Source organism: Vibrio sp. (genome assembly GCF_048266485.1).
GTDB lineage: Bacteria > Pseudomonadota > Gammaproteobacteria > Enterobacterales > Vibrionaceae > Vibrio.
Map to the genome: position 1 here is coordinate 39,534 of NZ_JBLWZK010000012.1, position 49,969 is coordinate 89,502.

43 protein-coding genes and 1 tRNA gene are annotated in these 49,969 nt (G+C 41.6%); 28 read left to right on the plus strand and 16 right to left on the minus strand.

The window, feature by feature from the left end; genetic code table 11:
- Positions 1 to 109: 109 nt before the first annotated feature.
- From ACN0T8_RS12990 to ACN0T8_RS13015, 6 genes are all read right to left on the minus strand, one after another.
- A complete protein-coding gene (locus tag ACN0T8_RS12990) occupies positions 110 to 1,714 on the minus strand; it encodes an ABC-F family ATPase (RefSeq protein ID WP_417881048.1) in 1,605 nt (534 codons plus the stop codon).
- 405 nt (positions 1,715 to 2,119) lie between these two features.
- Complete coding sequence (locus ACN0T8_RS12995) at positions 2,120 to 2,629, minus strand: OmpA family protein (RefSeq protein ID WP_417881049.1); 510 nt, start codon at positions 2,627 to 2,629, stop codon at positions 2,120 to 2,122.
- Positions 2,630 to 2,945: 316 nt separating this feature from the next.
- Complete coding sequence (fhuB, locus tag ACN0T8_RS13000; RefSeq protein WP_417881050.1) at positions 2,946 to 4,922, minus strand: Fe(3+)-hydroxamate ABC transporter permease FhuB; 1,977 nt, start codon at positions 4,920 to 4,922, stop codon at positions 2,946 to 2,948.
- A gap of 194 nt (positions 4,923 to 5,116) precedes the next feature.
- Positions 5,117 to 6,019, minus strand: coding sequence for an iron-siderophore ABC transporter substrate-binding protein (locus ACN0T8_RS13005; protein WP_417881051.1), 903 nt, complete (start codon positions 6,017 to 6,019; stop codon positions 5,117 to 5,119).
- Positions 6,020 to 6,076: 57 nt separating this feature from the next.
- The gene (locus ACN0T8_RS13010; RefSeq protein WP_417881052.1) at positions 6,077 to 6,847 is read right to left on the minus strand and encodes an ABC transporter ATP-binding protein; all 771 of its coding nucleotides are present in this window, start codon (positions 6,845 to 6,847) and stop codon (positions 6,077 to 6,079) included.
- 88 nt (positions 6,848 to 6,935) lie between these two features.
- Entirely contained in the window at positions 6,936 to 9,035 is a 2,100-nt protein-coding gene (locus ACN0T8_RS13015; protein ID WP_417881053.1) for a TonB-dependent siderophore receptor, read from the minus strand.
- 264 nt (positions 9,036 to 9,299) lie between these two features.
- On the opposite strand from ACN0T8_RS13015, the gene ACN0T8_RS13020 reads away from it, so the two are divergent.
- Positions 9,300 to 11,165, plus strand: a complete 1,866-nt coding sequence (locus ACN0T8_RS13020) for an ABC transporter ATP-binding protein (RefSeq protein ID WP_417881054.1) — start codon at positions 9,300 to 9,302, stop codon at positions 11,163 to 11,165.
- A 79-nt stretch (positions 11,166 to 11,244) separates the two neighbouring features.
- Here the strand turns inward: ACN0T8_RS13020 and ACN0T8_RS13025 are convergent.
- Positions 11,245 to 11,321 (minus strand) — tRNA-Arg (locus tag ACN0T8_RS13025).
- Positions 11,322 to 11,522: 201 nt separating this feature from the next.
- Here ACN0T8_RS13025 and ACN0T8_RS13030 point away from each other — a divergent pair.
- Positions 11,523 to 11,657, plus strand: coding sequence for a hypothetical protein (locus ACN0T8_RS13030; protein ID WP_417881055.1), 135 nt, complete (start codon positions 11,523 to 11,525; stop codon positions 11,655 to 11,657).
- 246 nt (positions 11,658 to 11,903) lie between these two features.
- Here ACN0T8_RS13030 and phrB read toward each other — a convergent pair whose 3' ends face one another.
- The 3 genes from phrB to ACN0T8_RS13045 are packed head-to-tail and all read right to left on the minus strand — an operon-like array spanning position 11,904 to position 14,520.
- The gene (gene phrB / locus ACN0T8_RS13035) at positions 11,904 to 13,286 is read right to left on the minus strand and encodes a deoxyribodipyrimidine photo-lyase (protein WP_417881056.1); all 1,383 of its coding nucleotides are present in this window, start codon (positions 13,284 to 13,286) and stop codon (positions 11,904 to 11,906) included.
- Between the two features lie 46 nt (positions 13,287 to 13,332).
- A complete protein-coding gene (locus ACN0T8_RS13040; RefSeq protein WP_417881057.1) occupies positions 13,333 to 14,286 on the minus strand; it encodes a YbgA family protein in 954 nt (317 codons plus the stop codon).
- A 27-nt stretch (positions 14,287 to 14,313) separates the two neighbouring features.
- Positions 14,314 to 14,520, minus strand: coding sequence for a hypothetical protein (locus ACN0T8_RS13045; protein ID WP_417881058.1), 207 nt, complete (start codon positions 14,518 to 14,520; stop codon positions 14,314 to 14,316).
- Between the two features lie 300 nt (positions 14,521 to 14,820).
- On the opposite strand from ACN0T8_RS13045, the gene ccmA reads away from it, so the two are divergent.
- The 10 genes from ccmA to ACN0T8_RS13095 all read left to right on the plus strand — a co-directional run bounded on the left by ccmA (position 14,821) and on the right by ACN0T8_RS13095 (position 23,131).
- Complete coding sequence (gene ccmA, locus ACN0T8_RS13050) at positions 14,821 to 15,441, plus strand: cytochrome c biogenesis heme-transporting ATPase CcmA (protein WP_417881059.1); 621 nt, start codon at positions 14,821 to 14,823, stop codon at positions 15,439 to 15,441.
- A 3-nt stretch (positions 15,442 to 15,444) separates the two neighbouring features.
- On the plus strand, positions 15,445 to 16,113 hold the full coding sequence (gene ccmB / locus ACN0T8_RS13055; RefSeq protein ID WP_417881060.1) for a heme exporter protein CcmB: 669 nt from the start codon (positions 15,445 to 15,447) through the stop codon (positions 16,111 to 16,113).
- Between the two features lie 132 nt (positions 16,114 to 16,245).
- Positions 16,246 to 17,016, plus strand: a complete 771-nt coding sequence (locus tag ACN0T8_RS13060) for a heme ABC transporter permease (protein WP_417881061.1) — start codon at positions 16,246 to 16,248, stop codon at positions 17,014 to 17,016.
- Entirely contained in the window at positions 17,017 to 17,223 is a 207-nt protein-coding gene (gene ccmD / locus ACN0T8_RS13065) for a heme exporter protein CcmD (RefSeq protein ID WP_417881062.1), read from the plus strand.
- On the plus strand, positions 17,220 to 17,705 hold the full coding sequence (ccmE, locus tag ACN0T8_RS13070; protein WP_417881063.1) for a cytochrome c maturation protein CcmE: 486 nt from the start codon (positions 17,220 to 17,222) through the stop codon (positions 17,703 to 17,705). The genes ccmD and ccmE overlap by 4 nt, the downstream gene beginning before the upstream one ends.
- Positions 17,706 to 17,710: 5 nt before the next feature.
- On the plus strand, positions 17,711 to 19,687 hold the full coding sequence (locus tag ACN0T8_RS13075) for a heme lyase CcmF/NrfE family subunit (RefSeq protein ID WP_417881064.1): 1,977 nt from the start codon (positions 17,711 to 17,713) through the stop codon (positions 19,685 to 19,687).
- A gap of 2 nt (positions 19,688 to 19,689) precedes the next feature.
- Positions 19,690 to 20,274, plus strand: coding sequence for a DsbE family thiol:disulfide interchange protein (locus tag ACN0T8_RS13080; RefSeq protein WP_417881065.1), 585 nt, complete (start codon positions 19,690 to 19,692; stop codon positions 20,272 to 20,274).
- Positions 20,274 to 20,771, plus strand: coding sequence for a cytochrome c-type biogenesis protein (locus ACN0T8_RS13085; RefSeq protein ID WP_417881104.1), 498 nt, complete (start codon positions 20,274 to 20,276; stop codon positions 20,769 to 20,771). The genes ACN0T8_RS13080 and ACN0T8_RS13085 overlap by 1 nt, the downstream gene beginning before the upstream one ends.
- Positions 20,768 to 22,000, plus strand: a complete 1,233-nt coding sequence (gene ccmI, locus ACN0T8_RS13090; protein WP_417881066.1) for a c-type cytochrome biogenesis protein CcmI — start codon at positions 20,768 to 20,770, stop codon at positions 21,998 to 22,000. Before ACN0T8_RS13085 ends, ccmI begins: the two co-directional genes overlap by 4 nt.
- 384 nt (positions 22,001 to 22,384) lie before the next feature.
- The gene (locus tag ACN0T8_RS13095) at positions 22,385 to 23,131 is read left to right on the plus strand and encodes a VacJ family lipoprotein (RefSeq protein ID WP_417881105.1); all 747 of its coding nucleotides are present in this window, start codon (positions 22,385 to 22,387) and stop codon (positions 23,129 to 23,131) included.
- A 316-nt stretch (positions 23,132 to 23,447) separates the two neighbouring features.
- On the opposite strand, the gene ACN0T8_RS13100 is transcribed toward ACN0T8_RS13095, so the two are convergent.
- A complete protein-coding gene (locus ACN0T8_RS13100; protein WP_417881067.1) occupies positions 23,448 to 24,167 on the minus strand; it encodes a DUF3379 family protein in 720 nt (239 codons plus the stop codon).
- On the minus strand, positions 24,160 to 24,723 hold the full coding sequence (locus tag ACN0T8_RS13105) for a sigma-70 family RNA polymerase sigma factor (protein ID WP_417881068.1): 564 nt from the start codon (positions 24,721 to 24,723) through the stop codon (positions 24,160 to 24,162). Before ACN0T8_RS13105 ends, ACN0T8_RS13100 begins: the two co-directional genes overlap by 8 nt.
- A gap of 298 nt (positions 24,724 to 25,021) precedes the next feature.
- Here ACN0T8_RS13105 and fadI point away from each other — a divergent pair, with 298 nt between their 5' ends.
- Both fadI and fadJ read left to right on the plus strand, forming a co-directional pair.
- Complete coding sequence (fadI, locus tag ACN0T8_RS13110; RefSeq protein WP_417881069.1) at positions 25,022 to 26,374, plus strand: acetyl-CoA C-acyltransferase FadI; 1,353 nt, start codon at positions 25,022 to 25,024, stop codon at positions 26,372 to 26,374.
- A complete protein-coding gene (gene fadJ, locus ACN0T8_RS13115; protein WP_417881070.1) occupies positions 26,374 to 28,518 on the plus strand; it encodes a fatty acid oxidation complex subunit alpha FadJ in 2,145 nt (714 codons plus the stop codon). The genes fadI and fadJ overlap by 1 nt, the downstream gene beginning before the upstream one ends.
- A gap of 116 nt (positions 28,519 to 28,634) precedes the next feature.
- Here fadJ and ACN0T8_RS13120 read toward each other — a convergent pair whose 3' ends face one another.
- Positions 28,635 to 31,430 carry an insulinase family protein gene (locus ACN0T8_RS13120; RefSeq protein ID WP_417881071.1) on the minus strand — a complete coding sequence of 932 codons (2,796 nt, stop codon included), beginning with the start codon at positions 31,428 to 31,430 and terminating at the stop codon, positions 28,635 to 28,637.
- 349 nt (positions 31,431 to 31,779) lie between these two features.
- Here ACN0T8_RS13120 and sixA point away from each other — a divergent pair, with 349 nt between their 5' ends.
- Positions 31,780 to 32,244, plus strand: coding sequence for a phosphohistidine phosphatase SixA (gene sixA, locus ACN0T8_RS13125; protein ID WP_417881072.1), 465 nt, complete (start codon positions 31,780 to 31,782; stop codon positions 32,242 to 32,244).
- 69 nt (positions 32,245 to 32,313) lie between these two features.
- Here the strand turns inward: sixA and smrB are convergent, their stop codons facing one another.
- Positions 32,314 to 32,844 carry an endonuclease SmrB gene (gene smrB / locus ACN0T8_RS13130; protein ID WP_417881073.1) on the minus strand — a complete coding sequence of 177 codons (531 nt, stop codon included), beginning with the start codon at positions 32,842 to 32,844 and terminating at the stop codon, positions 32,314 to 32,316.
- Positions 32,845 to 32,954: 110 nt separating this feature from the next.
- Between smrB and prmB the strand changes: the two genes are divergently transcribed.
- The 6 genes from prmB to ACN0T8_RS13160 all read left to right on the plus strand — a co-directional run bounded on the left by prmB (position 32,955) and on the right by ACN0T8_RS13160 (position 39,944).
- Positions 32,955 to 33,887 carry a 50S ribosomal protein L3 N(5)-glutamine methyltransferase gene (prmB, locus tag ACN0T8_RS13135; RefSeq protein WP_417881074.1) on the plus strand — a complete coding sequence of 311 codons (933 nt, stop codon included), beginning with the start codon at positions 32,955 to 32,957 and terminating at the stop codon, positions 33,885 to 33,887.
- Positions 33,888 to 34,068: 181 nt separating this feature from the next.
- Entirely contained in the window at positions 34,069 to 35,154 is a 1,086-nt protein-coding gene (gene aroC / locus ACN0T8_RS13140) for a chorismate synthase (RefSeq protein WP_417881075.1), read from the plus strand.
- A gap of 64 nt (positions 35,155 to 35,218) precedes the next feature.
- The gene (locus ACN0T8_RS13145; RefSeq protein ID WP_417881076.1) at positions 35,219 to 35,413 is read left to right on the plus strand and encodes a hypothetical protein; all 195 of its coding nucleotides are present in this window, start codon (positions 35,219 to 35,221) and stop codon (positions 35,411 to 35,413) included.
- 182 nt (positions 35,414 to 35,595) lie between these two features.
- Entirely contained in the window at positions 35,596 to 36,294 is a 699-nt protein-coding gene (locus tag ACN0T8_RS13150) for a Crp/Fnr family transcriptional regulator (RefSeq protein ID WP_417881077.1), read from the plus strand.
- A gap of 204 nt (positions 36,295 to 36,498) precedes the next feature.
- Positions 36,499 to 37,584 (plus strand): OmpA family protein, encoded by a 1,086-nt coding sequence (locus tag ACN0T8_RS13155; RefSeq protein ID WP_417881078.1) that lies wholly within the window; start codon positions 36,499 to 36,501, stop codon positions 37,582 to 37,584.
- Positions 37,581 to 39,944 carry an Ig-like domain-containing protein gene (locus ACN0T8_RS13160; protein ID WP_417881079.1) on the plus strand — a complete coding sequence of 788 codons (2,364 nt, stop codon included), beginning with the start codon at positions 37,581 to 37,583 and terminating at the stop codon, positions 39,942 to 39,944. Before ACN0T8_RS13155 ends, ACN0T8_RS13160 begins: the two co-directional genes overlap by 4 nt.
- A gap of 105 nt (positions 39,945 to 40,049) precedes the next feature.
- Here ACN0T8_RS13160 and ACN0T8_RS13165 read toward each other — a convergent pair whose 3' ends face one another.
- Entirely contained in the window at positions 40,050 to 40,673 is a 624-nt protein-coding gene (locus ACN0T8_RS13165) for a trimeric intracellular cation channel family protein (RefSeq protein WP_417881080.1), read from the minus strand.
- A 250-nt stretch (positions 40,674 to 40,923) separates the two neighbouring features.
- On the opposite strand from ACN0T8_RS13165, the gene ACN0T8_RS13170 reads away from it, so the two are divergent.
- The 3 genes from ACN0T8_RS13170 to ACN0T8_RS13180 all read left to right on the plus strand — a co-directional run bounded on the left by ACN0T8_RS13170 (position 40,924) and on the right by ACN0T8_RS13180 (position 42,414).
- Positions 40,924 to 41,481, plus strand: coding sequence for an elongation factor P hydroxylase (locus ACN0T8_RS13170; protein WP_417881081.1), 558 nt, complete (start codon positions 40,924 to 40,926; stop codon positions 41,479 to 41,481).
- A 31-nt stretch (positions 41,482 to 41,512) separates the two neighbouring features.
- The gene (locus ACN0T8_RS13175; RefSeq protein WP_417881082.1) at positions 41,513 to 41,776 is read left to right on the plus strand and encodes a YfcL family protein; all 264 of its coding nucleotides are present in this window, start codon (positions 41,513 to 41,515) and stop codon (positions 41,774 to 41,776) included.
- A 110-nt stretch (positions 41,777 to 41,886) separates the two neighbouring features.
- Positions 41,887 to 42,414: an NADPH-dependent FMN reductase gene (locus ACN0T8_RS13180; RefSeq protein WP_417881083.1), complete on the plus strand. Its 528-nt coding sequence runs from the start codon at positions 41,887 to 41,889 to the stop codon at positions 42,412 to 42,414.
- 118 nt (positions 42,415 to 42,532) lie between these two features.
- On the opposite strand, the gene mnmC is transcribed toward ACN0T8_RS13180, so the two are convergent.
- Positions 42,533 to 44,602, minus strand: coding sequence for a bifunctional tRNA (5-methylaminomethyl-2-thiouridine)(34)-methyltransferase MnmD/FAD-dependent 5-carboxymethylaminomethyl-2-thiouridine(34) oxidoreductase MnmC (gene mnmC / locus ACN0T8_RS13185; RefSeq protein WP_417881084.1), 2,070 nt, complete (start codon positions 44,600 to 44,602; stop codon positions 42,533 to 42,535).
- 315 nt (positions 44,603 to 44,917) lie between these two features.
- Here mnmC and fabB point away from each other — a divergent pair, with 315 nt between their 5' ends.
- The 4 genes from fabB to ACN0T8_RS13205 form a co-directional block, all read left to right on the plus strand.
- Positions 44,918 to 46,141, plus strand: a complete 1,224-nt coding sequence (gene fabB / locus ACN0T8_RS13190; protein WP_417881085.1) for a beta-ketoacyl-ACP synthase I — start codon at positions 44,918 to 44,920, stop codon at positions 46,139 to 46,141.
- 211 nt (positions 46,142 to 46,352) lie between these two features.
- The gene (locus ACN0T8_RS13195) at positions 46,353 to 47,519 is read left to right on the plus strand and encodes a 4-phosphoerythronate dehydrogenase (protein ID WP_417881086.1); all 1,167 of its coding nucleotides are present in this window, start codon (positions 46,353 to 46,355) and stop codon (positions 47,517 to 47,519) included.
- Positions 47,520 to 47,567: 48 nt separating this feature from the next.
- Positions 47,568 to 48,581, plus strand: a complete 1,014-nt coding sequence (locus ACN0T8_RS13200; RefSeq protein ID WP_417881087.1) for an aspartate-semialdehyde dehydrogenase — start codon at positions 47,568 to 47,570, stop codon at positions 48,579 to 48,581.
- A 242-nt stretch (positions 48,582 to 48,823) separates the two neighbouring features.
- A partial coding sequence (locus ACN0T8_RS13205; protein ID WP_417881088.1) for a FimV/HubP family polar landmark protein occupies positions 48,824 to 49,969 on the plus strand: 1,146 nt, incomplete at its 3' end.

Sequence of the window (49,969 nt, forward strand, 5' to 3'; positions counted from 1 at the left end):
GTGTTTGCTTGATCTGAATTTTGATGAGTCAGCCGTATCAATAAAAAAGGCAGTGATCGCTAGGATTATTGCCTTTATTTATTTGCTTTGATTTTTGGGTTAAGCTTTTTTACGCCACAGCCATCATCTTCTTCTGATGATCTAAGTACTCATCATAAGTACCTTGGAAGCTCACTAATTTCTTGTCTTTCACATCAATGATTGAGGTCGCAAGCGAGGAAACAAACTCGCGGTCGTGGCTAACAAAGATCAAAGTACCTTTGTAGACTTTAAGCGCTGAGTTTAAAGCTTCAATCGCTTCCATATCCATATGGTTGGTTGGCTCATCCATCACTAATACGTTAATGTCTTGCATCATTAGCTTGCCAAACAATAGACGGTTCTTTTCACCACCAGAACAGTTACGCGCTTTTTTATTCGCGTCATCCGCAGTAAAGAGTAGACGACCTAAAATGCCACGCACCATTAAGTCATCATGCTTGGTGGTACGCCATTGTGAAATCCAGTCAAAGATGCTCAAGTCGTTATCGAAATCTTTGGTGCTGTCTTGTGGGCAGTAACCGATAGAGGCATTTTCCGACCATTTCACCACACCTTGGTTTTGCTCTAAATCTTTAACTAGGCAACGTAGTAGAGTGGTTTTACCTACACCGTTCTCACCAATGACTGCAAGGCGAGTTCCGGCTTCAAGTAATAAATTACCGCCTTCAAACAGTAATTCATCTTCAAACGCGTGGCCGAGTTCTTGAAGCTCTAATGCTAAACGGTGCAGTTTTTTTCCTTCACCAAAATCAATCGATGGGCTAATACGACTTGATGATTTCACTTCATCGAGTTTGATTTTATCCATTTTCTTAGCACGAGAGCTAGCTTGCTTAGCTTTAGATGCATTAGCACCAAAACGGTTCACAAAATCTTGTAGTTCGTTAATTTCGGCTTCTTTCTTAGCGTTACTTGAAAGTAATTGCTCACGGATCAAGCTCGATGCTTCAAGGAAATATTCGTAATTACCCGGATAAATACGCAGTTCGCCATAATCGATATCCGCCATGTGAGTACACACTGAGTTTAAGAAGTGGCGGTCATGCGAGATGATGATCATCGTGCACTTACGCTGGTTCAATTCTTCTGCCAACCAGTTGATGGTGTGAATGTCCAAGTTATTGGTTGGCTCATCGAGCAACAAAATATCTGGGTTAGCAAATAGCGCTTGAGCTAGCAACACACGTAATTTCCAACCCGGTGCAACACGCTGCATTAAGTCAAAATGGAATTCTTCTTCGATACCCGCTTGGATCAGAATATCACCGGCACGGCTTTCGGCAGTGTAGCCATCCATCTCGGCAAATTCGCTTTCAAGTTCTGCGACTTTCATACCCTCTTCTTCACTCATTTCAAGTAAAGAATAAATGCGGTCACGCTCTTGTTTGATTTCCCATAATTTGCGATCTCCCATGATCACAACATCAATAACATTATGCTGTTCAAAGGCAAATTGATCTTGGCTTAGTACGCCAAGTTTTAATCCTGGAGTAATAGAAACATTACCTGAACTAGGAGTAAGTGCACCACTAAGGATTTTCATGAAAGTTGACTTGCCGCAGCCATTAGCGCCAATTAAGCCATAACGATTGCCGTTGCCAAACTTGGCTGAGATGTTTTCGAATAAAGGTTCAGCACCAAATTGCATGGTGATGTTTGCGGTTGAAATCAAAGAAATATCCTTAGGTGATGGGTAGCACTGAATAGCAGGTAGAACGCATCAAAATTGAAGTGTAAATAGGCGGCGGATTATACAGACTTATTGCTTAAAGAACAGACAAGAAAGTTCAGGATTAACGAATAACAAATGTTATGCTGATTTTACTATTCTAATTTGGGGAGTTTTATAAATGGCTAAGCAAAATGCACCATCGTGTGAGAGAAATAAACAACCGATTTTAGATGTGATTGCTCCGTATTTTTCCAATGCCTGCTAATAATTTTCTTTTAGTTTGGTTCAAAGTTTGAATGGGTATCTGTTCAATGTAATAAAAAGGTGGAGCTATGAAGGCTCCACTCTTTTTGTGTACTCGAATTCACTATTTATAGAAGATATAGTGAGGAGTCGTACTCTTGATTATTCCGCCATAGTATCTGTCGGCATTTCAACAGGTTGCTCAACTTCAATTGTCACGCTTACGTCTGCACGACGGTTTTTAGCGCGGCCATCAGAAGTATTATTGTCAGCAACTGGGGACATTTCACCGTCACCGCTTACTGACATTAGGTTAGCGTCAAAACCTTTACTCGTTAGGTAATCTGCAACTGCTTGAGCACGCTCTTCAGATAGCTTTTGGTTGTATTCTTCAGTACCAACGCTGTCAGTGTGACCAACAATAGTGATTGATTTTAGGTTAGCAGCCGTTGCTTGGCTAACAGCTTGATCAATTTCATCCGTTGTTTTTAGTTTTGCAGAATCGAAATCAAATAGTAGGTCTGCACTTAGACTTACAGGAGCCATTACTGGTGCTGGCGCTTCAGTTTGTGTAGTCGTTGGAGCTTCTGCTACTTCTTCACTTGAGCTACAACCTGCTAGTGTTGCCATTAGACCTAGAGCACAAGCCATTCCTAAAACATTCTTTTTCATATTTTTTTCCATTATTGTTACTCCGATTTTAACTATAAAACGTTGTCGTTTTGTAGCTCTACAACTAAGCAGATTCCTTTAGAGCCATCAATGAGAGATTCTAAATATAGTTGAAGATGACATTTAATTACAACTAGTTGTATTTTATTTATGTATGGCTTCAACATCCACTTATAGTATGGGTAATCATAAATGAAAAACAAGCATTTACCAATTAAACCCTGTTAAATGTATGTTATTTTTCATAAAAAGAGTGATATTTGGGTTGAGGTACTTACCTTATCCTGATTTTTTTTTAAAAAATATCACGGGAATATTAATGTCTCTTTTGCCCTCTAATTAATAATAGTAAGAAGTAGCTTCCACCAACAATTGAAACAACGGTACCCGCTGCCACTTGCATTGGGAATAAAATGCTCTGCCCAATCCAATCAGCAATTAACATAAGTAAACCACCTGTAAGCCCAGCAACTAATAATTGAGACCGTGCTTGTTTCGCGCCAAGCATTACAGCCATATGTGGTGCTAATAAACCAACAAATGCAACAGGGCCCATGGTGCTGGTAACCAAAGCGCAAAGTAGAGCGACACTACAAAGTAGAATGACGCTAGTAGCTTGTACATTCAAACCGCGAGCGGAAGCAAATTGGCGGCCTGCAGAAATAAGTGTTAACCACCGAGAAACGCTGACTAATGCAGCAAAAATGACGGTGACGCTAAGCGCTAACATAATGGCACTTTTTCCGGAAACTCGGTATGTCGAACCCGCTAGCCAACCGATAATGGTGTAACTATCCTGAGTACCTTTTGCTAGTGCAAATTGAACCAAAGATTCGATTAATGCATTGATGGCGATACCAATTAGGATCATACTCGATGGCGCAAATTGATTTTTACGCCCTAGAAGTAGTAAAACAGCAAGCACGCTCATGCTGCCGAAAAAGGCAATCAATGAACCTGAAGTAAAAATGTTCGTGCCTAAATATACAGTAGCGCCTACTAAAGCGAAGGTGGCTCCTGCGGAGATACCAAGGATATCAGGGCTCGCTAATGGGTTGTAAATCAGGCGTTGCAATACAGTACCGGCGGCCGCTAAGGCAACACCTGCAGCAAGCGCAGTCACAAAGCGAGGCCAGCGCAAGTCCCACGTAAAGCTATCGGGAATCGCCCAGAGTAAGCCATTGTCTGTCATTGATAGTGTGGCGCTGATAATTAACATCACGCTTGTCATGATAATTAAGCTGGGTATCACTAAATTTGAAAGCTGCGTCTTACTTGGCGGAAGTTTTATAGAGATCTGGTCTTGTGCTTTTAATGCTCGGCGGCTGAACCAAACCAAGGCGGGCGCACCGATGGCTGCCGCAGTTGTGCCACTTGGTATCATTTCTTGAGTGAATTGGCTAATTAACAGCGCCAGTATGTCAGTGGCTAGAAGGGCGATACTACCAATGAGCATGCTGGTATACAGCTCAGCTTTCGGTGTTCTTGCACCAATAGCGCGGGCAATATTAGGTGACAATAAACCAATAAAGCTAATTACACCAACCGCAGTAATCGAAGCGGAAACTACCCATAGGCCCAGTGCGATCAAAACAATGAAATAAGGAATAACATTGAGACCACGAGCGGCTGCTCCCTGATGCCCTAAACGCATTAAATTTAAAATACGTGGCGCGATAACCAGTAAGACTAGAGCAACCGAGAGTCTAGGGAAGAGCCATTGCACCATTTCCCAGCCATTTTGCGCGAGATCGCCAGCACCCCAAATAAATACATTTTTAGCGTATTGGTCGTTCAGCAAAATAATCGCTGTGGCAATTGCGCCAAACAATATGTTGACGACCATACCGGATAAAATAAGCGGTAGACCAGTGATGTTTTTCGGCCCAGCAATAGTAATTACCAGTCCCATCGCAAACATTGCCCCGACCATTGCGGAAAGTGCCATGTAATCGCTAGCAAGATTCGGAAACCAGACGTTGACCACGATGAGAGCCAGCCAAGCACCAGAAGACGTTCCAAGCGTAAGTGGGGAAGTTAGCGAGTTTTGAGTTAATTGCTGCATCAAGCTGCCAACTAAACCAAACATCGCACCGACGATAATCGCCATTACTGCACGGGGCAGTTGCGCATAAATAAAATTGAAATCAGCAAACTCTTGCGCTTCCGTACCCATCAATAAATGCCATTGTTGAGAAATGGTAAGTGGATTGGCGATTTGTAGGCTAGCGACCGCGATTAGAAATAATGCGGAGAACGTAGCAATGATGATAGGGAAGCGAAGGGAGTTCATAAACGTTTCTCGTGTCTCGGTTTTCGTTGCTCGAAAAGGGTGGAAAAATTTAACTTTATTGGAGCAATGAAACGACTCTTCTATTAGTAGTGTGAGATTAAAAAAGTTAATCGTTGATGCACTCTGGCGTTATAAACGGCTTAGGTATCTCATTGCTTGTCGAGCCACGAGATACGCTATACGAGCAACGAAAATTACTCTTTTACTTCCAACAAACTTTTAGTAATTGATTCTGCAATATACAGCATCGACATTGCACCACCATAATTCCATACTGAGTCTGCTTCATTAACATGGCCATTACGAACAAATGGCATCGCTTTCCAGAGCATAGATTTATTTAATTGAGCTTTTTGCGCGTCGGTAAATGGGCCAAAGTAGATTACATAACCATCTTTAATATGCTGTAGGTCGGTCATTCGTTTTTGCACGATACCCCATTCTTTAGCTGGTTGAGGAAGTGCAGTGCTTAAACCGAGTTGGTGGATCACGTAGTCAGTAGTCGAGTTGTTCGCATATAAATAAATTGAGGTTTGGTTAGCAAAGCGCATTGCCGCGACATTTGGCATTTCACCATTAAATGCGGTTTCGAGTTGTACTTTTAAGTCGGCAAAGCGCTGATACATGGCATTGAGTTTTTGTTCCGCTAAATCGCTTTTGTTAACCACGACTGCAATGTTGCGGAAATTTTCAATGGCGGCTTTAGCGCTGTCTTGATCGGCATTGTAGGTTTGATAATACAACACTGGTGCAATGGTCTGCAGACGAGGGATCAGATCTTTTTGTGGTGAAGCTGCCAAAATGAGGTCTGGTTTTAATTCCGCTAGCTTTTGCATATTCGGTTCAGCGCGGGTGCCGAGATCTTGTACAGATTCAGGAATGGCCGGTTTGACGACCCAAGTGGTGTAGTCTTTGATATTTGGCACACCAATGGGAGTAACATCAAGTTCGAGTAATTGTTCAGCGAGATCCCAGTTTAAAGCGACAATACGTTTCGGGTGACTATCTAATTGATGTTCACCTAGACTATCGGTGACGGTAATCGACGCGAAACTTGGTAGGCTAAATAACGCTATGATTAAAGAGAGTGTTTTCATATTGAAAATGTTTCCTAGTTTCTGGGAAAAGCGATCATTGGTAAATCTTTTGGGCTTTTAAATCACGACGGCTATTTTTTGATCATCTTGCTGTGGGTGATCTAAAAGTTGAATATCGGTTTCGTATAAATCCGTTAATCGTTGATCATCGAGTAGTAATTCTTTTGCGCCGCTAAAAGCTACCTTGCCTTGCTTTAGCGCCACGATATGAGTGGCATAACGGAGCGCCAAATTCAGATCGTGTAAGATAACTAAAATGCCGCAGCCAGTTTGCTGATTCAGTTCTTGTAGCAAATCCATTAAATGGTATTGATGATGAATATCGAGGGCAGAGGTCGGTTCATCGAGGATCAGCACTGGAGATTGCTGCGCCAATAACATGGCAACCCAAGCGCGCTGACGTTCACCGCCAGAGAGTTTATCGGCAAGGTTATTAGCATATTGTTCAACGCCAGTTTTTTGCATCGCTTCGACAATAATTTTCTCATCATCATTTTGCCAACGACCAAACACACCACGCCAAGGGAAACGACCTAAGCGTACCAATTCTTGCACCGTAAGCCCTGCAACATCTGGCAATTTTTGCGGTAAAAAAGCAATTTCTTTGGCTAATTGTTTTTGAGAAAAAGTGGAAATTTCAGTCTCGTTGAGTGTCACTTGTCCAGAGTCGGCTTTCGATTGTCCTGAAAGCAGGTTAACCAGTGTCGATTTACCGCTACCATTATGGCCCAGCATAACCGTCAATCCATCACTCGGAATGGAAAGTTCATCAATCGATAAAATATCGCGATTATCTCGGTGAACACGAACTTGGTTGAGTTTGAACATCTTTTTCTCTGGGGTTATTTATTGGGTACTAGAAAACAAAAACTAGGGCCATTGAACTCAATAGCCCTAGTGCGTTTAAGGTGTTTCGTTACCACGTATAGTTAATAGTTGCGGTAGCGGTCAATTCTTCACCGTAGTAACAGTAGTAATCACAGCTAGAAACGTACTTTTTATCAGTCAAATTATTAACATTAACTTGCGCACGCCATTTAGGTGTAATGTCGTAGCGAGCCATGGCGTCGAATAAGGTGACACTTGGAACATTGAGTATTCCAACACCAGTAGAATCGTGTCCAACAGAACTACCCATATAGCGAACACCTGCACCAAGAACAAAGCTATCTAAACCTAAGTGGCTAAAATCATACTCTAACCAAGATGATGCCATATGACGAGGAATGAGTGGGGTACGAATGGGATCGCTATCCGCACTCATATCTGTTTTAGCATCTGTATAGGTATAGTTTGCTTTTGCGAGTAAATCTTCGGTCACATATACGACAGCATCAAACTCAACACCTTGAGAGGTTAATTCACCGCTTTGTGTAGCGACACTTTGAGTTGTGACCAGGCCATTTTTCTGAGTAATATCGAACCAAGCGAGATTAAAGTAGCCATTGATAAAGCTTGGCTCATATTTGAAACCCGCTTCTGTTTGTTGTCCTTCAAGTGGTTTGTAGGCTTTTCCTGTTGTCGGATCAACGGAGGCCAGAACTTCAAAGGATTCATCGTAGCTAATGTATGGTGTTACACCGAAATCACTGACATACATAAGACCACCACTTAAAGCAAAGTTGGTATTATGCAAATCTTCTTTGGTACCAGCACTGTCATTTTGAAGACGTACGATGTCATAACGACCACCGACTTTCATAATCCACTTATTATCTAATTTAATTTGTTGTTGAGCATAAAATCCTGCTTGATCCTTAGTGATATCAACAGGGGTAGCACGGTCATCAATAGGTTGATAATTGCCATATTCCGGGTTGAATGCGTTGATACTACCAGTAGTCCCCCCCCAAGCTACCCCCCAATCATCTGCTTCCATACTGTCATTTTGATAGTGCTGTAAATCAATGCCAAATAAGAAAGTATTATCTGTTCTAGATGTGCTCCAATTAGCGATAGTTTGGTTATCCATACTATAGGAATCAGTTGAACCATTTCGATAGATGATCCCTCTTGATAGATCGGCACTTGTTTCACTGCCGAAAGCGTAAGTGCTACGTAATAGTAAATCTGTATGGGCATAACGAGTGTTTTGCTTGAATTGCCAAATGTCATTAAAGTGATGTTCTAATTCGTAAGCAAGAGAGAACTGTTCATTTTCATTTTTATCATAATCAGGCTCACCTAAATTGGTGCTTGGGTCGAGCTTACCTTGTGGCGTATCAATCAAGGTGCCGTAAGCGGGTTTAAATGGGTTAGTCGGTACGCCATCATCTTTTTTATAAGAGGCAAGGAAAGTGATATTGGTATCAGGGCTGATATCCCAGGCTAGGCTAGGAGCAAGATAAACACGGTCGGTGTAAGTTTCATCTAGAGTACCATCACGGTGGCTCATCATACCGACTAAACGAAAACGAACATCACCATCTTGATCAACAAAGCTTGTGACATCGACGCCAACTTGTTGCTGATTGTTCGTACCTGCTTGGAGTTGTAATTCTCCACCTTCTGTATACCCAGGGTGTTTGCTTACAGCATTAACTACACCACCTGGAGGCGCTTCACCATATAAGATCGCAGCAGGACCTTTTAATACTTCAACTTGTTCTAGACCGTAAGGCTCCAATGTCCAAACGTAGTAGCCTACTTGATAAAGGCGATTTCCATCTAAATAAGTTGCGGCATCAAAACCACGGATTTTAAACCAATCGGTATCATTATCAGAACCATACGGTTGCGTCATAACACCTGGCTGATAACGCAAGACTTCGTCTAATTTTGTTGGTTGTTGAACAGATAGTTGCTCTTCATCGATCACGGATACACTGCGCGGAGTTTCGGCGAGTGGTGTCTCAACTTTTAATGCTGAGGCGGTTACTGTGATGGTATCTAAATTTTCTGTTGTAGCTTTTTCTTCAGCAAAAGAAGGGAGAGCGATAAGGGCTAAAGAAAGTCCAAGAGCAGGTTTCATAATGTGAGAAACGGCTTGTGAAGTAGGGTTCAAAGTGAAAGACATAAATCAATCCATTGTTTCATTAATTGATAATCATTATTGTTTAGAATTGTATTCATTTTTATAGGTTCTGCCTAGAGTTTATTTGCAAAATCATGAATAAAGGAAAGTAGATCATGACCGATATCAATAGGGGGTGGGAAATTAACCATTTTCCCTTTATGATAGCGGCACATTTCTACTGTGGCATTAGTCGGTAGCACATGTCTTTATTGAGTTTCACTCGATTTAATTTTTGAACGCCTCATTTCTGAATGGAACCACTTTATGTTCAAGTTTTTTGAAGGTTTAACGAAACCTTTTCCTAAAGATACAGTCAACACTCCGCCGAGTACCTTGTTTGCTTTTTGTATGCATTACAGCCGTGATTTTTTATTACCTATTCTATTTATGTCGATTTTGAGTGCGTGTATCGCCATTATTGAAGTTTCGTTGATGGGCTTCATGGGTTCGATTGTAGATATGCTTTCAACTCATACCCCAGAAACATTATGGGATGCAGAGGGCATGCGCATTATCGGTATGGGTTTGGTGATTGTTGTGGTGATTCCTGTAATTGGCTTCTTCCACTCGATGATCATGCACCAAACGTTACTAGGTAACTTCCCAATGTCGATTCGTTGGTTAGCGCACCGGTACCTACTCAATCAAAGTGTGACTTTCTACCAAGATGATTTTGCCGGGCGAATTGCCACTAAAGTGATGCAAACGTCGCTCGCTATCCGTGAAACAGTGATGAAGTTCGCCGATATGCTGGTTTATATCACTGTCTATTTTGTGTCGATGTTTGTATTAATGGCGCAGGCTGATTTATGGCTGATGGTTCCGGTATTTGTTTGGCTAGTGGCTTATGTTCTGACTCAGGTTTATTTTGTTCCAAAAATGAAGCGAATTGCCACTGAACAGGCTGATGCACGTTCATTAATGACTGGCCGTATCGTTGATAGTTATACCAATATTGCGACGGTGAAACTGTTCTCACACACTAACCGTGAAACGGACTATGCAGAAAAAGGCATGAAGTCATTTTTGAAAACAGTGTACGCGCAAATGCGTCTCGCAACCGTGTTCTTATTCAGTATTGACATGCTTAATTACATGCTGCTTTTCTCGGTAGCCGCTCTGTCTATTGGCTTATGGATGAACAGCATGATCACCGTTGGTGCCATTGCGGTGGCGATCAGCTTAGCTTTGCGTATTCAAGGTATGTCGAAATGGATTATGTGGGAAATCAGCGCCATTTTTGAAAATATCGGTACCGTAGTCGATGGCATGAATACGCTTTCTAAACCAGTAGTCACTCAAGATGTTGAAAATGCGCCAGCACTTAAAGTCGATAAAGGTCAAATTGAATTTGATAAGATCAGCTTCCACTATGGGGAATCAAACAAAGCTGTGATCACTGATTTGAACCTGAATATTAAGCCGGGTGAAAAGGTTGGTTTAGTCGGGCGTTCAGGTGCGGGTAAATCGACACTGGTTAATCTACTGCTGCGTTTTTATGATTTGGAAAGTGGCACGATCCGTATTGATGGCCAAGACATTTCTAAAGTTCAACAAGACTCGCTGCGCGGCAAGATTGGTATGATCACGCAAGATACCTCGTTATTGCACCGCACGATTCGTGAGAATATTCTATATGGTCGTCCTGATGCGACAGAAGAAGAACTTCTTGCGGCAACCAAGCAAGCTCATGCGCATGAGTTTATTGAAAGCTTAACCGATACTTTTGGCAACGTAGGCTACGATGCTCAAGTGGGTGAACGTGGGGTGAAATTGTCTGGTGGTCAACGTCAACGTATCGCGATTTCTCGCGTGTTGTTAAAAGATGCACCAATCTTAATTATGGATGAAGCCACATCAGCACTTGATTCAGAAGTCGAAGCCGCGATTCAAGAAAGCTTATATGAATTGATGGAAGGTAAAACCGTTATCGCGATTGCACACCGTTTATCCACCATTGCGGCAATGGATCGCTTAATCGTACTTGATCAAGGTGAAATTTTGGAGCAAGGCTCGCATCAAGAGCTATTGTCACAAGGCGGTATTTACGCACAACTTTGGGCACACCAAACTGGTGGGTTCTTAGGGAGCGATGAAGATGATTCAGTTGAGGATGAAACAGTATCGTAGCTGATTAATTGGGCATATATTAAATGAAAGGCTTGTTGCTTCGGTGGCAGGTCTTTTTTTGGTGGTTTTTCATGTCTTATGGCGTCCCCAGTAGGAGTCGAACCTACGGCCTTCCCCTTAGGAGGGGGACGCTCTATCCAGCTGAGCTATGGGGACCAAAAGACTAACCTTGAGAATAATACGGATTTTAACTAGATAATCCAATACTCATATAGTTTTCTACAGCTGAATGCTGCACAAGCGTTGTTTTTTTGTTCACAAGTTCAATTCTTGATGAATTTTAATTGCTTAATGTCTTCCTTAACTCTTTAATTAATTAGTGAAATTCATTTACAAAAAGCACTGACTGCGTTGTGCATGGTTGGCGATGATAAAATGAAAGCGGCAGCGAAACGTCATGTTGAGCTTTCATTAAAACGTAGTCAGATAGCGTTGTCCTTAGATGAAGATCTACAAGCTGTTAAAAGTGCCAGTTTGCTTGGGCGAGATTAATCAGTTTAAGCATATCGCTCACGATTACCTTTCGCCCATTACCGTTTTTCAAAGTCGCAATGAAGGCTATCTAGGCCACTAATTTGGTATAGTGGATTTTGAAATTCGATTGACGAATCATAGATCTCTGCCAATAAATACAAATGGTCTTTATTAAGTGTTTGGTAGGTTTCTATAAAGTTGTAAATAATAAGGCTGGAAATCCGTTCCGAAGCCAGCATCATGTCTTGTCCCTTTATCGATCTTCTATTCTGCTTTATAGAAACTTAATGCTTGTTGTCTTGCGGTTGGATGGTCGACAATGGCTGGCCAATAAGTATCAATATTGTTTTGCTTTATATATTCGTGTGGAAAATGTAGGTGTTTCAAAGGTACATTTTCTAACTCTGGTAAATACTTACGGATGAAGCTGCCATCTGGATCATATTTTTCACTTTGAGTGATGGGGTTAAATATTCGAAAGTAGGGCTGAGCATCACAACCTGTGCCTGCCGCCCATTGCCAACCGCCGTTATTGGCACTGAGATCGCCATCAATTAAGTGTTGCATGAAAAAATTTTCACCTAGTCGCCAATCCACTAGGCAATGCTTGGTGAGAAAGCTCGCAACAATCATTCTTAAGCGATTATGCATCCAACCGGTTTGTACTAACTGCCTCATTGCGGCATCGACAATTGGATAACCAGTTTTGGCTTGTTGCCAGGCGGCTAATAATTGAGGCGAATTGGGCCAAGGCAAATGGTCATATTTGTCATTGAAATTATGATGCTTATTGAGCTTTGGAAAGTGGTGTAATAAATGACGATAAAAATCACGCCACGCTAATTCGTTGAGCCAACTCCCTTGCGGCTGTGAAATCATTTCCAGAGCATTGGGGTAATGGTGAGAGAGTTCGGCAAACACGCGTTTTGCACTGATTGCACCAATGGCTAAATAGGGGGATAAACCGGAGGTTCCTTTTATCGCCGGGTAGTCTCGGTCTTGATGGTAGTCTTGGTATTTAATGGTTAGAAAATTCGGAAGCACTTGCTGCAATACGGTATTCGCCAAAGGCCACTTGGTAGAATCTTGCTTAGTAGCGTTAAACGTAATGGCAGGGTTGCTAACAGGTTTTAATGATGGCAAGGAAACTTGTAAAGGCGCGACATGGGCTCTTTCTAATGAACTTGCCCACGCTTTTTTAAATGGCGTGAATACTTTGTACATTTCATTCCGACCATTGAGAACGGCTCCTTTAGACACAATGACGTCAGCTTCAAACAAAGTTAAGGGTAGGCCATCATCTAACAAGGCTTGGTCGCGCTGCTGCTCGTTAAATTCAACTTCTTGGGTGGCAAAAATGGTCTCGATGTTTTGCTGCTGACAATATGCGATGAGCGCTTGTGCTTGCTCGGCAAAATCGCTGGCTTCAATGTGTTTAAAATGAATGCCACGTTGGCCGAGTTGCTCAGACAGCAAGTTGACATGTCTTTCAATCAAATCAATTTTTATTGGTGCCATATCATGCGTTTGCCATTGCGAAGGCGTAGAAATAAACAAAGCGTGAAATGGCTGACCCGCGGCAATCGCGTGGTATAAGGCTGGGTTATCGTCGATTCTTAGATCATTGCGAAACCAAACAAGATTCATGGCTTACCTTTTGCTTATGAATTTTATATAGAGCAGAATAACAATTTTAGATGTAACGTAATTTCAGCTCTTGTGGATAGGGTGATAAATACACTTGAGCCGCTAAATATTGTTGGGGAAATTCTTTTAGATAGTGATTGATCAAAGTTAGCGGTACTAGTAGAGGAACTAACCCTGCTCGGAAGTCATTAATATGAGTGGATAGTTCACTTTTTTGCTGTTTGGTGAGCACTTTTTTGAAGTAGCCTTGCAGGTGTTGCAGCGTATTGGTGTGGCTTTTATGCGTTGCTACATACTTTAAGCCAGACATTAACAACGAGATGTATTGTTGTGCCATCTCCTCTAGTTCGAGGTCGGCACGAGCAAGGAGACGGCCAGTTTCTTTATAGCTAATCAGGTGGTGGCTCATTAGTAAGTACTTACGTTCGCTATGAAACTCAATCAGTTTGTGTTTAGTCAGGCCAGAGGATAATAAATCTTGCCAATGTCGATAAGTGAACACTCGGATCATAAAATTCTCGCGTAGTGCGGGGTCCATTAAACGGCCATTTTCTTCACAAGGTAGGTTTGGGTTCTGCATTATGATTTGCTTGGTGAATAAGCCTATGCCAGAGGCGGTGCTGCCTTTACCGTCTTCTTGATAAACCTTAACTCTTTCCATGCCACAGCTCGGGCTTTTTTGACAAAAGATAAAGCCGCTAAGGTGCTCGATTTGACTAGCAATGGTTTGACCGTATTCGGCTAAGTCTTGTGTGACATCACCATCGCCATCAGGACGACTGACATGTATTCCATCACTTAGTTGAACTTGACGAATAGTAGGGCGAGGGACCGGCAAGCCAATCGCCACTTCTGGGCAAAAGGCTTGGTAGTGAACAAAAGGGGCGAGTTGACTCATACAGAAATCAGAGCGTTTGTGTCCTTTATCAAAGCGCACTTGCTCTCCGGCGACACAGGCACTGATACCAATTGTCGGTTTTTTCTCTACTAGTAGCTTCATACTATGGCGACTCCTTTCTGCCTAAGACTAAGTGAATTTAATAAATTGCCCGATAGGGGTTAATAGCTTTGAGATCCCTTGAGTAAATTGTAGTGCATCATTGGATACGGTGAAACATAAACAACCCGTAGTAGTGGTGGGAGTATGCTCGTGTTGTCCGGTTAGCCAAATGAAGTCCCCTTTTTGGTATTTACCCATTCTATCTTTAAACTCACCGTTAATGTCCGTGCTCATTGTTATCTTCTTGCCGGTGTGCTTTTGAACACCTTTTTGACTCAAATCATTAAAATCTCAGTTGACAACCACTATACCTCTTTGGGGTTATGGGTATGCTATGTCAGTCCGTTATTATCGAGAAGAGATTTATATTCGTAATGTAATTTGACGTTGAGTTTTTATTGACTGAATAAGCTGTATTTTTGTTATTTTTGTGATTATCTGAACATTCATTAAATGCTTTACATGTTAACTCTTCCGAGAGTGTTTTCCTGTGGTAACATGAGTGCCCCTTAATTTAATTATAGATGAAGATTTATGCTGGAAGTGCGTGATTTAACAGCGATTCGTGATGACAGAGAATTATTTGAGTCAGTGAGCTTTTCTGTTTCGGCTGGTGATCTCGTTCAAGTTGAGGGACGTAATGGTTCGGGCAAAACGACTATGTTGCGAATTATTACTGGATTAGGCGATAGTGAAGCTGGAAAAGTACTTTGGAAAGGCATTGAAGCTCGTATAGACCGCGATGCTTTTCATCAAGATTTATTGTTTATCGGACATCAAACTGGCGTTAAAAAAGAACTGACCGCATTTGAAAACCTTTCCTTTTATCAGAAACTAAATGGCTCAATAGGCGTCACAGAAGAGGATATTTGGATGGCGTTAGCTAAAGTTGGTTTGGCCGGTAAAGAAGATATTCCAGCCGGTAAGTTATCGGCGGGGCAGCAACGACGTGTCGCACTCGCGCGCTTATGGTTAAGTCGTCATCCCCTTTGGATTTTAGATGAGCCGCTGACAGCCATTGATAAGCAAGGCATAAAAGTGATTGAAGCTTTGTTTGTTGAACATACACAAAATGGTGGAATGGTATTGTTTACGACTCACCAAGATATGTTTACCGAAATGGATCAACTTAAAACCATTCGGTTGGGAGAGTAAATAATGATCTCAAGTATGCTGGTCATTGTTCGCCGCGAGTTGTTAATTGCTTATCGTCGTCAAGCTGATGTATTTAACCCTTTATGGTTCTTTATCATTGTTATTACGCTGTTTCCTTTAAGTATTGGTCCTGAGCCGAATTTGTTAGCGCGTATTGCAGCTGGCATTATTTGGGTAGCTGCTTTGCTTTCGGCTCTGTTATCTTTAGAGCGCTTATTTCGAGATGACTTTAACGATGGGGCATTAGAGCAATTAATGCTGTTGCCAATTCCTTTACCACTGGTGGTGATCTCTAAAGTGATTGCTCATTGGTTGTTGACAGGCTTGCCGTTAATTTTAATTAGTCCATTACTTGCAATACTACTATCGCTAGATTTTCAGACTTGGTTGGCGGTGGTCATTACCTTACTACTTGGTACACCGACCTTGAGTTTTATTGGTGCGATTGGTGTTGGGTTAACGGTGGGGCTGCAAAAAGGTGGCGTACTGTTAAGCTTGCTGGTTTTACCTTTGTATATTCCGGTACTTATTTTTGCTACTTCTGCGATTGAAGCTGCCACTAGTGGTTTTGGCTATTCAGGCCAACTCGCGATTCTAGGGGCGATGTTATTGGGGGCTGCAACCTTAACGCCATTTGCGATTAGCGCATCGTTACGTATCAGTGTGAATTAATAATAAATTAATTAATGATAAATAGAGCTTGTGGTGAACCATTTGTGATGAGCAAAGGCAAGCAAGTACGATTTAAGTTAAAAAATTATAAAGTAGAGCAAAAATAGCCTACAAAACAAAGTGAGAAGCAAAATGTGGAAATGGTTACATCCATACGCAAAAGCTGAAAAAACCTATCAGTTGTGCGGAACCTTACTGCCTTGGTTTTCTGTCTTGGCATTTGGACTATTGCTGGTGGGTACGATTTGGGGGCTTGCGTTTGCGCCTGCTGATTACCAACAAGGTGATAGCTTTCGTATTATTTATATCCATGTACCTGCTGCTATTTGGTCGATGGGCATTTATATGTCAATGGCTATCGCGGCATTTATTGGCTTAGTTTGGCAGCTTAAGTTGTCGAATATGGCCGCTTCTGCAATGGCTCCAATTGGCGCGGTTTATACCTTTATTGCTCTCATTACCGGTGCAGTCTGGGGGAAACCGATGTGGGGTGCTTGGTGGGTATGGGATGCTCGCTTAACCTCTGAATTGATTCTATTATTTCTCTATCTAGGTGTGATTGCGCTTTATCACGCCTTTGATGATCAAAAGACAGCAGCAAAGGCCGCCGGTATTTTGGCGGTTGTGGGTGTCGTCAATATCCCTATTATTCACTATTCAGTAGAGTGGTGGAATACCCTACATCAAGGTGCCACCATTACTAAGATTGGTAAGCCTTCGATTGCTCCAGGCATGCTATGGCCGTTATTGTGTAATATTTTTGGTTTTGCCTTCTTCTTTGGTGCGGTCACTATGATTCGTTTCCGTACTGAAATTATTCGCCGTGAAAGTCACCGTCCTTGGGTTTTGCAATTAGTAAAACAAAATGCAGCCAAAGGCTCAAAATCAACGGAGGTGAAATAAATGTATTTTGACTCATTTAGTGATTTCTTAAATATGGGGGGGTATGCCGCTTATGTTTGGGCTTCTTTTGGGATCACATTTTTTAGTATGTTTATTGTGTGCTGGAAAAGTGCTTCAGATGACAAAGCTTTATTGAAAGAAATCCAACAAAAAATTGACCGTGAAGAACGTCGTCAAGCGGCAAAAAAGATGGAAAACACATTATGACACCTAGACGCAAAAAAAGACTCGCAATCATTTTGGCTATTCTAATCGGTGTAGCAGGAACGGTTGGTTTAACCATGTATGCGCTTAATCAGAATATGAACTTATTTTATACACCAACAGAGCTGGTCAACGGTAAGCCCGATGGTACCATGCCACACATTGGTGAGCGTTTGCGTATCGGTGGTATGGTGGTTGAAGGTTCAGTTAAACGTGACCCTGATTCTTTAAAAGTGAGTTTTGATCTTAAAGACCTTGGCCCTACGGTGACGGTAACTTACGAAGGTATCTTGCCTGATTTATTCCGTGAAGGTCAGGGGATCGTTGCTCAAGGAACATTGGTTGATGCAACAACCATTGAAGCATTTGAAGTGTTGGCTAAGCATGATGAAAACTACATGCCTTCAGAAATCGAAGATGCAATGAAGAAAGGCCATAATGCTGATTATGACTACGAAACCCACACCATGAAAAATCAGGAATAAGTGCAATGATTGCTGAACTTGGACATTTTGCCTTAATTCTTGCATTAGGGTTTTCTATTTTACTAAGTGCATTGCCTATGTATGGTGCGAGTGTTAATAACCGCACTTTAATGGGCATGGCGCGTCCTCTGTCTTGGGGAATGTTTCTAACGCTAGCATTTTCATTCGGGACGCTACTTTGGGCGTTTTATAGTAACGACTTTACCTTGCAGTATGTGGCGAGTAACTCGAACAGTTTGCTGCCTTGGTACTATCGCTTAACTGCTGTATGGGGCGCGCACGAAGGCTCTCTGCTTCTTTGGGTACTTATTCAAGCTATCTGGACTGTTGCGGTGGCAACCTTTAGTCGCGGAATGCCACAAGAGTCAGTATCTCGCGTATTAGCAGTAATGGGGATGATTTCGATTGGCTTCTTGCTATTTATCATTCTGACCTCAAATCCATTTTTACGCACCTTGCCTTACTTCCCAATTGATGGCCGTGACTTAAACCCTCTACTACAAGATCCGGGCTTAATTATTCACCCACCAATGCTGTATATGGGTTATGTAGGTTTTTCAGTCGCGTTCTCATTTGCTATTGCATCATTAATGACAGGTCGTCTAGATACGGCTTGGGCTCGTTGGTCTCGTCCTTGGACAACGGCAGCATGGGTATTTTTGACTGTTGGTATCGCTCTAGGTTCATGGTGGGCATATTATGAATTAGGCTGGGGCGGCTGGTGGTTCTGGGATCCCGTTGAAAACGCATCTTTCATGCCTTGGCTAGCGGGTACCGCACTGATGCACTCATTGGCTGTAACCGAAAAACGCGGCACCTTTAAAGCTTGGACAGTATTGCTAGCGATCAGCGCATTCTCATTAAGTTTACTGGGTACCTTCTTAGTTCGTTCGGGGATTTTGGTATCGGTGCATTCATTCGCATCGGATCCAGCTCGCGGCATGTTTATTCTGGCTTTCCTTGCACTAGTGATTGGTGGTTCGCTGCTACTGTTTGCTCTCAAAGGAGCGTCAGTTCGTGTACGTGGTAACTACTCACTTATCTCACGTGAGAACGCCTTGTTATCTAATAATATTTTGTTAATAGCGGCATTGGTCGTGGTTCTGATTGGTACTCTATTACCGCTTGTTCATAAGCAAATTGGTATGGGGTCTGTATCGATTGGTGCACCATTCTTTAATACCTTGTTCACTTGGTTAATCGTGCCATTTACCTTGATTCTCGGTATTGGCCCAATGGTTCGTTGGAAGCGTGATAACTTGGCGGAAGTGAAAGTACCGATGCTAGTGTCACTGGTGGTTTCAGTCGTTGGCGCAACGGTGATTGCTTTAATTTCGTCTAAACAATTTATGCCGCTTGCAACACTAGGTTGGTTCATGGCGATTTGGATTTTTACGATGCATGGCTTTGAGTTATATCAACGTGCGACACACCGTCATACTTTCTTTAAAGGTCTAACCAAATTACAGCGTAGCCATTGGGCGATGATGTTAGGTCATATTGGCTTGGCGGTAACCATCATTGGTATTGCGATGGTGCAAAACTACAGCATTGAACGTGATGTTCGTTTAGCACCGGGTGATAAGTTTGATATTCATGGTTATCAGTTTGACTTTGCTGGTGTACGTGACCATGACGGCCCGAACTATGAAGGCTTTATTGCTGATTTCATCATTAGTGAAGATGGTAACTATGTAAACGAACTGCATGCTGAAAAACGTTTCTACCATACGGCCCGTTCTATGATGACCGAAGCGGCAATTGACCGCGGTTTCACTCGTGACTTGTATGTTGCAATGGGGGAGCGTTTAGAAGGTACCGATGCATGGGCGGTTCGTATCTACTATAAACCGTTTATTCGCTGGATTTGGTTTGGTGCGATTTTAATGTCGATTGGTGGTGCATTAGCGATCAGTGATAAACGTTATCGCTTTCGTAAAAAAACCGAAAAATCAACGAAATCAGCTGAGAAGGAGGCGTAATCATGAACCGTAAAATCTTGTTTGCACCTTTAGCGTTATTTGCCATCTTGGTTGTGGTATTTGCTACGCAACTTACTCGTAATGCTGATGGTGATGATCCCACTAAACTAGAATCAGTATTGGTAGGTAAGCCAGTACCTGAATTTAAGCTAGAAGATTTATTTCAAGAAAATAAAACTTATGATAAACGTTTATTTCAAGGCCAGCCTTTATTACTTAATGTGTGGGCAACTTGGTGCCCAACGTGTTATGCGGAACATCAGTTCTTGAATAAGCTTTCAGAGCAAGGCGTAAAAATCGTTGGTTTGAATTACAAAGATGACCGTGAGAAAGCTAAGAAATGGTTAAGAGATCTCGGTAACCCATATCAGGTCGTGCTATTTGATGGTAGTGGCATGTTTGGCTTAGATCTTGGGGTCTACGGCGCACCAGAAACGTTCTTGATTGATGCCAATGGTCATATTCAGTACCGCCATGTGGGGGATGTGAATGTTGAAAACTGGAACGAAACTTTATTGCCTTTGTATAACAAGCTAGAAGGTCAAAAAACAGCATTGCCGCGAATTCCTATGGAGCGTGCCCAATGATGAAAAAATCTTCACTATTAATGCTGCTATGCATGTTATTTGCAGTGCCCGCGATGTCTGCGATTGAAGTGTTCGACTTTGATACACCAGAGCAAGAAGCGCAATTTCAAGAGTTGAGCCATACGCTGCGTTGTCCGAAGTGTCAAAATAACTCAATTTCAGATTCCAATGCTGAATTGGCAAAAGACTTACGTTTGAAAGTGTATCAAATGACCAAAGACGGTAAGTCGAAGCAAGAAATCGTTGATTACATGGTGGCTCGCTACGGTAATTTCGTAACCTACAATCCACCATTAACACCATCAACAGCAGTCTTGTGGCTTGCACCGTTAGGCATAGTGATCTTTGGGTTCGGCTTTATTGTGATACGTAGCCGCCGAAAATCAGCCGCTGCTCAAGTGAAAAATTCAACATCATTGGATAAAGAACAAGAGCAACGTTTAAAAGAGCTTTTAGAAGAATCTGATTCAAACGACAAGAAGGGCAGTGATTCATGATAGCATTTTGGATTGGTACAATAATCTTACTCGCCATCTCTTGTGTGTTTGTTTTATATCCACTACTAAAGCCAAAAGAGGTGGATGAAGCGGCACAACGTGATGATTTAAACAAAGCGTTTTTCCGTGACCGTTTAGCCGAATTAGAGTCTGAAGATCAGGCTGGTATCGTCGGTAATAAAGATGATCTCGTTTTAGATTTAAAACAGTCTTTATTGGATGATATTCCGGTTGCCGAGCAACAAAAGAAAGATTCTGCCGCGGTTAAGTGGATGGCAATACCGTTAGTGATCTTTATGGCGGTAGCTTCTTATGGAGGGTATGCCTTATATGGTGCGCATAGTAAGGTTGTTCATTGGAAGCAAGTTGAAAATAACTTACCTGTTTTATCGCAAAAGTTGATGAATCCTCAAGGTGTTGAATTAACTGAACAAGATATGGCAGATTTAACTTTAGCACTACGTTCTCGTCTGCAATATAATGCAAACGATGCAACGGGTTGGGTATTACTTGGTCGTATTGGTTTAGCGAATCGTGATATTGAAACCGCGATTGGTGCGTTGACTAAAGCCGATAACTTGATGCCGAATAATCAAGATGTGCAATTAAGCCTAGCTCAAGCGTTAATGTTCTCATCGGATCAAGCCGATTTACAAAAAGCTGATTCGATTTTAGCGCAATTGATGAAACAGCCTGACGTCGATTTGCGCGTCTACTCTTTGTTGGCATTTAGTGCTTATGAAAGTGGCGATTACGCCAAAGCTGTCGATTACTGGGAACAGCTTCAAGTTAAGATTGGTAAAGATGATGCTCGTTACGACATGCTTACTCGCAGTATTAAAACGGCTCAGCGTGAGTTAGATGCGATTAATCATCCAGAACAAAAAACTTACCAAGGCACACCGGTTAAAGTCACGGTTTCGTTATCACCAGAAGTGAAGCTACCAGAATCTGGTGTGTTGATTGTTTCTGTTCATACTGCTGATGGTGCGCCAATGCCGATCGCAGCTGCACGTTACCCGCTCTCTCAATTCCCTGTGACAGTGGTTTTAGATGATAACAACAGCATGATTGAAAGCCGTAAGCTATCGAGCTTGTCTGACATTATGGTGAAAGCACGTATTGATAGTGATGGTAATGTCGCTACTCGTGAAGGTGATTGGCATGGCGAAAGCTTGCCAATTCATCTTGGTGATGACGCGGTAATTTCAATTGATAAGAAATATTGATAATTAATATTCAGATACAATACAATTAACGTTATTGCATATTTTCTTTAATTATAGAAAGGCAATGTATTGAATTACGTTGCCTTTTTTATTTTATTGGTATTTGAAGTTATAGTTTTGTCGATCGTGCACCTATAACTCTAATTTCCTCAGGGATAAGTTATACTAATCGTACGAATTATCTGATCATTCTTGCTTGTTAAAAGACTCGATAACTGCGTTAAAATTTTTGCCTTGTTCTCAAGCCTTTTTCCTACGCAATTTCTAGTTATCTAATTAGTGTGATTGGTATTAATCAATATTTAAGTTGACATAGGATGTAGTGGCTTGGGTGATATAAAAACCAACTATTCATTTTCGCTTATCTTACTCTCATCAACGTTGATGTTAGGGTGTAGCTCGACACCTGAAGAACAAGCTTCCACAACTCAAAGCAGTACGGCGCCTTCTTCGGAAAAAATGACTACAGATCATGACGATGGTGACTTCTTTGAAGGTTTCAATCGTTTGATGTGGGATTTTAATTTTAAAGTACTCGACCCTTATGTTGTTCGACCGCTTTCTATTGCCTACATGGAATGGACGCCGTGGCCCATACATACAGGGCTGAATAACTTTCTAAATAATCTTGATGAGCCAGCCAATGCAGTGAATAACTTGCTGATGGGCAATGGTGACCAAGCGGTGGAGAATTTTAGTCGTTTTTGGATTAACAGCACGATTGGCTTACTTGGTTTAATTGATGTGGCATCAATGGCTAATATATCCAGCACGAGTCGAGAGTTTGGTGATGTAATAGGGCATTATGGAGTTGGCAATGGAGCCTACTTGATGTTGCCAGCTTACGGGCCTGTTACCGTACGTGACGCTGCCGATACCATCGATGGCTTGTACATCCCTTTAAACTGGCTAACCTTCTGGCAAAAGGCTGGTAAGTGGGCATTTCAGGGGCTAGAGTCGCGCTATGAATTGATAAGCCAAGAAGAGCTGTTACGTAATTCACCGGATTCTTATCAGTTAAGTAAAAGTATCTATATACAACATCAAGACTTTAAAGCTGAAATTACCAAACAGCCAGAAACTGCTTTAGACGAGGATCTTTTGGAAGAATATCTAGGGCAAGATTACTAACTATCTTGAGACAAATTCAAATGAGCAACTAAACAAAAAAGCCTTAATACATATTTGCAGTAAGATTTCATTTTTTGAGTTTTAATTCGAACTAGAATGGTTTGTTATACTGAATATAGGGGGATAATAGCATCAGTATAGGTTACGGCATGAATACTTGTAATCTCTTAATGAATATCCATGTTGATGCTTAATAGGTAAGCAAAACTAATGATTGAGTCTTTAGTTGACGAATTATTGTTCAATAATAGTAACTACTCATCTGCTTTATGAGACAGTAGTTACTATATTATTGATGGTGACTTTTTATTGAATTTTATTGGTCAAAGTGAAACATTGGCGCGATCTTTTGCGATAAAGCAGCAATATCCTCACCTTTTTCACCAACTAGTATTAAGCTGCCTTTGGTAAGCGGTATGATCTCACCTTGCATATGATCTTGCGTAAACTGACTGGTTTTCTTAGCTTCAATGTTGGAAACAAAGGCAGTAACACGGCCTTTTTTTCCTTGAAACACCATATGTAGAGCATGATGATCTTGGCTAAAACCACAATGGTTCAAATAATAGATATGATATGGGAAATCACCATTAAGTTGGTAAGAATACATATTGAGCTTTGATTGTATTTCTTGTTTAGTGCTTCCTTCATTCATCTTGGCAATAAATGGTTCTTCATTCAGAATATGGTTGATTGCCATTTTATCGAGTTGGGCATAAGCGGGTTTCACTAACAAGTTACCCCAATTGACCTGGCCAATTAATAAACCGAAAGTAAAGATAATTGAAGCCGCTAAAGCCCAAACCTTTCTGGTTAAATGCAATGTAGGTTGGATTGGTGCATTTTGGAAAATAATTTTATCTGCCAAATCGTCAGGCACTTCGACTTTGAATGCTTGCTCAATTTTCTTATCCAGTTCTTGTAGGCTTTCGGCATATTTTTTATTTTGTGGATTAGTACCAAGTTCAGCCAAAATATCATCACTCTTATCATTCGGATCAGAGAGTAAACGACGTCTAAATTCTAAATCATCCATGGTTGGCCCCCTGAGATGGTGAAGTTGCATCAAGTTGCTCTTTGATTTGATTACGAGCACGGAATAAACGAGTCATCACGGTGTTCTTATTGAGGTCAAGGATTTGGCTAATTTCATCACCGGTGAATCCTCCAATCACTTGCAAGAATAATGGCTCTCGATATTCAACATCTAAATTCATGATCTGCTTTTGTAACCATTTTTGCTGATGATGCTCACTATCATCGGTTTTACCACTATTACCTGGTTCATCAATATCAACCAAATTGAATTGTTTACGTTCAAATCGTCGGGCATTTTCACGCCGTAAAATAGTGATTAACCATGGCTTTGCCGCTTTCTCATCTTTTAGGCTGTCGATGGCTTTCCAAGCACGAAGACAAGTTTCTTGCACCAAATCTTCGGCAATATGTTGATCTTTACATAACCAATATGCATAACGATATAAATCGCGATGGTATGCCCTCACTAGGGACTCATAACGTTTTTGTTTATTCATATCTTTATTGACCGTGCTATGGTCGGTTTTCTTTCCAAATATTTTAGAAATGGCCATCTAAATCCTTAAAATTGCCTCTAATATAATTAGTGTGTTTGTTTTTACTGTAGAAAGGAAGAGGGAAAGATGAAAATTGCTAACTATTTGTAGTGCTTGTGGTCAAGTGATGTTGTTTTACTGTTAATTCTGCATTTGATTGTTTATGTCACAAGTTTTTATTTGTACTTTAGTAAACTGGTCTCTTTAGTTGGATGTTTAAAAAGCTTTGTATACAATCAGAGGTCTGACCACATGATTTTTCTTTACGGTTAAGCAATTCATTTCGTAAAGACATGGACATTAAAAAGGAAAGAATATGACTCATCAGGAAGTAAAAACTCGCAATGGTGACCGAATCGCTATTGTTTCCGGTCTTCGAACCCCATTTGCTCGTCAAGGCACTGCTTTCAAAGAAGTCCCCGCGGTAGATCTTGGTAAAATGGTGGTGAGTGAATTACTTGCTCGTACTCAAATTGACCCTAAACTGGTCGATCAAGTGGTATTTGGTCAAGTCGTTCAAATGCCGGCTGCGCCAAATATCGCTCGAGAAATTGTGCTTGGCACTGGCATGAACGTCTCAACGGATGCTTACAGTGTTACGCGTGCTTGTGCGACTAGTTTTCAATCTGCAATTAATGTCGCGGAAAGTATTATGGCAGGCAATATTGAGATTGGGATTGCTGGTGGAGCAGATTCGTCTTCCGTTCTTCCGATTGGTGTGTCCAAATCACTTGCTCAAGGATTATTAGAAATCAGCAAAGCCAAAACACTACCTCAGAAATTATCGATTTTACGTAAATTATCTTTCAAAGATCTCATGCCAGTTCCACCTGCCGTTGCCGAGTATTCGACTGGATTATCCATGGGACAAACGGCCGAGCAAATGGCTAAGTCTTACCAAATTGCCCGAGAAGATCAAGACGCGTTAGCGCACCGTTCTCATACTCTAGCTACGCAAGCGTGGGAAGATGGTTTCATTCAAGATGAAGTAATGACGGCTTATCCTGAACCTTATAAAGAGTGGATTCATCAGGATAACAATATTCGGAAAAATTCACAGGTTGAGCAATATGCCAAACTTCGCCCAGCCTTTGACCGTAATTTTGGTAGTGTGACCGCCGCAACCAGTACACCGTTAACCGATGGTGCTGCGGCAGTATTGATGATGAGCGAAAGTAAAGCGAAAGAACTCGGCTTAGAAGTGCTTGGTTATATTCGTTCTTATGCTTTCTCAGCGATTCAAGTAGAAGAAGACATGTTAATGGGGCCATCTTATGCCACCCCAATTGCGCTTGATAGAGCGGGGATCGAGCTCGATGATCTTGACTTGATCGAGATGCATGAAGCCTTCGCAGCTCAAACCCTTGCCAATGTGAAAATGTTTGCTTCAGAAACCTTCGCCAAAGAAAAGCTTGGTCGAGATAAAGCAATCGGCGTGATTGATATGGAGAAGTTTAATGTGCTAGGCGGTTCATTAGCTTATGGTCACCCATTTGCTGCGACTGGCGCTCGCTTAATGACTCAAACCTTACGTGAGTTAAAACGTCGTGGCGGAGGGCTTGCATTAACTACCGCATGTGCGGCCGGCGGATTAGGGGCAGCTGTCATTCTAGAAGTTGATAAATTAGAAGTAGATAAAGATGAAGCACAAATGGAAGGAGCGGAATAATGACAATGGATAATCAACTTTCAGCAGAGCATGCTTCGACCAATAATGCGTTTACCTTAACCGTGGATGATAACCAAGTCGCTTGGCTTTCGGTGGATGTACCGAATGAAAAAATGAATACGTTGCAGGCAGAATTTGCTGAACAAATGCAGGCGATTTTTGATCAATTAGAGCAAAAGAAATCAGATATTAAGGGCATGATTATTCACTCCTTAAAACCGGATAACTTTATTGCTGGTGCCGATGTTCGCATGTTGGATGCTTGTCAATCTGCGCAAGAAGCAGAAAGCTTAGCCACTCAAGGCCAAGAGATGTTTAATCGTCTTTCATCACTACCTTTTACCGTTGTGGCGGCGATTCATGGTCCTTGTTTAGGGGGCGGTTTAGAGTTAGCACTTGCTTGTGACTACCGTGTTTGTAGTGATAGTGATGCAACGCGTTTAGGTTTACCTGAAGTTCAATTAGGTTTGTTACCGGGATCGGGCGGTACTCAACGTTTACCTCGTCTTGTGGGTTTGCTTGATAGCCTAGATATGATTTTAACTGGCAAGCAACTGCGTGCGAAGAAAGCATTAAAATTAGGCTTAGTGGACGCTTGTGTACCGCAATCTATCTTGTTGCAAGCTGCTCAACAGTTTATTAGTAAATCAAAGCGTAAAGCTAAGAAAGATATCAAAGAATCATTAATGGCCAATACGGGGTTTGGTCGTAAAGTGATTTTTGAACAAGCCGCGAAAAAAGCCAATCAAAAGAGCCGTGGCAACTACCCGGCGATTAAGGCTATTTTACAAGTGATTCAATATGGTCTTGAGAAAGGCATTAAAGAAGGACTCGCTAAAGAAGCTCAAGAGTTTGGTCAGTTGGTCATGACTTCTGAATCTCGTGCTTTACGTTCGATTTTCTTTGCTACTACTGAAATGAAAAAAGACTTTGGTAGTTCTGCACAACCTAAAAATATTCAAGGTGTTGGCGTTCTTGGCGGTGGCTTGATGGGCGCAGGCATTGGTTATGTTTCGGCTACTAAAGCAAATGTGCCAGTACGCTTTAAAGATGTATCGAATGATAGCGTATTACATGCTATGAACTACAGCTATAATCTGTTAACCAAGTTGCTTAAACGTCGCGTCATTAGCAAAACCCAGCTACAAAAGAAGATGCAGTCAATTTCTGGTGGTACGGACTTTACCGGTTTTAGCCAAAAAGATATGGTTATCGAGGCAGTGTTTGAAGATTTATCACTAAAACAAAGCATGGTACGTGATATTGAAGCTCAGGCTAAAAAAGGCGTTATCTTTGCTACCAATACCTCATCATTACCCATTAGTAAAATTGCTCAAGGTGCAGCAAAACCTGAGAATGTGATTGGTCTGCATTACTTTAGTCCAGTAGATAAAATGCCATTAGTGGAAGTGATCCCCCATCAAGGGACTTCTGAGGAAGTGATTGCCACCACAGTGAAATTTGCTCGTAAGCAAGGTAAAACGCCGATCGTGGTTAAAGATAAAGCGGGTTTCTATGTGAACCGTATTTTGGCACCTTATATGAATGAAGCGGCAAAAATTCTTCTGTCTGGTGAGCCGATTGAACATATTGACGAGTCATTACTCAACTTTGGTTTCCCGGTTGGGCCAATTGCGCTGCTAGATGAAGTTGGCGTTGATATTGGGGCTAAAATCACGCCAATTCTCGTTGAAGAACTAGGCGAGCGTTTTAAAGCGCCAGATGTGTTTGATACCTTGCTAAAAGATGGCCGTAAAGGGCGTAAGAGCGGCAAAGGTTTCTACACTTATAAAGGTAAGAAGAAAGAAGTCGATAAATCGGTTTATCGCTTACTCAACCTGACGCCTGAGTCGATTCTTAATGAAGAAGTGGTCGCGATGCGCTGTGTGCTTCTAATGATCAATGAAGCGGTTCGAGCATTAGATGATGGCATTATTGCTAGCCCGAGAGATGGGGATATTGGTGCCATTTTGGGTATTGGTTTCCCACCATTCTTAGGTGGCCCGTTCCGTTATATTGATCAAATCGGTGCAGTGAAATTAGTCGATATCATGAACGAGTATGCTGAGAAATACGGCAGTCGTTTTGCTCCGTGTGATGGATTGTTAACTCGCGCTGGAACTGGAGATAAGTTCTACCCATAAGCCTATATTTGAACGGTGATAATAAACAAAAAGCTTTGCATGTTGAGTGCAAAGCTTTTTTACTATTTCGTGGCTCGTGGCTCGTGGCTCGTGGCTCGTGGCTCGTGGCTCGTGGCTTAACCTAGATCGACATCTTTTGGTCGCAATTGAAACTCATCGATAGAACCAATTTCTAAGCCCGCCTCTAAATCGGGTGCATCAGCATGTTCGGTGCCTTTTGAATGCATGATTAAGCGGTTGGCGGTTCTTGGTTTTAAAGTATTGACGACAAAGCGGATCATTTCACTTCGGTCTAATTTCAAGATTTCTTCAACTACCGTTTCTCGGTTATTAAATTCATAATCTTTGTTACCTATCGCCACCCATAAACGTTGGCCTCGTGCACGTAGATTACTGTCTGGCGACATGATTTGATTGAGTAAACCTTGTTTACTGTTTTGCCATTGTTGTTCGTTCAACTCTAATAACACCATATAAAAAGCATTTAAGAATTCATCGACTGAGGCGACTAACTCACTCGGTGCAGCATTGGGTGACTGTACATACAGAGCCAAACCGGGATGACGATTGAGTGGCATATTACCTGTGCCCACCATATAGCCGAGTTGTTGCTTAGTGCGAATTTCATGGAAGAATCCGGCAGACATTAAATGGTTGGCGAGCGTATAAAGCGCAACATTTTCAGGCGAGATTTCTGGTGATTGGTAATACACCACCAAAGCTGAATCTGCTTGATCACAATGAATTTCTCGTTGGAAGGTTCCGCTATCACCTAACATCACTAATGGTCGCAGAGACTCCTCGTATTGTTGATCTTTCATATGCAAGGCTGACTTCAAGCTGGTGGCCAAATTTGTTGCCGCTTGCCTTGTCCAATCGCCATAGACAAACATTTCAATATGCAACTCAGCCAACATCGCACTGACAAAAGAAGGCAGTTCATCGACTTCAATTGATTCCAATGCTTCAATCAGTACTGGATAGGGTGGATTGTTTGGTTGCAAAATGCCGGTCATCGCATTAAATAGCTGAGAAACAGGGCGATCTTTCGCGGTATTTTTCCAGTTACGCAGCATTTGTCGTTTAATCGAATCAAAACGTGATTGGCTAAATTCGCGTGAGGCAAAGCGCTCAATAATCACATCCAGCAATTGAGCTTGTTTTTGCGTAAAGCCAGACAACATCAATGTCACGCCGCCTTGGTGGGCATAGAGGTTGTAACTCATACCCGCAATTTCAGCTTGGTAGGTTTCTTTGGCTAGAGAGTCGAGGAACATCTCAACACACAAGCGAGTTTTGACTATGGTTCGTGCTGTTGAAACCGCATGTGGGCTATCAATGGCGATAAAAGCTAGCCCTTTTGGTACACGAAACTCTGGCTCTTGTAGATGCCACAAACGAAAGCCCGGTTTATCTTCAATAAGCTCGGGTAGGGCTGATTCACTTTCTAGTGGTGCAGGGTCAAGCTCATAACAAATGTAGGGATTGGGCTCAGGAAGTTTAAGCTCACCGGTGATCTCAGGTTGTGTCCAAGCATTAAGCTCATGTTGAGCAATTGAGCGAATCGAATAAGGCGTGTTGTACCATTTCGCTTGGCGGTCGTATTGCAAACCCTTTGCGATCAACATAACGCGCATATTGTACGGGGTAAAATGGCGTAATAGTTGGCGTAGATGATCTTCATCGTAATGGCTCATCATGTAGTCGCCATAGATCACATCATCAGGTTGGTAGTTTTGTAAATTGATGACCAGGTGACTGGCAATATCAATAGGGCGCGATGCTTCTTGGAAACGGAAGGCCGATTCTAGTACCGCTTGTTTTTCGCTATAGCGCCATTCAGCAAGTCCTTGTTGGCGAATTAACTCAATAAATTCAAAGAGACGTTGAATAATATATTCAATTTCAGTTAACCCTTGTTTGGTGAGGCTGCAACTGATCGAAAACTCTCGAAAATTACTGCCACTAATACCACCACCGGCCGTTAGCGAGGTAATCAGTTCTGTAGTTTTAAGGTGTTGAAGTAGGCTACCTTCGCTTTCATCTCCAAGTAGATGGGCAAAATACGATAAAGGCTTAGATTGATAGAACTTGTCCATACTTGGAAAGTTAAACGTCATCATTAATTTACGAGAGTCTTTTTCTGGCTCGACACAAACAAACTTAGCAGCATCTTGTTCGCGAACCAGTGGGATATTTATGTTTTTGCCTGCGCGTTGGTTGTTAATGATAGGAGCAAAGTAGTTGTGAGCCGCTTCTTCTAATTGATCGAGAGAATGAGGGCCAACTAAAGTGACGGTCATTAAGTCCGCCGAGTATTGCTGGCGGTAAAAGTCGATAATTTCATCGCGAATGGAGGTCGTTGGTTCACCGTTCTCATCAAATAAATCACTCAGTGTTTCGACATTACCGACTGAAAACTTAGCGAATGGATGTTCAGGGTTTACCACTTCTTTATGCACTTGGTATAAGCGTCTCATGTCGTCTTTAAGTTTTAAGCGAAACTCGGATTCGACGGCTTGACGTTCTTTTTCTAAGGCTTCTTGATTGAAAAGAGGGGCGATAAAAAACTGACTGAAGCGATCGAGTGCTTCTGGGTAGGCTTCGGGAACCACATCAAAAAAGAAACAAGTGTGCTCAGTGCCTGTCCATGCGTTATTTTTGCCACCGTTTTGATTGATAAAGGATTGAAACTCACCAATGGCGGGGTACTTTTCTGTCCCTAGAAACAGCATGTGTTCTAAATAATGGGCTAAACCTTCACGATGGAAAGGATCATCGAAGTGGCCAACATTAACGGCGAGAGCAGCTGCGGATTTTTGCGAATGCTCATCATGGACGAGCAAGACGCGCAATTGGTTGTTGAGTGTAATATGACGATATTGTTTTTGATCGTTTGGACTGATGTGCACGATACACTCCTTGAGATGAGCCGTTTAGAGCACTAATAACGATGAACCGTTAGAAGACTTAGTGCGTGAAACTGCAACTTTGATAGATGATTTTGAGTATAGAAAATTTAATAACGCTATTAAGCTCTTAATTCTAATATCAAGTATGACGCCTAGCCGTTTGGCTGCAAACGATTTATGCGAGTTATTAAGATGAAATCAAATAATAGTCTCGATTATTGTGGTCAAGTGACCATTTCTACAATTTTTTCGTCTTAACATTACGATTTTAGATAACATCTACCTTGGAGTTGTTATACTAAAGTCTACCTAGTTCGATCAATATTTAAGCTGTTATGTAGGATTGAGTATGCAAATTTTTATTATGCGCCACGGTGATGCGGAAACCTTTGCGGCATCGGATGCTGAGCGTCCATTGAGTTCAATGGGGCGAGATGGCTCTTATCAAATGGCGCAGTATTGCAAGGAGCAGGGTCATGATGAATTTGATCTGGTGTTAGTTAGCCCATATTTACGCGCTCAACAAACATGGCAAACCATTGAGCCTTTATTGAAAGTTGAAAAGGTAGAAGATTGTGCGGATATTACGCCGTATGGGGATTCTGAATCCGTTGTAGAGTATGTGTGTGCTTTAGCGGAAACGCAATTCTTACAAAATATCTTGTTGGTTTCTCACTTACCTCTAGTCGGATATTTAACTGCAGATTTTGTCACTGACATTCCACCCCCAATGTTCCCTACTTCGGGTATGGCTTGTATTGATTTTGATATCGATACACGTAAAGGGAAGTTATTATGGCAAGCTCAGCCATAGTTGTAGTGAATGAATAGTTGTTGTAGTGAATTAACAACTTTAATCAAGGAGGCCAACGCGTCTCCTTTGTTATTTCTCCGGAATACTGAGCAATATTAATAACGCCCCATTGCCGCCAAACTCTAATGGTGCTTGATGATAAGCCATTACATCAGGATGTTGTGCCAACCATAGTGGGACTTTTTGTTTTAAGATGTGCTTGCCAATACCATGCATTACACTGGCACAGTCAATTCCTTCTTTCACACAGTGGGCGATCATCGCACCAAGTTCACGTTTGGCTTCCATTTGCGTCATGCCGTGTAAATCTAAAAACACATCAGGCACATACACACCACGGCGTAAGCGTTTCAACTCATATTTAGACACATCATCACGAGCGTAACGAGTGGGGCCATCTTCATTTAATAGCGGTACGAACTCGTCAGAAAAATAAAACTCATTATCTTTCGCTTCACGGAATGTTCGGCGAATTTCTTTTTGTTGTAAGTTCTTTTTCGGTTGTTGGATTATGGTATCCTGTGACAACTTTTTTACGCCCTTCATTTCTTGTTGAAATAGCGCAAAATCGTCATCAATATTGGTGTCTTTTTCGCTCATGACAGATCCTTTACAATAAGGGCGCTATTGTAACTTAGCTAAGATGTGAACGTCTAAAATATTTAGAATCGCAATCAAGCAACTTGGTTAAAATCCATGCGGAGGCACTCTTGGATAAAATTTTTATAGATGAAGCGGTATCAGAACTACATACCCTTCAAGACATGATTCGTTGGACAGTGAGTCGATTCAATGCGGCAGGACTGTTTTATGGTCATGGCACAGATAACTCTTGGGATGAGGCTGTGCAATTAATTCTTCCAACGTTATATTTGCCAATTGATGTTCCGCCGCATGTCCTGAACTCTCGTTTAATTACCAGCGAGCGAATGCGTATTGTTGAGCGTGTTATTCAGCGCATTAATGAACGCACACCAACCGCATACTTAACCAACAAAGCATGGTTTTGTGGTCTTGAGTTTTATGTGGATGAGCGCGTACTTGTGCCACGTTCGCCAATCGGTGAGCTTATTCAGCAGCAGTTCCAACCTTGGTTAACCGAAGAGCCAACGCGCATTATGGATCTGTGTACAGGTAGTGGTTGTATTGCGATTGCTTGTGCTTATGCTTTTGAAGATGCGGAAGTGGATGCAGTTGATATTTCACTTGATGCGTTAGAAGTGGCCGAGCAAAATATTCACGACCATGGCTTAGAGCAGCAAGTGTACCCACTGCGTTCGGATCTCTTTAATGATATTCCGCAAGACAAATATAACATTATCGTGACCAATCCGCCGTATGTTGACCAAGAAGATATGGACAGCCTACCGGAAGAATTTAAGCATGAGCCTGAATTAGGATTAGCAGCAGGTAGCGATGGTTTGAAACTGATGCGCCGTATTTTAGCCGATGCCCCAGACTACCTAACCGACAATGGTATTTTAATTTGTGAAGTGGGTAATTCAATGGTGCATGTGATGGAGCAATATCCACAAGTTCCGTTTACGTGGTTAGAGTTTGAAAATGGCGGTCATGGAGTATTTCTATTAACTCGTGAGCAGCTAGTTGAACATGCTAGTGAGTTTTCGATTTATAAAAAGTAGTCTTGATTAGCGATAAATGAACGTTGTAATGCCAACCTTTTTCCTGAGGTTGGCATTTTTATTGGGTGATTTCTGGCGAATGTGACGATTATTTTTAAAAATAGGGTTTACAAGTTTAAGGCTTGACGACACTATCTAAAGATATAGCAAATAAATGCAAAAGATTGATTAAGAGGAATTCATGGCAGGGAATAGTATTGGTCAGCACTTTCGAGTGACTACATTTGGCGAAAGCCACGGTAAAGCCTTAGGTTGTATTGTTGACGGTTGTCCTCCGGGATTACAAATTTCAGAAGAAGATTTACAAAAAGATCTCGATCGTCGTCGCCCAGGTACTTCACGTTATACCACCGCTCGTCGCGAACCTGATGAAGTGGAAATCCTTTCAGGCGTGTTTGAAGGACAAACTACCGGAACGTCTATCGGTTTGATGATTAAAAACACCGATCAGCGTTCTAAAGATTATTCTGAAATTATGGATAAATTTCGTCCCGGTCACGCTGACTATACCTACCATCAAAAATATGGCGTACGTGATTATCGTGGCGGCGGTCGTTCTTCTGCTCGTGAAACGGCGATGCGTGTTGCGGCAGGCGGTATTGCTAAAAAATATTTAAAGCAAGAGTTTGGTATTGAAGTTCGCGCTTATTTATCACAAATGGGTGATGTGACGATCGATAAAGTCGATTGGGATGAAATTGAAAATAACCCATTCTTCTGCCCAGATGTTGATAAAGTTGATGCGCTTGATGAATTAATCCGTGACTTGAAAAAGCAGGGTGACTCTATTGGGGCGAAACTTTCTGTCGTCGCAACCAATGTACCAGTAGGCCTAGGCGAGCCGATTTTTGACCGTTTAGATGCCGATATTGCACATGCTTTAATGGGTATTAATGCGGTTAAAGGCGTTGAGATTGGCGATGGCTTTGCAGTTGCCAACCAAAAAGGCAGTCAACACCGTGATGAAATGACGCCACAAGGTTTTAAATCGAACCATGCTGGTGGCATATTAGGTGGGATCTCTTCTGGGCAAGATATCGTTGCGAGCATCGCATTGAAGCCAACCTCAAGCATTACCGTACCGGGTGAAACCATTAATCGTCAAGGTGAATCGACTTCATTGATTACTAAAGGTCGCCACGACCCATGTGTTGGTATTCGTGCCGTCCCTATTGCTGAAGCTATGCTAGCGATTGTGTTGATGGATCATCTTTTAAGACATCGTGGTCAAAACCACGGAGTGGCCACAGAGACTCCGATTATTTAATAGGGCTAATTTTCTAAACTAATCCCTAGCGCCTCGAAATGTATATTTTTCGGGGCGTTTTTGTATGAAAAAGAAAACTGATCGATTCCCTATGATTACCTTTATTAAAGCCACTCTTGCCGTGATACTGGTCGGTAGTACGAGTCAAGGTGTTAGTGATTCACTTTATATTGCTTCTTCTTTTTCGGCTTTAATCGTTACACAAGGTGGCGTTATTGGTGCTTGGATAGAAGCCGATTACTGCCTTCTTTATATTTAATTATGATGGTTTAAAACCTTTTAAATAGTATGTATTAAGGTGTTTATTGCTCAATAAATGTTAGTGATGTCTCATTTAATAATGAACACAATGTAACTGGTTTAAAATTAGTGATTATTTCAAATTTGAAACTATAACTTATGTATGAGCAAGCTCTATACTTAGAACGATAAGGGGCTTATATGATAATGGATTATGTGAAACATTCAGTTCTTTCGCAATGCTGTCTTTTTGTTGGTGCGAAAAGTGAGAATATATTGTTATTAAGCAATAATACGAATTTAGAACATTTTGAAAAAGATACAGAAGTTGTTAGGCAAGGTAATAAAAATCGCGATATTGGTATTTTAGTTGATGGTGAATTAGAAGTTACTTATCGAACCCATCAAGATCAAGATATTCCAATAGCAAAAATAAAACCACTTGAATGGTTTGGTGAAAGTGGTTTTTCGACAAATAATAGTTTGGTATCAGCAAAGACAACAGAAAATTCAAGTGTTATCTTTATTCCAAAGTCAGTATTGTTTGACGCAATGGCTACAGATGGAGTCATCATGAATAATGTCATGATGTGTTTGTCCGATAGGGTTTTTGCAATTAGTCGTTTTGCATTAAGTCATATTGATAACAACACATTATCAAAAATAGGAAAGCAGATTTTAAATCAAATAGAGATGTTTTCTTCATATAAATCTTCTCCGGAGTGCATCGAACTTAGACTAACAAAAGCTCATCTTGCAGCCTTAATTGGTCAAACTCGTCAATCGATCATTCCTTACCTAAATAAATACAATGAATTAGACTTGCTGTCCTTTGGTTATGGGACAATAAAGATAAATAATGTTAACCGGCTAAGGGCTTATGTTGGTGAGATTTGTTAGAGAGGGTGATTTTCTAAAACCTTAGATTGAAATGTATATTTATTTACATTTTATCTGATTTTTATATTTTTATTGTCAACTTGTTTACTTTTATCTTTGTTTTTTATATCTATCCGTTTTTATTTTTTGGGGGGTTCTTTATCTGTGGTTGATAATCTAGTTATCAGCTTTTTATTATTAATATACACACGGAGTGGTGAATATATGCTTAGAAAGTTAGCTTATATAAGTGGAGTTTCGGTGTTGTTAGGGTTGCCTTTTTACACTATGTCAGAAGAAGCTAATAAGTCTGTTGGCGTGAAGTTAGATTATAACTTTGCTCATTCTAGTTGTGAAAGTGACAACTTAGATTGTGATGATCAGTCGTTAGGAGGTGGGATTTATTTCCGACACAATATTTATCAACCTTATTTTTATCAAATTGGTTTTGAATATTTAGGCCAATATGAAGCCATCTATCCTGCATTATCCAATCCGAGTGTAGGTGCGAAATATAAAGGCAATGTATTTGCTATTGGGGTATCAGCAGGGCGTATTTTTTCACTAACGGAAAACCAAAATATCGTTGCTCAAATAGGGGCAATGCCTTGGTATATCGATGTTGAAGGGGATGAACTTGGAAGTAAAGTTGATAATGATAATAAAGGGATTTCGCCTTTTGCTTCATTGGCCTACCAATATAATATGTCAAAAAGTAGTTATTTAGAGCTGGGTTACCAGTATGTGTATGGAGTTGGAGCTGATTCAACGGGTGGCGCGGATATTAATCAAGTATTTCTTGGATTAGGGTATCGTTTTGGAGCGTCGGAATCTGAAACCATCGTTCAGACGGTAACCGAAACCAAGTATGTCACCGTGACAGAAAACAGTATGACTCTGAATCTAGGAGAAAATAATTCTACTGTGTTGTTTGGTTTTGATTCTTCAACACTTAATCCTGATATGTATTCTTTACTTACTCCAATGGAAAATCGTTTGAATGATAATCCTGAAGCTTTGTTAACTATTGAAAGCCATACTGATAGCGTAGGTTCTGATGCTTATAATCAAAAATTATCACAACGACGTGGTGATGCATTAAAAGATTATTTTACCAATAAAGGTATTTCCGCTGATCGAATTACAGTGAACGCTTATGGCGAAACAAGGCCTCTTGTACCCAACACGTCGGCTGAGAATCGTGCGACAAACAGACGTGTAGTGCTATTTTCGCCGTCTTTTGAAAAACAAGATGTGGTGAATAAAAATACACAGAGTAGTGAGTCTTCTGTTCAAGGAGCTGAAAAATGATAAATTTAAAAAAATACATGAGCGCCTTATTTTCTCTTTTTTTCCTTTTAGTTTTAGCCGCATGTGGTAATGAAAGTAGTGGTTTACCATCTCAGGGTGGTGATGGTGAGCCGGTGGGCGATAGCGATGATGGCAGTATCGTGAGCCTAATGATTATGCCTGAAAACCCAAGTGTTGCGGCTGGTGAAGAGTTGCAATTAAGCGTTAAGGCGACTCAATCTGATGGTGAAGTTATTGACATTGATGCTTCTGAGGTCAGTTGGTTTTCAAGTGATCAGTCGATTGTTACCGTTAATAAAGATGGCGTGATGAAAGGTATAAAAGAAGGTACTGCTAAAGTGACCGCCGATTATCAAGGCCAAGAAACAATTGTGACGGTCACCATTTCTCCACCTACGCCCATAGGGTTGCAGGTATTGCCACAAGTGACTAGTGTAGCTAGTGGAGTGGTGATTAATTTTGTTGCTCAAGGGTTGTATTCTGATGGGAGTAACAAAAATGTTTCGCAACAAGCGACTTGGTCTAGTTCAAATGAATCGGCTGCTACTGTCAACTTAGGCGAAGTGACCACGATTGCACCAGCTGACGTTCAAATCAGTGCAGAGTGGGAAGGATTTTCTGGCAGTGCAGATCTAGAGGTAACAAATGCCACACTGTTATCACTGAATATTAGTCCTGCTAGTTTAAATTTAGCTAATGGTACCAGTGATAAATTAACCGCTACCGCTGTATTTGATGATGGTTCTAGTGTGGATGTTTCTGATCAAACTACTTGGACAACTAGCCCAGCAACTGGTATTGCCGACGTCGACTCGACGGGTTTGGTCACTGGGACTGGAGTGGGAAGTGCTGTCATTACAGGCGTTTATAACGCAACAACAAGCACTGCTAATGTGAATGTTACCAACGCAACTGTATCGAATATTAGTATTTCTCCTGCTACGGTGAGCTTAGCCAATGGATTGACTCAACAATTTACGGCAACCGCAAACTTTTCGGATGGGACGACACAAAATGTCACGAGCAGTGTAACTTGGTCAAGCTCTGCTCCTAATGTTGCCTCTATTGATGCTTTAGGCTTAGCTTCTGCTGCTATGACAGGAAGCACGGTTATTACTGCCGAATATGGTGCTCAAACCTCGACGTCTAACTTAACGGTAACCGATGCGACTATTTTATCTTTAGTCGTTGAGCCTGACTCACTTACTATCGCCAAAGGTGGTAAAGTGGCTATCACGGTTACAGCGAATTATTCGAACGGTTCTAGCCAAGATGTCACCTCGCTAGCAACAATTACAAGCGATGCCCCTGCAGTGACATCCATTAATGCTGATAATTCAATACAAGCGGTTGGTGTTGGCAGTGCGAATGTTACAGCGACATTCAATAGTAGCGAGTCTGCTCCTATTCCGGTCACGGTGACTGATGCAACGGTGAGCACATTAACAATTACCCCCGATCCGCTATCTTTAGCAAAAGGGACTCAGCAGCAATTAACGGCAACAGCGGAGTTCAGCGATGCTAGCTCACGTGATGTAACGAGTGAGGTCAGTTGGAGTACCGCGGATTCAGCCTTGGTGTCGGTCAGTTCATCAGGCTTAGCCAAAGGCGAAGGTGTTACCGCAGGAACTGATGTTACGGCAAGTTTCGGAGGGCAAAGTGATAACCTTAATGTTGTTATTACCAATGCAACTGTAGCTTCATTGGCAGTAACACCGAATCCATTAAGCCTTGCTAAAGGGGACACAGAACCACTTATAGTAACGGCAACGTTATCTGACAGCAGTGTTCAAGATGTCACCAGCCAAGTGTCTTGGGCTTCGGATGATCCTAATATTGTGAGGGTTAATTCTAACGATGAAGCAGAGGGGGTAGAGCAGGGATCGGCAATATTAACAGCCACTTATTCCGATCCGGTAGCTGCGGTTAATGTGGTATCACCAAATGTTAACGTGACCGTAGGTGCTGCACGGGCTGATAGACTGCGTCTTCAAGCCGTTGATAATTCTTTAAATATTCTAGGGTTGATTCGCTTGACTCTAACCCAAGGTGATGAGCTATTTAGAATACAATCAACCGCGTATTTTTCCGATGGTTCACAGCAAGTATTGGATCCGAATGAAGTGACTTTTAGTTCAAGCAATAATGAGCTAATCGATATTGATGCGAATGTAATCAGTCTTGCGAATGCAGATGTGATTGGCTCTGCGGTGATCACGGGTACTTACCAATCATTGGTGAGTGAAAATGAAATTAATGCGGATTGCTTAACTAAAGTAACGATATTGGGATTAATCGGTCTAGGCCTTGCGTGTGACATTGATGATACTCAACCTAACCCTGATTATGTAGCGCCATAGTTGATAACCTAATTTCTTTCAATCGAAAATCAAAGCCAGTAGGGGGCAGTTCATACCTGCTGGCTTTTTGTTTATTCAAAATATTTTATGGGTGAGAGGTTCTGATTAATGAACCGAACCTTCAACCTCGAGTTGGAATACAGGTAGGCGCCAATTGAAGCGAACCGAAGCCATCCGTAGTAAATAGCCTGAAACGAGGCTCACAATAATCGCTAGGTTTTCATCCACAGCATAATGTTGTAGTAATAAATACAACCCAGCAACAATCAGAGAAACAGAAGCATATAACTCTTGGTGTAATACCAATGGTACTTGTCGACAAATTAAATCACGTAGTAGTCCACCAAAGATACCAGTAACAATGGCGGCCACGATGCAAATACCAAAATGCAGCCCCATATTAAGGCCGACTTGGCAACCAATAATGCTAAATGCAGCAAGCCCTAGTGCATCTAAACGGATGAACACGCCTTTAAACTTGACCACCCATTTAGCCAACCAGGTGGTTAAGATCCCTGCCAAGCAAGTGATCAGCAAATATTCTGGATGCTTAACCCAAGTTAAAGGGTAGTGACCTAATAAAATGTCACGTACGCTACCGCCGCCGATTGCCGTGGCACTTGCCACTAACATCACGCCAAACCAATCCATGTTTTTACGACCTGCACTTAATGCGCCTGTCATGGCTTCTGCTGTAATACCAATAATAAAAATAATGCTTAATAACATGGCATTCTCATTGTTGTTAGGTTTGAAGTAAGGTCGTGATTGTATGCGCTCTATGACAGACTGACGAATGAGAATTATCGTGATTTTTGGGGTTAATTGATTAGAAAAAATAATGGTTTTACAATTTTGTTATCGCCTATAGATAGCTGCGTAACATTTGAGTCGTTAAGTTAGGTAGCGAGGCTTTACCTTATAGGAAAAAGTAAGGACAATAGATGGTGTGTTTTCTTTTATGTTGTCATAATTTCCAATGAGCGCTAATAACCATCAGAATAAGCATCGTCATACTCCAGAAGCGATTATTTCTATCTTTAATCAGACTTTTTACCCTTCTTATAACACCAAGTTGATTCGTGGAGATGATGAGCCTATTTACCTGCCGGCAGATGAAACAATAGATTACCACCGCATTATTTTTGCTCATGGCTTTTTTGCTTCAGCCATGCATGAGATTGCTCATTGGTGCGTAGCAGGGGCTGAACGTCGCTTATTAGAAGATTTTGGTTATTGGTATGAACCGGACGGCCGAACTGAAAGAGTGCAGGCTGAGTTTGAAAAAGTAGAGATACGTCCTCAAGCGTATGAATGGATATTATCAGCCAGTGCCGGTTTCCCATTTTCAGTGAGTTGTGACAATTTAAATGGTGATTTTGAGCCAGACCGTTTAGGGTTTATGACGAAAGTACATAACGAAGTGCTGCGAATTTTACAACAAGGATTACCGGTACGTGTTGCTATGTTATCGAATGCGTTACAATCGCATTATCAAACACTTCCGCTAACACCTGAGCAGTTTATAGTTAGATAAATAGTGATTTAATGAAAGAGTAGAGAGAAAGATGATTATAGAATTGGAAGAAAAACTTCTGGAAGCGATTGACCAAACTGTGGCAACGGCATCTGACGATGAATTGTTTGCAGGTGGTTATTTACGAGGACATATCTCTCTTTCTGCCGCTGGTTGTGAAGCAGAAGGTGTGCAAGATGTTGAGGTGTTTAAGCAACGTATTCAAAGTAGTTTAGATCAAGCTCGTAATGAGCTAACGCCAGCGGACCAAGTGATCGTAGCGGATATGTGGCAATCATTGGTTGTGAAAATGTAGTTGTTCTGATTTTTTGAACAAGTTGATATAGGAAGTTGTCTGGTAAGCGATGAGTAATATCGTAAAGTAATATCCATCGTAAACAACAACCAGTTTTGATAGGACTAATTATGAAAATTATCGCATTCGGTGCAAGTACAAGTTTTAATTCAATCAATAAAGCATTAGCGACTTATACTGCTAACCTTGTTGATGGTGCAGAAGTTGAAGTGTTAGATCTTAATGATTTCCCTGTGCCACTATTTAGTGAAGACACAGAGAAAGAACTTGGTCGCCCAGACGGTGCACAGTCTTATTTTGCAAAGTTAGAAAGTGCTGATGCCTTTGTGATTTCTTTGGCTGAACATAATGGTACTTATACTGCTGCTTATAAAAACTTGTTTGATTGGGCATCTCGAATTAATCAACAAATGTTTGCTCATAAGCCAGTTGTGTATCTTTCAACTAGCCCTGGCCCAGGTGGCGCACAAAGCGTTTTAGCCCAAGCGGTTGGTTCCGCCGATTTTTTCCACGCGGAAGTGAAAGCATCGGTTTCAGTACCAAGTTTTTATGATGTGTTTGATATGGAAAAAGGCGAAGTGACAGATGCTGACATTGCAAAGCAACTAGCGGATGCCGCGGCAAGCCTAAAAGCGTAATTCGCTTCTTTGAACAAACATATCCGAGGACGAAATATATTCAAAAACGGGATGAACTGTGATGGTTCATCCCGTTTTTATATTGTATGGCTTCTAGTTATTTGCCGAAGAGGCAAGTTCACTCTTCGGTGATCGGTCGACCTTTTAGCATTTTACGAACCCACATTCTTGCCGGATGAATTTTTTCTAATACTTCGAGCGGAAGAGGAAGTGGATCACCAGCTATTTGTGAAGCCAATACTTCGGCTAGTAATGGCGCAGAGCACAACCCACGCGCACCTAACCCTACCATACAAAATAGATTCGGATAATGTGGGATCTCTGGCATTAAATCGGGACGTTTCCGTAAGATTTGTGGGTCGAGTTTAGCGTAGCTTTCGATCACAGGTTCGAATTTAAACACGTTGCCAACAAAAGGTAGGTGGTCACGAGTGACGCTGCGAATACCTTGTCGAGAAAGGTTTTCACTAGTATCGACCTCATTCGGCCAGGATTGATTCGGTAAGCATTGCTTCAAACGCTCGCCGTTGCTGAGTTGCGCCATAGGATCAAATTCTTGGTCGATATTATTTCTATCATAACTTGCGCCAATACAATGATGACCGTTGTTTGGATTTTGCGGGGTCATATAGCCGTCATAACATAAGACGGTTTTGAGCTTACTCAGCGATTCCGTCGTTGGAATATGACTGACTTGACCCTTTACCGAGGTTGCTGCAATCGCTTTTAATTGTTCAAAGCGAGAAAACTGGTGGCCATTGGCGACCACAACGGCTTGGTGTTGGAAATTCTTCTGTGAGTGATGAAGTGTCCAAGTTTGATCTATTTCATTATAAGAAAGTGATTCAATTTGAGTATTAAAGCGAACATCAACGTTTGCTTGCTGGGAAAGCTCATAAATAATCGCTTGCGTGAGTTGCTGCGGACATAACCAGCCTCCAAGAGGATAGTGAATACTTTCTTGGTCGATATCTAAACCGATGATGTGTGCAGTTTGCTCTGTGGTTAGACTATGCAGCAATTCTTGTGGGTAATTATTGAGTAGCATTTTATCGAGCTTTTTCTTGGCTTTACCACTCCAAGCTAATTGAGTGACGCCACATAAGTCGTAATCAAATTCAAGTTGTTGAGCGGCTTGCTTAACCAATTGACGAGCAAACAAGAAAGCGGGCGCAAAGAAACGATTAAGCGGCGATTCTGGCTCTGCAATCAGTGGGTAAAGTGCACCTTGTCGATTACCTGATGCACCCAGCGCTGGCTTATCATCTGCACAATAAAGGCTGATACTATGACCTCGACGATATAAGGCTAATGCTAATGTAGCACTCGCTACTCCACCACCGATAATTGCGATAGGTTTCTGACGATCAAATTGCTTAACAGGGTAGCGTTGAAACCAAGGAGCAAAGGTGTTTTTAGATAACGACTGCTGTTTAGTTAATGACAGTTGTAATATGCCAGCAATCATTTCACGTTTAGTACCAAAGCCTTTGACTTTTTTCATGTCAAATCCTGCTTCAATTAGCCCACGACGCACAAACCCTGCCGCGGTAAAAGTGGCGCAAGTACCTTCATCTTTGGTCAAGCGTGCCATGTGTTGAAATAACGTATCATTCCACATGTCTTGGTTTTTACTGGGTGCAAAGCCATCTAAGAACCAAGCATCCACAAGACCGGCTTCGGTTTGCGCCAGTTTCGGCAAGCTGTTATGAATATCACCAAACCATAAATCTAACGTGATCATGCCATCGGCGAGTATTAAGCGATGACATTCAGGAACTGCGATAGGGTAGTACGCTTGCAATTGTTTTGCGTAGTCAGCTAGTTCTGGCCAAACGGCATGAGCCTTAATCAGATCATTTATATGCACCGGAAATTTTTCGAAACTAATAAAATGCAATTGAGTTAATGGTGAGTCAGGTTGGTTTTGTTTAAATGTTTCAAACTCTTTCCAAACGGCGAGAAAATTAAGCCCAGTACCAAATCCGGTTTCCGCAATCACAAAACGAGATTGTGAGGCTTGTTGCCAGCGCGTAGGTAGATGATTTTGCTGGATGAATACATAGCGGCTTTCTTCTAATCCATTGGCATTAGAGAAATAAACATCATCAAATTGGTGGGAAACGGGAGTGCCGGATTCATTCCAATCCAGTTGAGCATTTTTGATCACGCGGATATTACCTGTCATTTTGTGTCAATTAGGGGCTATTATATACCCAAGAGAGCTCAAAATGCAGAGTAGTTAGTATTCTACTGATATAAGCAATGAACTTCTGAGTTAAACTCAGCTTTCATCATGTCACGCTTTTCGTTAGCATGACGATCAGAATTAATATATCCAAGTTATTTGGGTACACACTTTGAATCGGTTCGATAATTGGTAAGTAATTTAACCGATAGTGAATAAAGTTTACTCTCGAGAGTTAGGGTATCAAGGAAAGCTGACCACTTATTTTGTTAAGTCAGTTATCATTAAGCGATTTTTGAATTATAGGAACGTCACATGAAACGAGCCGTCATCACTGGCCTAGGCATTGTATCTAGTATTGGTAATAACGTAGAAGAAGTTTTAGCCTCTTTAAAAATAGGTAAATCTGGCATCACAGGTTCAGAGCAATTTAAAGAAGCGGGTCTACGCTCTCAAGTTTGGGGTGAGTTAAAAATTAACCCAAGTGAGCATATCGATCGTAAACAAATGCGCTTTATGGGTGATACAGCATCATTCGCTTACCTGGCTATGCAACAAGCGATCGAAGACTCTAAACTAACAGAAGATCAAGTTTCAAATGACCGTACTGGTCTAGTGGCTGGCTCTGGTGGTATTTCTTCTCAAAACCAAGTGATTTCTGTAGATACTCTGCGTGAGAAGGGGGTTAAGCGTATTGGGCCATACATGGTTCCACGTACTATGGCATCATCGATCTCAGCGTGTCTTGCTACACCATTTAAAATTCGCGGTGTTAACTACAGCATCAGTTCTGCATGTGCGACATCAGCACACTGTATTGGTCACGCACTTGAGCTTATTCAATTAGGCAAACAAGATGTTGTGTTTGCTGGTGGGGGTGAAGAGCTTCATTGGTCATCTGCAATGATGTTTGATGCGATGGGCGCACTTTCCACTAAGTATAATGAAACACCAGAACGTGCTTCTCGTACTTATGATGCAGACCGTGATGGTTTTGTTATTTCTGGCGGCGGCGGTATGGTCGTTATCGAAGAACTAGAGCATGCACTTGCTCGTGGCGCAAAAATTTACGGTGAAATTGTAGGTTACGGCGCGACTTCTGATGGCTACGACATGGTAGCACCATCAGGTGAAGGCGCAGTACGTTGTATGAAGATGGCAATGCAAAATGTTGATGATATCGACTACGTAAATACGCACGGTACTTCAACACCAGTTGGTGATGTGAAAGAACTGGGTGCAATCCAAGAAGTATTTGGTAAAGACAGCGGCGGTAAATGCCCAGCGATTTCTGCAACCAAAGCAATGACGGGTCACGCACTAGGTGCGGCAGGCGTTCATGAAGCGATTTACTCAACATTAATGCTTGAGAATAACTTTATTGCACCAAGCATTAACGTAGAAACGTTAGATCCAGCAGCGGAAGGTCTAGATATCGTTACAGCACCGCGTGAGCAAGAGTTGAAGACAGTCATGTCAAACAGCTTTGGTTTCGGTGGTACTAACGCAACGCTAGTGATTAAAAAATACGAAGCTTAATTCTCTTCGTAATGGAAGCTGCAGCTTTGTCGGCGACGTTTATTCGCCCCAATCATTTAGGTTAGCTAAGTGATTAGGGACTTATTTACTTGTCTCCTCACTGCAACTCCAATTATTTTAAGAATAATTGCGACATTTAAAGTAAATAATCCTCGGCTTAGGTCGGGGATTTTTTTATCATTAAAGAAATTAGTTGTTCATGAGTGTAAAAATGAAAATAGTCATTGATGAGAATATGCCGTATGCCGAAGCCTTGTTTAGTCAACTAGGGGAAGTTGAGATGAAATCTGGGCGTAGTATAAACATGGATGATTTAATCGGGGTAGATGCATTAATGATTCGCTCTGTGACCAAAGTGAATGCTGCGTTATTAGCTAAAGCGGATCGTTTAAAGTTTGTCGGCACCGCGACTGCCGGCATGGATCATGTAGATCAAGAATTGCTAGCCGATAAAGGCATTACGTTCAGTGCGGCACCCGGTTGTAATAAAGTCGGGGTGGCGGAATATGTCATTAGCTCTTTATTGGTGATCGCTCAGCAACAAGGTTTTTCTGTATTCGATAAAACCGTGGGAATTATCGGTGCAGGTCAGGTGGGTAGTTATCTTGCACAATGTTTGCAAGCAATTGGCATTAAAGTACTACTCAATGACCCACCAAAACAAGCTCAAGGTGATGTGCGAGAGTTTGTTGATTTAGATACTTTACTCGAACAATCCGATGTTATTTCCCTTCATACACCGATTACTCAAACGGGGCAGTGGCCAACACATCATCTTCTTGGTGAGCTAGAATTAAACCAATTACGTGGCGATCAAATTTTAATTAATGCTGCTCGTGGTCCAGTGGTGGATAATCAAGCGTTAAAAATACGCTTGCAACAAGCGGATGGTTTTACTGCGGTTTTGGATGTGTTTGAACCAGAGCCGAATGTAGATTTAGAGCTGTTGCCTTTGCTGACTTTTGCTACCCCACACATTGCAGGCTACGGACTGGAAGGGAAAGCGCGTGGCACCACGATGATCTTTAATCGTTTTTGCGAGTTTCTGCGGTTAGATAATCGAGCCAATCCAGATGAGTTATTACCAATTGCTCCAGTGCCTATGGTGAATTTATCAGTGGGCTGGACAGTAGAGGGTAAGAAAAACCAAGCATTACTGCACAATTTAACTCAGTTGATTTATGATGTGCGCCATGATGATGCGGTTTTTCGTCGAGAGATTGCTCAAGCCGATCCAGCAAGACAGGCTCAAGCCTTTGATGCAATGAGAAAAGACTACTGGGATCGCCGCGAATACAGCGCGATAACGTTAGCTATGCATCAAGAATCGAACGTCGAACTGACGCCTTTTTATCATTTAGGGTTTAAGCGCGCTTAATGAGCGTATTAAGCCTTCAATATGCTCCATATTTAAATTGAGGTTTTCATGAGTCAAGAATTTAACGTTGCTATCTTTGGTGCAACTGGTGCCGTTGGTGAAGCTATGCTTGAAGTATTACAAGAGCGTAAGTTTCCAGTAGGTGATCTTTATTTGCTCGCCAGTGAGCGTAGTGAAGGGAAAACTTATCGTTTCAATGGTAAAACAATTCGCGTTCAAAATGTCGAAGACTTTGATTGGTCACAAGTGCATATCGCTTTATTTTCAGCCGGTGGTGAGTTATCAGCAAAATGGGCACCTATCGCCGCTGATGAAGGCGTTGTCGTAATTGATAACACTTCTGAGTTCCGCTATGAATTTGATGTGCCACTTGTTGTGCCGGAAGTGAACCCTGAAGCGATTGCGGAATTTAGAAACCGTAATATTATTGCCAACCCAAATTGCTCTACTATCCAAATGTTAGTGGCGTTAAAACCAATACATGATGCAGTTGGCATTGAGCGTATTAACGTTGCAACTTATCAGTCAGTGTCTGGTGCAGGTAAAAAAGGTATCGATGAATTGGCAGGCCAAACCGCTAAATTATTGAATGGTTTACCCGCTGAAAAAGATGCTTTTACTCAACAAATCGCGTTTAACTGTATCCCACAAATTGATGTGATGATGGAAAATGGCTATACCAAAGAAGAAATGAAAATGGTGTGGGAGACGCAAAAGATCTTTAATGATCCATCCATTCAAGTGAATCCAACTTGTGTTCGTGTACCTGTATTTTATGGTCATGCTGAATCTCTACATATTGAAACTCAAGCCCCTATTGATGCTGAGCAAGTGATGGATATGTTAGAACAAATGGAAGGTGTAGAAGTATTCCGCGGTATCGACTACCCAACTCAAGTTCGTGATGCTGGTGGTAAAGACACGGTAATGGTTGGACGTGTGCGTAATGATATTAGCCATCACAGTGGAATTAATATGTGGGTTGTTGCCGATAACGTACGTAAAGGAGCGGCAACCAACGCAGTACAAATTGCCGAAGTGCTGATTCGAGATTACTTCTAAGATTGATATTCAAGTAATATCAAGATACGACATTGAATTGAGCCCTATGCTGAGAAGTGTAGGGCTTTTTGGATATTGCTATCCATCATTTCTCCTTACTGCTCTCATTTGACCGTGAGATCATTTTATTCGATAAAAAAACAGTAAGAAATGAAGGATTTTTATCAGCAACACTACCCGAATGGGGTTATTATCTATATATTTAAATTTATTGATTAAACCTTTGGATTAGCCGAATTTTTATGCGCCGTACATTCAAACATTTCATCGCTCCCGTCATGCTACTTTTGGTAACCCAAATTTCGGTTGCTTGTGCTGATGACAGCAGAGTCACAATGGAGCCATCAAATCATGTACCTGCGCAGCCTATTTCGGATGTAGCGGCATTTGAACCGACGGAAGATATCGCATCAATTTATGGTCCGACTGGTGAAGATGAAACCCTATGGTCAATTGCTAAAGGCTACCGTCCTAGCAAGACTGTTTCGGTCGCCCAAACTGTATTAGCAACGTATAAGTTGAACCAGAACGCCTTTGAAGACCATAATATCCATGGCTTAATCCCTGGCAGTGTATTACGTTTACCGACACTTGAAGTGATAGAAAAAGAGTCAACTCAAGATGCCGTCGATATTATTCAACGTGATAAATTGCGACCAGTTCCATCACAAGTGGATGAATCCATTCAACCCCCTAAACCGGCAACATTAGCTGACTACCCATCAACACAACCTTCTCCAGGTTTATCTAATAGCGATAACGCGAAAACGTTGAATGAAAATTTGAATGGGAAACAGCAAGCAATTTCTGATGAACAATCAGAATTGGTTGCTCCAGTTAATGCTCAAACGACAATTAAATCTCAACAGAGTACTGAGTCACAACAGACGACTCACTCACAACAAACATTGGATATTCAAACAGATGCAGAGCAGGTTGAACTGACTCAAGTTGAAGCGATGAATGACCGCCTCACTTCAGAGTTAGGTAAAATACAGCAGCAACTCAATGAACTGAAAATCTCATTGAAAGCAGATGAGCAAAATCGTCTGCAAATTAATGAAGCAGACGCACAATCCACGTCTATTGATACTCCTCAAACATTTATACGTATAGCCAATCAGTATCCGTGGTTGTGGTTTATTATTTTATTACCACTTGTGTTAATTCTATTTATTATTCGTCTATTGTTTACTCGCCGGCCTAAGCGTAGCGAGGAATTAGATCGTCTAGTCGCACCTCAAGAAAAAATTGAACCAGTAAAGTTAGTGGTTGACACTGCACCCATACAACCACAAGTTTCCTCAGAAACAGAAACAGAAACAGAAACAGAAACAGAAACAGAAACAGAAACAGAAACAGAAACAGAAACAGAAACAGAAACAGAA

What these genes read in the sequence shown, in the direction of transcription:
- ACN0T8_RS13105 (WP_417881068.1), bottom strand. Translation starts at nt 24,723, where the DNA reads ATGGCCATTTCTAAAATATTTGGAAAGAAAACCGACCATAGCACGGTC.
- ACN0T8_RS13160 (WP_417881079.1), top strand. Translation starts at nt 37,581, where the DNA reads ATGATAAATTTAAAAAAATACATGAGCGCCTTATTTTCTCTTTTTTTC.
- ccmI (WP_417881066.1), top strand. Translation starts at nt 20,768, where the DNA reads ATGATAGCATTTTGGATTGGTACAATAATCTTACTCGCCATCTCTTGT.
- ACN0T8_RS13075 (WP_417881064.1), top strand. Translation starts at nt 17,711, where the DNA reads ATGATTGCTGAACTTGGACATTTTGCCTTAATTCTTGCATTAGGGTTT.
- ACN0T8_RS13150 (WP_417881077.1), top strand. Translation starts at nt 35,596, where the DNA reads ATGATAATGGATTATGTGAAACATTCAGTTCTTTCGCAATGCTGTCTT.
- sixA (WP_417881072.1), top strand. Translation starts at nt 31,780, where the DNA reads ATGCAAATTTTTATTATGCGCCACGGTGATGCGGAAACCTTTGCGGCA.
- ACN0T8_RS13015 (WP_417881053.1), bottom strand. Translation starts at nt 9,035, where the DNA reads ATGTCTTTCACTTTGAACCCTACTTCACAAGCCGTTTCTCACATTATG.
- ACN0T8_RS13165 (WP_417881080.1), bottom strand. Translation starts at nt 40,673, where the DNA reads ATGTTATTAAGCATTATTTTTATTATTGGTATTACAGCAGAAGCCATG.
- ACN0T8_RS13100 (WP_417881067.1), bottom strand. Translation starts at nt 24,167, where the DNA reads ATGGATGATTTAGAATTTAGACGTCGTTTACTCTCTGATCCGAATGAT.
- ACN0T8_RS13175 (WP_417881082.1), top strand. Translation starts at nt 41,513, where the DNA reads ATGATTATAGAATTGGAAGAAAAACTTCTGGAAGCGATTGACCAAACT.
- ACN0T8_RS13145 (WP_417881076.1), top strand. Translation starts at nt 35,219, where the DNA reads ATGAAAAAGAAAACTGATCGATTCCCTATGATTACCTTTATTAAAGCC.
- ACN0T8_RS13020 (WP_417881054.1), top strand. Translation starts at nt 9,300, where the DNA reads ATGTTCAAGTTTTTTGAAGGTTTAACGAAACCTTTTCCTAAAGATACA.
- mnmC (WP_417881084.1), bottom strand. Translation starts at nt 44,602, where the DNA reads ATGACAGGTAATATCCGCGTGATCAAAAATGCTCAACTGGATTGGAAT.
- ACN0T8_RS13195 (WP_417881086.1), top strand. Translation starts at nt 46,353, where the DNA reads ATGAAAATAGTCATTGATGAGAATATGCCGTATGCCGAAGCCTTGTTT.
- ACN0T8_RS13005 (WP_417881051.1), bottom strand. Translation starts at nt 6,019, where the DNA reads ATGAAAACACTCTCTTTAATCATAGCGTTATTTAGCCTACCAAGTTTC.
- fabB (WP_417881085.1), top strand. Translation starts at nt 44,918, where the DNA reads ATGAAACGAGCCGTCATCACTGGCCTAGGCATTGTATCTAGTATTGGT.
- ACN0T8_RS13030 (WP_417881055.1), top strand. Translation starts at nt 11,523, where the DNA reads ATGGTTGGCGATGATAAAATGAAAGCGGCAGCGAAACGTCATGTTGAG.
- ACN0T8_RS13170 (WP_417881081.1), top strand. Translation starts at nt 40,924, where the DNA reads ATGAGCGCTAATAACCATCAGAATAAGCATCGTCATACTCCAGAAGCG.
- ACN0T8_RS13180 (WP_417881083.1), top strand. Translation starts at nt 41,887, where the DNA reads ATGAAAATTATCGCATTCGGTGCAAGTACAAGTTTTAATTCAATCAAT.
- ACN0T8_RS13010 (WP_417881052.1), bottom strand. Translation starts at nt 6,847, where the DNA reads ATGTTCAAACTCAACCAAGTTCGTGTTCACCGAGATAATCGCGATATT.
- ACN0T8_RS13060 (WP_417881061.1), top strand. Translation starts at nt 16,246, where the DNA reads ATGTGGAAATGGTTACATCCATACGCAAAAGCTGAAAAAACCTATCAG.
- ACN0T8_RS13200 (WP_417881087.1), top strand. Translation starts at nt 47,568, where the DNA reads ATGAGTCAAGAATTTAACGTTGCTATCTTTGGTGCAACTGGTGCCGTT.
- ccmE (WP_417881063.1), top strand. Translation starts at nt 17,220, where the DNA reads ATGACACCTAGACGCAAAAAAAGACTCGCAATCATTTTGGCTATTCTA.
- ccmA (WP_417881059.1), top strand. Translation starts at nt 14,821, where the DNA reads ATGCTGGAAGTGCGTGATTTAACAGCGATTCGTGATGACAGAGAATTA.
- fadJ (WP_417881070.1), top strand. Translation starts at nt 26,374, where the DNA reads ATGACAATGGATAATCAACTTTCAGCAGAGCATGCTTCGACCAATAAT.
- phrB (WP_417881056.1), bottom strand. Translation starts at nt 13,286, where the DNA reads ATGAATCTTGTTTGGTTTCGCAATGATCTAAGAATCGACGATAACCCA.
- ACN0T8_RS13080 (WP_417881065.1), top strand. Translation starts at nt 19,690, where the DNA reads ATGAACCGTAAAATCTTGTTTGCACCTTTAGCGTTATTTGCCATCTTG.
- fadI (WP_417881069.1), top strand. Translation starts at nt 25,022, where the DNA reads ATGACTCATCAGGAAGTAAAAACTCGCAATGGTGACCGAATCGCTATT.
- ACN0T8_RS13155 (WP_417881078.1), top strand. Translation starts at nt 36,499, where the DNA reads ATGCTTAGAAAGTTAGCTTATATAAGTGGAGTTTCGGTGTTGTTAGGG.
- ccmD (WP_417881062.1), top strand. Translation starts at nt 17,017, where the DNA reads ATGTATTTTGACTCATTTAGTGATTTCTTAAATATGGGGGGGTATGCC.
- ACN0T8_RS12995 (WP_417881049.1), bottom strand. Translation starts at nt 2,629, where the DNA reads ATGAAAAAGAATGTTTTAGGAATGGCTTGTGCTCTAGGTCTAATGGCA.
- fhuB (WP_417881050.1), bottom strand. Translation starts at nt 4,922, where the DNA reads ATGAACTCCCTTCGCTTCCCTATCATCATTGCTACGTTCTCCGCATTA.
- aroC (WP_417881075.1), top strand. Translation starts at nt 34,069, where the DNA reads ATGGCAGGGAATAGTATTGGTCAGCACTTTCGAGTGACTACATTTGGC.
- ACN0T8_RS13085 (WP_417881104.1), top strand. Translation starts at nt 20,274, where the DNA reads ATGAAAAAATCTTCACTATTAATGCTGCTATGCATGTTATTTGCAGTG.
- ACN0T8_RS13045 (WP_417881058.1), bottom strand. Translation starts at nt 14,520, where the DNA reads ATGAGCACGGACATTAACGGTGAGTTTAAAGATAGAATGGGTAAATAC.
- smrB (WP_417881073.1), bottom strand. Translation starts at nt 32,844, where the DNA reads ATGAGCGAAAAAGACACCAATATTGATGACGATTTTGCGCTATTTCAA.
- ACN0T8_RS13095 (WP_417881105.1), top strand. Translation starts at nt 22,385, where the DNA reads ATGTTAGGGTGTAGCTCGACACCTGAAGAACAAGCTTCCACAACTCAA.
- ACN0T8_RS13040 (WP_417881057.1), bottom strand. Translation starts at nt 14,286, where the DNA reads ATGAAGCTACTAGTAGAGAAAAAACCGACAATTGGTATCAGTGCCTGT.
- ccmB (WP_417881060.1), top strand. Translation starts at nt 15,445, where the DNA reads ATGATCTCAAGTATGCTGGTCATTGTTCGCCGCGAGTTGTTAATTGCT.